Here is a 55,985-nt window from a genome sequence, read left to right as displayed (position 1 = left end):
TCGCTCTCCAGCCGGTAGGCGTCCAGGTCGTTGAGGAGCTTACGGGCCTGGTTCTCCTCCGCGTCCAGGCCGGTCAGGCGCAGCAGCCGCCGGGTGTGGTAGCCGGCGTCGACCACCTTCGGCCGGACCAGGTAGCGCCCGTTGTCGACTGTCGACATTGCCACCTCGGCCACGTCGAAGCCCAGCTCGTTGAGGCGGCGGATGCGGCGCTCGATGTCGTGCCGGGCGGTGCGCTCGACCTGCTGCTCGTAGGTGATCTCGTGCCAGAGCCGTTCGTAGCGCCGCACGACCTCCTCGCAGACCACCTCCGGGTCGATCGACTCGTGCAGCAGGCCGGCGGCCTGGAGGTCGAGCGCCTCGCCGAAGATGTTGACCCGGGCGATCTCCAGGTCCTCGCCGCGCTGGCCGTTGGACAGCGACGGGTACAGCGCCCCGGTCTCGGCGTCGACCAGGTAGGCGGCGAACGCGCCCGCGTCCCGCCGGAACAGCGTGTTCGACAGCGAGCAGTCGCCCCAGAAGAACCCGGTCAGGTGCATCCGCACGATCAGCGCGGCCAGCGCGTCCAGCAGCCGGTTCATCGTCTCCGGGCGCAGTGTGTTGGAGAACAGCGCCCGGTAGGGCAGCGAGAACTGGAGGTGCCGGGTGATCAGCACCGGGTCCAGCGGCTCGCCGTCGTCGGTCTGCCGGTCGGCCACGATCGCGATGGCCTCGACCGACGGGAAGTCGATCCGCTCCAGCGCCCGCAGCAGGTCGTACTCGCGCTCGGCGACCCGCTCGCCGGTCTCCTTCACCGCGTAGACGTACCCGCCGAGCCGGACGAACCGGACGATGTGCCGGGAGATGCCCTGCGGCAGCGCCACCAGGTGCTCGGCAGGCCACTGCTCCAGCGGGGTCGACCAGGGGAGGTCGAGCAGCGCCGGGTCGACGAGAGCCGAGGTGATCCGCACGGCAACCAGTGTGACCGCTGACCCCCGCGCCGCGCTTCCCTTCGTGGCTGGGCACACAGCCGCCGATGCCCGCGCCGTCCGGCCGCCGCCCGCGGCCGGTAGCGTGGTCGCGTGCGTCAGACCTCGGGGGTACGCGGTAACCTGCGGCTGCGGCCGGTCCGGCCGGCCGGGTGGTGGTTCGACGGGCTGCTGCTCGCGGCGGTGGTGGCGCTGACCGTCGCGCTCGCCTCCGGCCACCTGTTCGGCCTCGACCGGGCGGTCGCCGACTGGTCCGACGAGAACCGCCCGGCCGCCGCCCGCTGGGTGGCGATGACGCTGAACCTGCTCGGCCAGGGCACTCCGCTGACGCTGCTCGCGGCCGGGCTGGGCGTGCTGCTGGCGCTGCGGCTGCGCTCGGTGCGGCCGCTGCTGCCGCCGGTGGTCGGGTTCGTGCTCACGTTCTTCACGATCGGGCCGCTGAAGGTGTGGACGGCCCGCCCGGCGCCGAGCGCCTCGGTCAAGGAGCCGTTCCTGTCGCCCGAGCAGACGCTGCCGCTGTTCCAGCACGACCTGCCGGTGCGTTTCGCGCAGTCGTACCCGTCCGGGCACGTCGCCAACGCGATCGTCTGGTACGGCGTGCTGGCCCTGCTGCTGGCCCCACTCGTGCGCACGCTCGGCCGTACCGTGCCGCCCCGGCTGGTCACAGTGGTCCGGGTGGTGCCCCCGGCGGTGGTCTTCTGCACCACCGTCTACCTGGGCTGGCACTGGCTGACCGACTCGGTCGCCGGGCTGCTGCTCGGCCTGCTGCTGGACCGCCTGCTGCGCCGGGTGCCCTGGGACGACCTGCCGCTGCCCCGCCGCCTCGGCGACCGGGGCCGGCCGGTCGCGTGGTCCGCGCCGCGCTGAGCGGACGACGGCACCCCGTGTTCACCCCGGCCTCCTAGGCTGCCGGTGTGGAACAGCTGGCACGGCGACTCGGCGTACCCGACGCGGTCGTCATCGGTCTCGGCTCGATGCTCGGCGCGGGTGTCTTCGTGGTCTTCGCCCCGGCCGCGGCGGCGGCCGGCGGCACCGGCCTGCTCGTCGCGCTGGCGGTGGCCGGCTTCATCGCCTACTGCAACGCGACCAGCTCGGCCCGGCTCGCCGCCCGCTACCCCGAGTCCGGCGGCACCTACGTCTACGGCCGGGAACGCCTCCACCCGTTTGCCGGTTTCCTCGCCGGCTGGGGATTCGTGGTCGGCAAGACGGCGAGCTGCGCGGCCATGGCGCTGACCGTGGGGGCGTACCTGTGGCCGGGGCGGGCGCGGCTCGTCGCGGTCCTCGCGGTGGTGGCGGTGACGGCGGTGAACCTGCGCGGGATCGGCAAGACCGCCACCGCCACCCGGGTCCTCGTCGCGGTGGTGCTCACGGTGCTCGCCGTGGTCGCGGTGACCGGCGCGCCGCAGGTGGCCACCGACCGGCTCACCGCACCGGCCGGGATCGGCGCAGGCGGCGTGCTGACCGCCGCCGGCCTGCTGTTCTTCGCCTTCGCCGGGTACGCGCGGATCGCCACGCTGGGCGAGGAGGTACGCGACCCGGAGCGCACCGTCCCCCGGGCGGTGCCGCTGGCGCTCGGCGCGGTGCTGGCGATCTACCTGACGCTGGCAGTGGTCGCGCTCGGCGTGCTCGGCGCCGACCGGCTGGCGTCCACGGACGCGCCGCTGGTCGAGGTGGTGACCGCCGCCGGGCACCCGGGGCTGGCCTGGCTGGTCCGGGCCGGTGCGGCAGTCGCGGTGACCGGCGTGCTGCTGTCGCTGCTGGCGGGCGTCGGCCGGACCACGCTGGCGATGGCCCGCCGAAGGGACCTGCCGGCCGCGCTGGCGGCGGTCCACCCGCGTCACCGGGTGCCGCACCGCGCCGAGCTGGCGGTGGCCGCTGTCGTCGCCGTCGTGGTGACCGTGGGCGACGTCCGGGGCGCGATCGGCTTCTCCAGCTGCACGGTGCTGGTCTACTACGCGATCACCAACGCGTCGGCGCTGACGCTCGGCCCGGACCCGGCCCGGCGCGTCCCGGTACGGCTGCTCGCCGCGCTGGGGCTGGTCGGCTGCCTGGTGCTGGCGGTCAACCTGCCGCTGCCGAGCGTGCTCGCCGGTTTCGGCGTGCTCGCCCTCGGCGCGCTCGGGTACGCCGTCCGCCGCCGCCGACCTGCCTGACCGAGCCGACGCGCCCGGTCATTCCTGCGGGCGGCGCGCGGCGGGCGGGCCGGTGGGCGCCGGCGGCGGCGCGGGCGTGGTCTCCCGGAGCAGCGCGGTCAGCCCGGCCCGCCGGGCCACCACCGTGAGCCGGTCACCGGCCTGGATCACCATGCGCGGGTCGGCCGACCAGTCGGCCTTCTGGTTCGGGCGGGTGTACGCGAGCAGGCGTACCTCGCCGGGCCGGGCCACGGCGCTCAGCGGACGCCCGTCCAGCGGCGAACCGGCCACCACCGGCACCTCGGTGACCAGCAGCGCGTGCCGGTCGACCGGGATGGTGGCGACCACCGCGCGGTCGAGCAGGGCCGCCGCGAACGCCGGCGCGGCCAGATAGGACACGCTGCGCGAGATGCCGATGCCGAACGCCTGCTGGATCCGCTCGGCGAAGTCGCCGTCGAACAGCCGCAGCACCACGCGCAGATCCGGGTCGAGGGACCGGGCGATCAACGCGGCCCGCAGATTCGTCCCGTCGTCGGTGGAGACCACCACGAGCGCCTGGCAGGTGTCCACCGAGGCGGACCGGAGCGTCTCCTCCCGGCCCGCGTCGCCCACGATCAGCGGCACGCCCAGCCGGTGCGCCAGTGCGGCGCCACGCGCGTCCGGGTTCTTGTCGATCGCCACCACCTCGACGCCGAAATCGTGCAACTGCGCCATCACCCGGGTGCCGATGTTGCCCAGCCCGACCATCACCACGTGCCCGGAGCGGTCCGGCTGCACCCGGCCGGCGTGCAGCGCCAGCCGGGCGTTGACGATGCCGTCGACCACCGCGGCCGTGATCAGCGGGATCAGCGCCAGCCCGGCCAGGTTGAGCACCACCTGCATCACCTGGGCCGCGACCGGCTTGTTGACGTCCGGATCCTGGCCGGTGAGCGTGGTGACCAGCGTCAGGTAGACCGCCTCGCTCCAGCTCACGTCGGCGGCCCGGGCGTTGAGCCAGCCCAGCGCCGCGATCACCGCGAGCAGCACCAGCACCGCGATGCCGATCTTGCGGGTGGCGAAGTGGCGGACCGCGCGCAGCAGGACGGCGACCGGCTGCCGGCGCCGCCGCGCCCGGACCAGGCGCCGCGCGGCGACCTCGGTGCCCGCCGGCCGCCCGGTCGCCTCGGCCAGCACCACGTCGGCCGCCGCCTCGTCGGCGGGCAGCACCCGGACCAGGTCCGGGTCGGTGGTGACGGCCAGGCCGCAGACCACGTCCTGCGGGCGTACGTCGTCGCGGCGGGCCACGTAGAGCGTGCGCCCGGCGTGCCGGAAGTGGGTCGGCGCCACCTCGCCCAGCGCGGCGGCGACGAAGGCGGGGGCGGCCATCGAGGCGTCGGAGAGCACAGCCGAGTCGGGGAAGAGCTGCCGCAGCCCGTCCGCCAGGTTGGTGTTGAACATCCGCACCACCAGGCGCAGCCTCGACTCGACCTCCTGGGCGCACAGCGCGGCGTGCATGTTGCCCACGTCGTCCTGGTGCAGCAGGGCCAGCCCGGCCGCCCCGGCCAGCCCGGCCCGGCGGAACGCGGCCTCGTCGAGCCGCTCCGCCGTGACCACCCGTACCCCCGGCACGTCCCGCCCGTCGGGGCCCTCGGACCGGCGGCGGCCCGGCACCACGAGCGTGACCCGCACCTGGCCGTCGGCGCTGTCGGTGGCGAGCAGCGACCGGACCACCCAGTAGGCGAGCGGGTCGGAGCCGCAGACCACGTAGTGGGGGCGTTCGTCACCGTTCATCCGGAGCCGCCAGCCGGTCGCGCGGCGCGCGCGGTCGCGCAGTGGCTCGGCCATGTCCGGATCGTAGTCAGCCGCTCGCGATGTGCGCAGCCCCGGCGATCATGAACGCATGGCGGGGCCGGGTACGGGTAGAGCACCGGCATGCAGACGTTCCTGCCGTATCCGGACTTCCTGGCCAGCGCGCGCACGCTGGACCAGAAGCGGCTGGGCAAGCAGCGCGTGGAGGCGATCCAGGTGCTGCGCGGGCTGACCCGGCCGGACTACGGCTGGCGCAACCACCCCGCGGTGAAGATGTGGGCCGGGTACGAGGAGGCGCTGACCCGGTACGGGCTGGACATGTGCGCGGTGTGGTGCGAGCCGGGCCGGGCCGACACCTGCGCCGGCACGCTCGCCACCGATCTCGCGACTGCCTGCGGCATCTCGGTGATCCGTACCCAGGACGAGCTGGCCGCCGCCGGTGAGCTGCCGCCCTGGCTGGGCCGCGACGACCTGCACCGCAGCCACCGGTCGTCGTTGCTGCGCAAGGACCCGGTCCACTACGCACCGCTGTTCGGCGACGTCTCCCCCGACCTGGAGTACGTCTGGCCGCCGTCGGACCGGCCACGCCGCTGCCTGCCGTGAACCCCCGCCGAGGCGCACCCAGCGGGTTGCCCACCGAGGCGGCAGACTGTGAGCACCGCCGACTGGAGGATGCCCCGTGGGTCTGTCGCAAGTGGTAGGTCGCCTGATCGGCGTACGCGAGCACGTGGTGGACCCGGGCGGCGGTGGCGCCGACCGCGTGCCGCGACCGGTCCCGGCGCTCGTGGTCGGCGGCGGCATCGCCGGCATGTCGGCGGCTGTGGTGCTGGCCGAGCGCGGGGTGGCGGTGACGGTGCTGGAGGCGGCGCCGCACCTCGGCGGACGACTCGGCGCCTGGCCGGAGGCGTTGCCCGACGGCGTCCAGCGCAACGAGCACGGCTTCCACGCGTTCTTCCGGCAGTACTGGAACTGGCGGTCGATCCTGCGCCGGGTCGACCCGGCGCTGGGCTTCCTCAAGCCGGTCCCGGGCTACCCGATCCTGTCCGAGCAGTGGCCCACCGAGGAGTTCGGCAAGCTGCCGCCCGCGCCGCCGGCCAACCTGCTGGCGCTGCTGCTGCGCAGCCCCAGCCTGCGCCTGGCCGACCTGCGCGCGATGGACCGGGACGCGGCGCTGCCGCTGCTCACCTACGACCCGGTACGCACCTACGAGGAGTTCGACGAGCGGACCGCCGACGAGCTGCTCACCTCCCTACGGCTGCCGGACCGGGCGCGGGCCATGCTGTTCGAGGTCTTCTCGCACTCGTTCTTCAACCACGAGGCGGAGATGTCGGCCGCCGAGATGATCGCGCAGTTCCACTTCTACCTGCTCGGCAACCCGGAAGGGCTGGCCTTCGACTGCCCGGACCGGGACTACGGCACGGCGATCTGGGAGCCGCTCACCCGGCACGTCGAGAAGCACGGCGGCCGGGTGCTGACCGGCGCGGCGGCCGCCCGGCTGGACCGTACCCCGGACGGCTGGCGGGTCACCGACGCCGACGGTGACGCCTGGGAGGCGCCGCACGTGGTGCTCGCGGTGGATCCGCCCGCACTGGCCGCGCTGGTCGACGCCTCCCCCGGCCTGGTCGCGGCGGCACCCGAGCTGGTGGCGCGGATGCCCGCGTTCGGTAGACCCGGCCCGCCGTACGCGGTGGCGCGCTACTGGATGGACGGGGACGTCCGGGCCGATCGCGCGGTGTTCAGCGGCGTCTCCCGGCAGCCCACGCTGGACTCGGTGACGCTCTACCACCGGCTGGAGGACGAGCCCCGCCGCTGGGCCGAGCGTACCGGCGGCTCGGTGCTGGAGCTGCACGCGTACGCCTGCGAGCCGGACGTGCCGGCCGACGAGCTGGCCGACCGGATGCTGCGGGAGCTGACCGCGCTCTGGCCGGAGGTGGCCGACCTGCGGGTACGCGAGCTGCGGGCCCGGGTCGAGGCGCAGGCGCCGGCGTTCACGCCCGGCAGCAACGCCTGGCGTCCCGGGGTGGAGACCGACGCGCCGGGCCTCTACCTGGCCGGGGACGGCATCCGCACGGAGTTCCCGAGCGCGCTGATGGAACGGTCGGCGGCCACCGGGATCATCGCGGCGAACCACATCCTCCGTGCCGAGAGGGCGGCGGCCGAGCCGGTCCGCTCGATCCGTCCGCGCGGGCTGCTGGCCGGCCGGGCCGCACCGAAACGGTCATAAGCGACCAAAAACGCCTCTACGCTCGACTGATCCGGTGACACGGGAGGTCGGGCGGTGAGCACCGCGACGCGGGATCGGCGCGACGAGGGGCACGGGACGCCACGGGACGAACGGACCGCGGTGGTCACCGCGCTGCGGCTCGGCTGGTCGATGGCGGACGCCTACCACCACGCGCAGACCGCCGACCTGACCGGGGACGGGCACCGGCAGACGCCGGCGCCGCCGAAGCTGTCGAACCTGACCGAGCTGGCCGGGCGGCACCGGCTCGGCATGTACCTCGACGGCGTGGACGTGGCGCTGGCCCAGATCGCGCCGCTGACCCCGCCAGGCCGTACGGTGCCGTCCACCGCCGCCGCCCGGGGTGCCACCGGGGCCGACCGGGAACCGCTGCTGCGCGCGCTCGACGACCTCAACATCGACGTGCTGCGGTGGACGATGGCGACGAACCACCGGGTCGGGGTGGCGTACCGGCTCGGGCGCTCGCTCGCCGACACCGTCCGGCGCGGCGACGCCGACCAGCTCGCCGCGCGCTTCGGCGGCCGGCACCTCCAGATCAGCAGGTGGCTGGACGAGCTGGCGAGCGTGCTGCCGCCGTACTCGGCCGCCGTGGTGCGCCGCTCGCTCGCCGCGTGGGCCACCGCTGTCGGCCGGGCCACAGTGGGCGATCCGGGCGAGGCCGGGCTCGCCGAGCTGGCCCGCGAGCTGCGCAACCAGGGCGACCTGTGGCAGGACGTCCTGACCGGCGGCCTGCACCCACGCGACCTGCTGGACGAGGAGAACTGGGCGGTGATCGCCCGCAACGTCGTCATCCGGGACCGGAAGCTGGTGGCGCAGGCGGCCCGGGGCATCTTCTGGCCGGTGCTGGCGCCCCTGCTCGTGGTGCTGCTCGCGGTCGTCGGGGTCAGTGCCGCCGCCGCGGCCGGCTCCCCCACCACCCGGGCGGCGGTGGCGCTCGTCGGCCTCGGCGCCGGGCTGACCGCGATCTGGCGGTCGATCTCCACACCAACGCTGTCGGTGGCGGCCGAGGTGAACCGCCCGCTGCTGGACAGCGAGCTGGTGGTGCAGATGACCGCCCGGATCGACAGACCGCTCACCGCCGCCCGGCGGGCCGGGCGGGCCGGACGGCAGCGGCGGCCCGCCGACGACGGATCGAAATACGTTGCCCGCGATTCCCGAATCGATCTACCGTGAGCGCGCAAGGTCAGCCGCCGTTCCAGGAGCCGTCGATGTCGCTGCGATCCGCCACCACGATGACGTCGTGGCTGCTCGGCGACGGCTGCCGGGAACACGGTCCCTGGCCCGGAGGGCACGACTGACGCCTCTCGCGTTCCCGTCGTCGCCGTACCGCCGACTGTGAAGGGAGAGCCCGGTGGACGCCGTCCTCGTCATCAACGCCGACCTCGGCCCGCTGCACCGGGTCACCGTCAAGCACGCGATCCGGATGCTCTGCCGCCGGGTCGCCGAGATCCACGAGGCCGAGCCCGACCGGGTGATCGGCGTCTTCCCGCTGCCGCGGGTGGTCCGCCTCGTCCGGTACGTGGTGACCCGCTGGCGCTTCAGCGCCGGCCCGGCCTGGTCCCGGGCCGGGGTGCTGGCGCGCGACCGGCGGCGGTGCGCCTACTGCGACGGCGCGGCGAGCACGATCGACCACATCCTGCCCCGCTCGCGCGGTGGCCGGAACACCTGGGGGAACACCACCGCCGCCTGCTACGCGTGCAATCAGCGCAAGGGCGACCGGACCCCGGCCGAGGCGGGCATGCCGCTGCGGCGGGAACCGGTGACGCCGAGCTGGGCCGCACTGGCGCGGTGACGGACGGCCGGCGGGCACAGGGGGCGGTGTCGGGGTACGCCCCGGCGCCGCGCCCGCCGGTCCCACCACGCCCTAGGTGTCGAGGCGGCGCGCCAGCCCGTCGAGCAGGAGGTCCAGCCCGCCACCGAACTCGTCCTCCGGTCCGACCGCGCCGGCCTCGCGCGCGGTCTCGGCGAGCAGGGGGAACTCGTCGCGGGGCAGCGCCGCGATGACAGCCGTGCCGGGCCCGGCCAGCGCGCCGAGGTGTTCCATCTGGATCGCGCCGACCACGTAGCCGAGCAGGGCGCGGAACGCGACCACCCGCCCGGTTCCGGTGAAGCCGGCCCGGGTCAGCACCGCGAGCACCGCCTCGCCCCAGCGCAGGATCGCCGGTGAGCGGTGCCGGTGTGCGGGCAGCAACGGGACGACGGCCGGATGGGCGCCGACCGCCCGGCGTACCCGGCCGGACAGCTCCCGGACGCCGTCCGGCCACGGGACGTCGAGCGGCGGGCGGGTGTCCACCCGGTCGAGGACCCGCTCGACGACGAGCGCCTCCAGTTCGTCGCGATCGGCGACGTAGCGGTAGAGGCCCATCGTGCTGGTGCCGAGCTGCGCGCCGACCGCGCGCATGGTGAGGCCGCCGAGGCCGTCCCGGTCGAGCACCGCGAGCGCCGCGTCGGCGAGCCGGGCGGGGGTCAGGGAACGGGGACGGGGCATGGCCTTGACAGCGTACAAGATACGCCTACGGTTGTAGGAGTACGCCGTACGCCTACAACGGGAGCGCGCATGGACGTCGTCACCCCCCGCCACCTCACCAGCGTGACCGGCGCCGGAGTAGACCTGCCCGACCCGGACCGCCTGGTCCACCTCCAGTTCCGTCGCTTCGCCGGCTGCCCGGTCTGCAACCTCCACCTGCGCTCGATCGTCCGCCGGCACGCCGAGATCGAGGCGGCCGGCGTACGCGAGGTGGTGCTCTTCCACTCCCCCGCCGACGAGTTGCGCGAGCACGTCGCCGACCTGCCGTTCGCCGTGCTGGCCGATCCGGACCGGCGGCTCTACCGCGAGTTCGGGGTGGAGTCGGCGCGGCGGTCGCTGCTCGATCCGCGCGCCTGGCTGCCGATCCTGCGTGCCGTGGTGACCGGCACCTGGCACGTCCTGCGCGGCCGGGAGCGGCTGCCGTCCCGCACGCCGCACGGCGGGCGGCTCGGGCTGCCGGCCGACTTCCTGATCGCCCCCGACGGGCGGGTGCTCGCCGCGAAGCACGGCGAACACGCCTCCGACCAGTGGTCGGTGGACGAGTTGCTGGCCCACGTCAGCGCGGACCGCGCGTCACGGTGACCGCCAACCGTGCGTTCGCGGCTGACGCCGGCCGTCCGGTCAGCGCATGGCGGGCGGGGTCCAGCCGAAGCGCGGCGGGCGGCGCTCGTTGATCGCCGCCACCCCCTCGCGGGCCTCGCCGCTGTCCCGCACCTGGGCGTGCCACCAGGCGAGCCGGTCGGCGTCGGCCCGCCCGTCCACGATCTCCTTGGCGGCGGTCACGGTGAGCCGGGACCGCTCGGCGACGGTGGTGGTCAGCGCCGCCACCCGCCCGGCCAGCTCCCCGGCCGGCAGCACCTCGTCCACCAGGCCGATCCGCAGCGCCCGCTCGGCGTCGACCAGCTCGCTGGTGAACAGCAGGTGCTTCGCAGCGGACGGCCCGACCAGCGCGGCCAGCCGCCGGGTGGTCGGCGCCGGATAGACCAGGCCGAGCCGGGCCGGGGGTACGCCGAACCGGGCGTCCGCCGCGGCCAGCCGCAGGTCGCAGGCGACGGCGAGCTGGCAGCCGCCGCCCACGCAGGCGCCCTCGATCGCGGCGACGGTGGGACGGCCGAACGCGGCGAGCCGTTCCTCGGCGGCCACCGCGATGCTGCCGTCACCGGCGGCCAGCAGCTCGTCCAGGTCGCCCAGGTCGGCGCCGGCGCAGAACGTGCCGCCCGCGCCGGTGAGCACCAGTACCCGTACCGCCGGGTCGGCCTCCAGGCCGTCGAGCAGCACCGGGAGCTGCCGCCACATGGCCGGCGTCATGGCGTTGCGCCGGGCCGGGTTGTGGATGACGACAGTGGCCACCGGGCCGTCCAGGGTGACGGTCAGTTCCGCGTCGGACATGGGTCCGACCGTAACGGGCGGGGCCCGGCGACCACCCGCGTGGGGTGGCCGCCGGGCCCCGGGGTCGGGCCGTCAGGTCAGGAGACGTTGACGGCGGTGTCGTCGAGCACGAACGAGGTCTGCAGCGAGCTGTCCTCGGTGCCGGTGAACTTCAGCGTGACGGTCTGCCCGGCGTACGCCGCCAGGGAGAACGACTTCTGGCTGTAGCCGCTGGCCTTGTTCAGGTTCGAGTAGGTCGCCAGCGTGGCCAGCACCGAACCGGACGAGCTGAGCACCTGCACGTTCAGCTTGTCGTACTGGACGCTGCTGGTGCTCTCGGCCGAGTCGATGTGCAGCCAGAACGAGAAGGTGTACGCGGAGCAGCCGCTCGGCAGGCTCACCGACTGCGACAGCGTGTCGGTGCGGGTGGTGCCGTAGCCGTTCAGCCAGGCGTTCCAGGTGCCGGTGCGGGTCGGCTGGCCCTGCGAGCCGTACTGGCCGATCACGCCGGAGGTGGAACTCCAGACCGTGTTGCCGGACTCGAAGCCGGGGTTGCCGAGCTTCTGGCCCGCGCCGGTGCAGCCGCCGCCCGTACCGGTGACCGTCAGCGAGTACGTGGCGGTCTTCGCGCCGGACGTCGCGCTGCCGCTGACGGTCACCGAGTAGGTGCCCGTCGGCGTGCTGGAGCTGGTGGAGATGGTGAGCGTGGACGAGCCGCCCGAGGTCACCGAGGCGGGGCTGAACGACGCGGTCGCGCCGGTCGGCAGGCCGGACGCGGAGAACGTCACGGTCTGCGCGGTGCCGCTGGTGGTGGACGTGGCGACGGTGGCGGAGACGGAACCGCCCGCGGTGACCGACCCGGCGGTCGGCGAGAGCGAGACGGAGAAGTCGTTGCCGGTGGAGCTGCACGGCGCGTCGTTGCCGGCCACGTTCACCGCGGTCCACGCGGCCTGGACGGTCTTGTACTCGGTGGAGCAGTTGCCGTACAGGTCGGTCGCGGCCCGCAGGGTGTACGCGCGGGCGGTGTTGGCCGGGTTGCTGGTGTTGACGTACGAGGTGTTCGAGGTGAAGTACACGTCGAGCGCCCGGTACCAGATCTTCTCCGCCTTGGCGCGGCCGATGCCGGTCACCGCCGGGGCCGAGCCGCAGACCGGCGAGGTGCCGTACGCGGTGGCGCCGGTGCCCTCGGCGAGGTTGAAGAAGAAGTGGTTGCCGACGCCGGAGGAGTAGTGCACGTCCTTGTTCTTCGTGCTGGTGGACCAGCAGGAGTCGGACGAGCCGTCCAGCGACGGGTTGTACATGTAGCGCAGCGGCGTACCGTTGCCGTTGATGTTGATCTTCTCACCGACCTGGTAGTCACCCGGGTCGCTCGGCGCGGCGGCGTAGAACTCCACCATGTTGCCGAAGATGTCGCTGGTGGCCTCGTTGAGGCCACCGGACTCACCGGAGTAGACCAGCCCGGCCAGCGCCTCGGTGACGCCGTGGCTCATCTCGTGCCCGGCCACGTCCAGCGAGACCAGCGGACGGGAGTTGCCCGAACCGTCGCCGTAGGTCATCTGGGAGCCGTCCCAGAACGCGTTGACGTAGTTGTTGCCGTAGTGCACCCGGCTCGGCACACCCTGGCCGTTGCCGAAGATGCCGTTGCGGCCGTGCACGTTCTTGAAGTAGTCGAACGTCTTGGCGGCGCCGAAGTGGGCGTCCACCGCGGCCGACTGCCGGTTCGAGGTGGCACCGTTGCCCCACGCGTTGTCCGCGTCGGTGAACGTGGTGCAGGTGGAGGTCCCGTTGTTCATGTCGCAGGTACGGCCGTTGCCGCGCACCGGGTCGATCATCTGGTACGTGCTGCCGGAGAGCGTCGTGTCGATGGTGACCGAGCCGGTGTAGATGCCCTGGCCGGTGCCGGCCACCGTCTCGATCTCGTCGTACGAGCCGATCACCTTGCCGGTGGTGGCGTCGGTGATGACGTGCAGCTTCGACGGCGTCTGCTTGTCCGCCTTCCACCCCGTCGCGACGGTCTCCCAGGCGAGCCGGCCCTTGCCGCTGCTGGCGTCGACGAACAGCTCCGGCGCGCCGACCGAGGTGAGCGAACCCGAGAACGTCTTGCGGGCGCTGGCCTTGGCCGCGTCCGCGCCGACCTTCGCGGTGGTGCTCAGGGTCAGCGGGGCGGAGAGGCTGACCGACGCGCTGGTCATGGTGCCGTTCGGGGCGGTGTGGATGACGAAGTCACCGCCGTACACGCGGAGACCCTGGTAGGTCCGGCTGTACCGGGTGTGCGCCGCCCCGGAGGGGTCGACCTTGGTGCGGACGGCCTGGTAGGCCTCACCGCCGGCGCCCTGCACGGCGCCGGGGTTGGCGCGCAGCAGGCTCGCGGCCCGGGCTGCGGCCGAGGTCTCGGGGCTGGGGGCGCTTGGCGCTGCCGCTTGCGCCGAGGTGGTGACGCAGGCCAGCACGCCGCTGGTGAGCAGCGCTGCGCTGACGGCGGCGACGGATCTTTTCACGGGCCCTCCTGGAAGGCGAAGTTGTGACGGGGGTAGTCACTGATGTAGATATAGCGATACATCGAAGAACGTGAAAGAGGCTGGCGAGATCCCGCCGGAGACATTGACCGAACGGATGAGGAGGACCGGTGGGCCGGAACCGGGTGGTCCCGTCGCGCGTCCGATCGGGTATGAGAGCTGCCTCCGCCGCGGCGGCCGTCGCCGCCCTTCTCCTCCCGCTCGGCGGCTGCGCCCGCGCCGACGCGCCACCCGTCATCACGGACGGGCCCTCACCGCCGGCAGCCACCGAGGTCGTGCTCGTGAGGTCCGGCGGGATCGCCGGGGTGAAGGACACGCTCACCGTGCGGCCGGACGGCCACTGGACGAGGACCGACCGGACCGGCGCCTCCCAGGAGGGCCGGCTGGCCGAGACGGACCTCGCCCGGCTGCGGCAGCTCGCCACCGACCCCCGGCTGGCCACCGAGAGCACCGAGACCAAGGGCCCGGACAACTGCGCCGACGGGTTCACCTACCGGCTCACCGTCGGCCCGGCCGAGAGCGGGTACGTGGACTGCGGGCCCGCCGCCCGGCCGCCGGCCGTCACCGCCGAGATGGTCGAGCTGCTCACCCGCGCCACCGGGTGACCCGGTTCTCAAACCCGCTGCCGCTGTGACATCGGCCTATGGCCGGCGGACCGGCGGCCAGGCCAGCATGGAAGGCATGACTCGCGCACTCATCGCCCTGACCAGTCACTCCGAGCTGGGCCGTACCGGCCGCTCGACCGGCTACTACGTCGGCGAGGCCGCCGAGCCGTGGGAGGTGTTCCGGGCCGCCGGGTACGACGTCGACCTGGCGTCGGTGGCCGGCGGTGAACCGCCCGTCGACGGGCGGGACGAGAACGACACCACCCAGAACGACTTCCTCGCCACCGCCGGCGTCACCGACACCCCGAAGGCCGCCGACGTCGACCCGGAGCGGTACGACGTGATCCTCTTCGCCGGCGGCCACGGCACCATGTGGGACTTCCCCGACGACCCCGACCTGGCCCGGATCGCCCGCTCGGTCCACGAGCGCGGCGGCGTGGTGGCCGCCGTCTGCCACGGCCCGTCGGCGCTGGTGAACCTCACCCTCTCCGACGGCTCCCGGCTGATCGCCGGGAAGCGGGTCGCCGGGTTCACCAACAGCGAGGAGGCGGCCGTCGGCCTCACCGACGAGGTGCCGTTCCTGCTCGCCGACAAGCTCACCGAGGCGGGCGCGAAGCATGTGCCGGCGCCTGACTTCACCGAGCACGTGGTGGTCGACGGTCGCCTGGTGACCGGCCAGAACCCGCAGTCCGCGCGCGCCGTGGCCGACGCCGTGGTGAAGCTGATCGGCTGAGCGCCGGTCAGAACCGGTAGTCGTCGGGCAGGCCGGTGGCCCGCAGCTCGGGCGGCAGGTGGGCGACGTCGTTGAGCGCGACCAGCGTCGGCGGGCCGCCCGAGCTGTAGCGGATCACGGTGAGCCCGCAGTTCTGCTGGTTGAGCCCGATCCAGCGGTGCGGCGGCGCCTCCAGCGCGTTCAGCACCAGCCAGGCGACCAGGAAGTTGTGGGTGACGACCAGCTCGCGTACGTCACCCTCCGCGGGGGCGGTGGCGAATCGGGCCACCGCCTCCGCTGTCACGCGCGGCCCGTCGCGCCGCTCCCGCTCGGTGAACCCGGCCAGGAACTCGGCGTACCGCTCGGGCAGGCCGGCCGGGTCGGTGTCGTGCGGCATGTGGTCGCCGGCGCGGTCGTCCTCGCGTACCGGAACACCCGGCAGCGACGCCGCGACCAGCGCGGCGGTCTCCGCGGCCCGGCGGGCCGGCCCATGGTGCACGGCGGTGAGCCGGGCCCCGCGCAGCCGCTCGCCCAGCAGCGCCGCCTGCCGGCGGCCCCGCTCGGACAGTCCGGTGTCCGCCTCTTCCTCCGGCCGGTCCTGCTCGCCGTGACGGACGAGGTAGAGCAGGCGGCTGGGCATCGGCACCTCCACGGTCGGGGACCGCGAGACTAGCCCGCCGCCGCGCCGTTCACCGGCCCTGGTGCATCTGACCGATCCGGATGCGGTTGCCGAACGGGTCGCGAATGCCGAAGTCGATCCCGTACGGCCGGTCGGTCGGCTCGTCGGTCACCTCGACGCCCTTCGCGACCAGGTCGGCGTACGTCTTGTGCGCGTCGTCGGTGGTGAAGAACAGGAAACCACCCGCAGCGCCCTTGGTGAGCAGCTCCCGGACCTGCTCGGCCGTCTTCGGGTCCAGCGCCGGCGGGCCCGGCTTCTCCAGCAGGATCTCCCGGCCGGGGTCACCCGGCACGTTCACGGTGAGCCAGCGCATGAAACCGAGGTCCTGGTCGAGGCTGACCTCCAGGCCGAGCTTGCCGACGTAGAAGTCGAGCGCCTCGTCCTGGTCGAGCACGTAGATCTGGGAGCGGGAAGTCGAAGTCATCGTCATGCCGACGACGCTAGAGCAGCGCCCCGACCTGCTGCTTATCCAAAACTGCGCGAGTCGTCTCGCCCGGCACCTGGTCCGGCTTGTGTCGTTTGTCCACTCGGGGACACCACCGCGTCATCCGCTGTTAACGTCCTCGCGACGACATCGGGGGAAGTCGATGCAGTTGATGTTGGCGTGGGCCGCCACGGCCGCCCTTCCGCAGTCCCGCCGTGACGCCGCCGTCGCCCGGTTCGACAGGGCCGCCGCCGAACTGGTGCCCGGCAGCTGGCACCGCCGGCACCTCGGGGGCACGGACCGGGGCGTGCTGGTGCTGCACCCGGCCGACCCGGGTGGCTACCGATGGCCGCCCGTCGCCACCGAACGCGACGTCACCGCCGTCTCCGTGGGCATCCCGGTCGGCGCCGACGGCGACCACCCGGTGGCACTCGCCCACCGCCTGCTCACCGGCGAGGACGTGCACCGCGACGTCGTACCGCCGTTCGCGCTGCTCGCCCTCGACCCCGACCGCCTCGCCCTGCAGCAGGACTGGCTGGGCATGGCCCGGGTGTTCACCGGCACCGCCGACGGCGTCACCGCCTGGTGCACCCGGCCCGGACTGCTCGCCGCCTTCCTGCACGGCGAGGCCCGTCCCGACCCGGCCGGCTGGACGTCTTACCTGCTCACCGGCCACTTCGGCGGAGACCTCTCCCCGCTCGCCGGCATCCGGCTGCTCCGGCCGGGCGAGCGGGTCACCGGCCACCGCCGCGCCGACGGCGGCTGGCAGCTCACCACCGAGATCCGGTACGCCACCGACGACGTCGTCCGCAGCGGCCTCGCCGACCGGGACCGGCCGCCCGCCGAGCGACTGGACCGGGCCGCGGACGCGCTGACCCGGACCGTAGCCGGCCTGCACCGGCTGCACGACGGTGAGGTCACACTCGGCCTCTCCGGCGGCAAGGACTCCCGGCTCATCGCCGCGACGCTCGTCGCCGCCGGCCGTACGCCGAACCTGGCCACCAACGACGACACCCCCGCCGAGGGCGACGTGGCCCGCGAACTGGTCCGCCTCGTGCGGGACCGGCGCGGGCTGGAACTGCCGCACCGCCTCGTGCCGGCCGCGCCCCCGGCCACCGTCCTCGGCGTCGGCCTCCGGGACCGGGCGCGACGGCTCGCCGCGCTGCACGACCACCAGTTCCCGTCGAACTACCTGGCCCGCCCGGCCGTGCGCACCCGGCTGCCGGAAGTGGTACGCGCACCGAGCCTCACCGGCGCGGCGGGCGAACTGGTGGTCGGCTACTGGTATCCCCCGGCCGACGCCGGCCCGGCGCCCACGCCCGAGCAGGCGGGCATGACCAAGCTGCTGGCGGGCGTGCCGAACAGCGCGGCGTCCCCCGAGGCGCTGGCCGCCGAGCGGGACCGCGTCACCGCCCTGCTGGCCCACGCCCGGGGCGTCGGCCTGCGCGACGAGCACCTGATCGACTACCTCTACCTGGTCGAGCGGATGCGCCGGTGGTGCACCTCCGCGTACACCACCGGGATGGTCACCCCGTTCCTCGCGCCCGGCTTCGTCGCGGCCAGCTTCGCGTTCACCGTCGCGGAGAAGCGGGCGCGGCTGCCGCACACCGCGCTGATCGCCCGGCTCGTACCGGAGTGGGCGGACGTGCCGTTCGTCAGCGCCGCCGCCGGGCCGTCCCGCGCCACCCGGATCTGGGAGGGCGACGGAGTCGCCGCCGTTTCCGACCTGCTCGACACCGTCCACGGGCCGCTCACCGAGCTGATCCGGCGTCCGGTCGTGGAGCGGGATCTGCGTACCGCCGCCCGGGGCGGCCGGCCCGACCCCCGGGTGCTCGCCCAGTTCACCGCGCTGGCGGTCGCCTCCGAACGACTGGAGCCCGGCTTCACCAGGCCGTCGACCGGCGCCACCTACGCCCGGGTCACCGCGCCCCCGCGCCCGCGTACGCCGACGAAAGGCTTGTTCGCCGGCGTGCGCTGGGTACGTCGGACCCGCCTCGGCGACCGCCTCTGGGTCATGGTGCGGCGGCAGGTGCGGAGACGCTGACCGCTGCGGCTCTCCCGGCTGTGGCCTTCTGGCCGGCGGTGACCGGCTGACCGGCGGCTGCCGGCTCGACGGCAGTGGTGCTCGGGCGCATCCATGCCTTGGTGAAGCAGCCCGGGACGTCGGCAGGCGCGGCCTTGCGGCGCCGGTAGGCCGACGGCGACTCACCGACGATGCCGTGGAACGTCCGGCTGAACGTGCCCAGGCTGCCGAAGCCGACCAGATGGCAGATCTCGGTGACCGGTTCGTCGGTGCGCACCAGCAGGTACATGGCGCGTTCCACCCGGCGGCGTTGCAGGTAGCGGTGCGGCGTCTCGCCGAAGGTGGCCCGGAAGGTACGGATGAAGTGCGCCTCCGAGACGTGCGCGATCCGGGCCAGCGCGGGGATGTCCAGCGGCTGTGCGTACGCCCGGTCCATCGCGTCGCGGGCACGCAGCATCGCCCGGTTGGACTCCTCGACGGCGCGACTCATCGCTGGTCAGCCTAGCGCCCCGCGTCCCTACGACTCGTCCACGAGGCTCCTGGTCATGATGTGCTCGCGGCGCACTCCGTCGGGCATCAGGCCGCCGACGTCGCCCGTGTCCCGGAAGCCGTTGCGCAGGTACAGGGCCCACGCGTTCGGGTTGCCCTCGGCCACGGCGAGCCGCAGCGTCCGCGCACCTGCCAGCCGGGCCCACTGCTCGACCGCCCGCACGAGCTGGTCGCCCACACCTCGACCGCGTCCCGCGGGTGCCACGTACATCGAGATCAGCTCGACGACCCCGTCCTGCTCGGTCGGCATCCCGCTGGCCATCCCGACCGGCTGCCCGTCGAGCAACACCACGATGTTGTACGACCCGGGGACGGCGAGCCGCCCGCGCCAGCGTTCCTCGCGGTCGCCGTCGCCCTGCCAGTCCGCCAGCCGGGCACCGAAGGCGTACCCGGCCTCGGTGAGCGCGGCGAGCCGCAGCTCCCGCCACACCTTCCAGTCGTCCTCGCCGAGGACGCACGTCTCAAGCATGCGGAGAGGGTGGCGCAGGCGCCCCGGGCGAACAATCGATTTCCGGCGACTGCGACGACCACGGAGCCAGACCATGAGACTTCCCGCCGGAGCCACCGGCTTCCACCAACCCGGCGGACGAGCGGACCTCCGGGCCGTCACCGTCCGCCCGCGCCATTGGCGCCACCGTCACCGGCGTCGCCCCCGCCGGCTCGGACGACAACCCGGATCGCCTCACGGCGCCATGCTACGGCGGCGGAAGCGCCTTCCGGCTTGCGTGGCATCGACCTCCGCGACTTTGGCTCCTGCTCGCCGGAATGGCTGCTCGTCAGATGCCGGGGGCCTCTCTAGCCTGAACCAGGCAGGCTCGGCCGGACAGCGCCCAACGGGGAGAAGCTCATGGAACGCGTGACGGGCATCGGCGGCGTCTTCTTCCGCGCCCACGACCCCGACCGGATCAACCGCTGGTACGCCACCCACCTCGGGATCGACCTGGCACCGGAGTCCTACGACGTGTCCTCCTGGTGGCAGAAGCCCGGTCCCACCGTCCTGGCGGCCATGCCGGCGGACTCCGAGCACTTCGGCGGCCCCGAGCACTCCTGGTCGCTCAACTTCCGCGTCGTCGATCTGGACGCGATGGTCGGCCAGTTGCGCGATGCGGGTATCGACGTCGAGATGGATCCCGAGGAGTATCCGAACGGCAGGTTCGCGAACCTCAGAGATCCAGAGGGCAACATGGTCCAGCTCTGGGAGCCCGCGGGGGCCGACGCCCGTGGACCTGCCTGACCCTCACGCGTGCACCGTCGTGCAGCTGCAGACGGAGTCGGGCGTCCCGCGGCGACATCGGCCCGGAACGCCTTGTGGAATTGGAGCCCCCGGCCGGGATCGAACCGGCGACATCTCGCTTACAAGGCGAGTGCTCTGGCCAGCTGAGCTACAGGGGCGCGTGCGTCGGGCTCAGCATAGCGACTGAGCCCCGGAAATCCCGCCTCGCAGGGCTCCCGAGCACGGAAAACGTCGGCATCCCGACCGGTGCGGCCGATGGATCATCGCCCGGCCGCGCTCACCGGTGGGGAGATTGATGCCTCCCAGTGCCCTCCTGACCGTTATGCGTATGCCGCCCATCCCATCCCGAGCACCACGTCTTGGCACGATCGCGAAAGCCGTTTACCGTGCAGTGACACGGACGGCACTCCGGCCGGCCTCGGCTGCCTGAGCGACGACCCCGTTGGCCGGTGCCTTGGGCGCCGGTCGCTCCTTCACTCGGATCGTCCGGCACGTTCCTGCCGGTGAAAGGAAGCGCTCCATCATGGCTACGGTCACCTACGCGAAGGCGTCCCGGATCTATCCGGGCACCGAGCGCCCCGCCGTCAACCAGCTCGACCTCCAGATCGGTGACGGGGAGTTCCTCGTCCTGGTCGGCCCGTCCGGCTGCGGCAAGTCCACCAGCCTCCGGATGCTCGCCGGCCTGGAGGACGTCGACGACGGCGCGATCTACATCGACGACCGGGACGTCACCCACCTCCCGCCGAAGGCCCGCGACATCGCGATGGTCTTCCAGAACTACGCCCTCTACCCGCACATGACGGTGTACGAGAACATGGCGTTCGCGCTCAAGCTGCGCAAGACCTCGAAGTCGGAGATCGACCGGCGGGTCAAGGAGGCGGCCGGGCTGCTCCAGCTGGAGGAGTTCCTCAGCCGCAAGCCGAAGGCGCTCTCCGGTGGTCAGCGCCAGCGTGTCGCCATGGGCCGCGCGATCGTCCGCGAGCCGCAGGTCTTCCTCATGGACGAGCCGCTGTCGAACCTCGACGCCAAGCTGCGTGTCCAGACCCGCACCCAGATCGCCTCGCTGCAGGCGAAGCTGGGCGTCACCACCGTCTACGTCACTCACGACCAGGTCGAGGCCATGACCATGGGTCACCGGGTGGCGGTCATGCTCGACGGTGTGCTCCAGCAGGTGGACACCCCCCGGGCGCTCTACGACACCCCGGCCAACGTCTTCGTCGCCGGCTTCATGGGCTCCCCGGCCATGAACATCAAGACGGTGAAGCTGACCGACCAGGGCGGCGCGTTCGCCGAGATGATCGTGCCGCTGACCCGCGAGCAGGTCGAGGCGGCCCGCTCCGAGGGCGGCGACGGCAAGGTCACCGTCGGCTTCCGGCCGGAGGACTGCGACCTGGTCAGCCCGTCCGAGGGCGGCATGCCGGTCGTGGTCGAGCTGGTCGAGGACCTGGGCTCCGACGCCAACGTCTACGGCCACGCCGCGCTGGAGGGCCACAACGAGCGGTTCGTGGTCCGTACCGACCGGCGCAGCATGCCGAACATGGGTGACACCGTGTTCGTCAAGCCGCGTACCGGCCGCAGCCACGTCTTCCACGCCACCACCGGCCAGCGGATCTGACGTACGTACGCGAGAAGGGGCGGCCCGCCACGGCGGACCGCCCCTTCTTCGTACTCTCGATCAGACCTCGACGGACCGGCGGCGGGCGACCTCGGCGAGCGTGACCGCGGCGGCGACGCTGGCGTTGAGCGACTCCACCTCGGAGACCATCGGAATGCTGACGGTCAGGTCGCAGGTCTCCCCCACCAGGCGGGACAGCCCGCGCCCCTCCGAGCCGACCACCACGACCAGCGGGCCGACGGCGGCCTCCAGGTCGTACAGGTCGGTCTGCCCGTCGGCGTCGAGGCCGACCACGACGAAGCCGGCGTCCTTGCACGCCTTGAGCGAGCGGGTCAGGTTGGTGACCTGGGCGACGGGCACGCGCGCGGCCGCGCCGGCGCTGGTCCGCCAGGCGGTCGCGGTGATCCCGGCGGCACGCCGTTCGGGTACGAAGACACCCTGCGCGCCGAACGCGGCAGCCGACCGGATGACCGCGCCGAGGTTACGGGGGTCGGTGACGCCGTCCAGCGCGACCAGCAGCGGAGCGGCCTGCTCCAGCGCGGCGGCGACCAGGTCGTCGAACGGCTCGTAGGCGAACGGCGGCACCTGGAGGCCGACGCCCTGGTGCAGCACGCCGCCGGTCATCCGGTCCAGCTCGGCGCGGCTGACCTCCAGGATAGCGATGCCCCGGTCGGCGGCGGTGCGGACGATCTCCTTGACCCGGTCGTCGATGTCGATGCCCTGCGCGGTGTAGAGCGCGGTCGCGGGCACCTGGGTGCGCAGCGACTCCAGTACCGGGTTGCGCCCGACCAGCAGTTCCGGGCTGTCCTTCGCCGGGTTGGCCTTGCGGCCCGGCGCGACCCGGGGACCGCCCCGGCCGCCGGCCGGCTTGCCGCCGCGGCCCTTGGTCGTGGGCGTACCCCGGCCACCGCCCTTGCCCCAGGTGGTGTCCTTGGTGCCGGGCTGGCCGATCTTCGGCGCGCGGCCCTCCTCGGCGGCGGCGCGGCGCTCCTTGTCCTGCTTCCAGGCGGTGCGCTGGGGCAGCTTCTCGGTGCCCGAGTACGCCTTGTGCCAGGGCCGCTCGTCGGCGGGCAGCGTGCGGCCCCGCCCGGCGAGCGAGTCCTTGTTCTTGCCACCGGTGCCCTTGGGGGCGCCCGCCTTCGGCGTCAGTCGCCGGCCACGGCGCTGCGAGTTGCCGGCCATCAGTCCTGCTCTCCAATAGTCCAACGCGGGCCCTGGGGGGTGTCCTCGACGACCACGCCTGCCTGCTTGAGCTGGTCGCGTACGGCGTCGGCGGCAGCCCAGTCCTTGCGGCTGCGGGCCTGCGCGCGCTGTTCCAGGGCCAGCGCGATCAGGGAGTCCACCACGCCGCGCAGGTCGTCCGTGCGGCCGCCGCCGGTCCAGGCCGGGTCCAGGGGGTCGACGCCGAGGATATCCAGCATCGCCCGGGTGGCGGCCAGCGTCGTGCGGACGGTCACATCGTCGCCTGCGGTGAGCGCGGTGTTGCCGTCGCGGACCACCTCGTGCAGCGCCGCCAGCGCCGCCGACGTGTTGAGGTCGTCGTCCATCGCGGCCGCGAAACCGGCCGGCAGGTCGCCGGGCCGGCCCGGGCCGACCCGCTCGGCCGCCCGCTGGACGAAGCCCTCGATCCGCCGGTACGCGACGGCGGCCTCGCGCAACGCGTCCTCGGAGTAGTCGATGCGGGACCGGTAGTGCGCGGCCACGTAGTAGTAACGCAGCTCGACCGGGCGGACCCCGAGCGAGGCAACGTAGTCGAGGTCGAGCGTGTTGCCGAGCGACTTGCCCATCTTGGTGCCGCCGATGCCGAGCAGGCCGTGGTGCACCCAGTAGCGGGCGAACGGCAGGTCGGCGGCCTGCGACTGGGCGATCTCGTTCTCGTGGTGCGGGAACGTCAGGTCGAGCCCGCCGCCGTGGATGTCGAACTCGGGGCCGAGGTAGCGCCAGCACATGGCCGAGCACTCGATGTGCCAGCCGGGCCGGCCGCGGCCCCACGGCGACGGCCAGTAGGCGTCGGCCGGCTCGCCCGGCTTGGCGCCCTTCCAGAGCGCGAAGTCACGCGGGTCGCGCTTGCCGCGGTCGGGGGCGTCGCCGGCGGGCTGCATGTCCGCCGGGGACTGGCCGGACAGCGAGCCGTACGCGGGCCAGGAGGCCACGTCGAAGTAGACGTCGCCGGAGCCGTCGGTGGCCGGGTAGGCGTGGCCGGTCTCGATCAGCCGGGCGATCAGCTCGTGCATCTCCGGGACGTGCCCGGTGGCCCGCGGCTCGTAGGTCGGCGGGAGCACGTTGAGCGCCCGGTAGGACGCGGTGAGGATCTGCTCGTTCGCGTACGCGATCGACCAGAACGGCCGGTCCTGCTCCATCGCCTTGGCCAGGACCTTGTCGTCGATGTCGGTCAGGTTGCGGATGAACGTGACCTCGAAGCCCTTGCTCAGCAGCCAGCGGCGCAGCACGTCGTAGTTGACGCCGGAGCGAAGGTGGCCGATGTGCGGCGGGGCCTGGAGCGTGAGACCACACAGGTAGACCCCCACCTTGCCGGCTTCCCGCGGGACGAAGTCCCGCACCGATCGGGTGGCGGTGTCATACAGGCGTAGCGTCACCTCACAAGGGTAGCCGTCCGCACATTTCCGGGTTGGCCGGAGCCGGGTCGTACGCTGCGTGCTGTGGACACGGCGGCGCGCACGGGAGAGACGGCACAGACCCTGGACCGGGGCCTGCGGCTGCTGCACCTGGTCGCGGACGCGCCGGGCGGGCTCACGGTCACCGAGGCGGCGCACCGGCTGGGCATCGGCCGGGCGGCCGTCTACCGGCTGGTCGGCGCGCTGACCGGCCACGGGATGCTCCGGCGCGACGGCGAGGGCCGCCTGCGCATCGGCGTGGGCGTGCTGCACCTGGCCCGCCGTGCCCAGCCGCTGCTGGCCGAGGGGGCGCTGCCCGCGCTGCGCCGGCTCGCCGAGGGCACCGGGGCGACCGCCCACCTGACCGTGGTCGAGGGCGGCGAGGGGGTCGCGCTCGCGGTGGTCGAGCCGAGCTGGACGTCGTTCCACGTGGCGTACCGGACCGGCACCCGGCACCCGCTGGAGCGGGGTGCGGCCGGCCGGGCGGTGCTGGCCGGGCGGGCCGGCGATCCGGGGCCGGTGAGCACCAGCGGCGAGCTCCAGTCGGGCGCGTACGGGGTGGCCGCGCCGGTGCTCGGCGTGCCGGGCCTGGAGGGCAGCGTCGGGGTGGTGTCGCTGACCCCGCTCGACGTGGCGGACGTCGGCGCACAGGTCACCGCCGCCGCCGAGGCGGTCGCCGCCGCGCTCTCCTGACCCCCGCATGTCCGCGCGCCAGCGCAAGACGCCCGGACGGCCACACGACCCGGCCCACCCCGGAGCCCACACGCCAAGGTGGCTACGTCAGCGCCCCCGAACCGGCCCTCCTCCACACACCCTTGCGCCGGCTCGGGGAAGTGGCTGCATTCAGGCGGCCCGGATACCGCCACCTCCCCGAGCTGGAGTGGATCATGCCCAGGTCGAGGGGCCATAGCACACGGACAGGGCCGGTCGGGGGTTGTCCACAGGGCGCGGCAGGCGGCACGGCTACGGCTGTCCACAGGGGTGTCGATCTCGCCCCGCGCGCCGCCACGCTCGTCACATGCCACCTCATCCCCATCGCCCACCGGAGTTGGCCTGGCAGGTCTTCCGGGGCTCGGAAGCGATCCGGCGCGGGCTGCTGTCCCGGCACCATCTGCGGGGCGCGTCCTGGATCCGGCTCCGGCAGGACGTCTACGCCGACGCGCGGCTCGACCGCGACCACGCGCTGGCCTGCCGCGCGGCGCTGCTGCGCATGCCACCCGGCGCGGCGATCGCCGGCCCTTCGGCGGCCTACCTGCACGGGGTTGAGCACGCCGCCGGCTTCACCGACGACGTGCACGTCCTGCTGCCGGCCACGGTGCGGGCCGACTCCCAGCCGGGTGTCCGGGTGCACCACGCCCCGATGTCGAGCACCCGCAGCGGTTTCCTGGTCCCCGTCGGGGCCGGCGCCCCCGCGCGAACGAGCCCACCCGCCGGCACCAGGTCGCCCGTCGCAGCACCGTCGGCGGTCGACCGCCCACCGGGCACACCGGGCCGGACCAGATCCCCGCACCCGGCCGACCCCCGCAACCGCCCCGGGCCGCCCGGTCCGGCCACCCCACCCTCAGCCGCGGCATCGAACCCGTTCGCACCCCCGGCCCTCGGCGCGACGATGATCATGACCGGGCCGCCGCCACGGACCGAGCCGGCCGCCTGCGCCTGGGAGACCGCGGTCTGGGCCGATCCCGTGAAGGCGGTCGGCATCATCGACGGGCTGCTGCGCGCCGGCTCCGTGAACCGGTCGGCGCTGGCGAGCGAGGCGGCCCGCAACGCCTGTCGTCCCGGTGGGCGGCGGGCGTCGTGGGTCTTCGGCCTGACGGACGGGCTGGCCCAGTCCCCGCCCGAGTCGCACCTGCGGGTACGCCTCGTCCTCGCCGGCCTGCCGCGTCCGGTGGCCCGGCATCCGGTGCGCGTGTCGACCGGCCTGATCCTGCACCCCGATCTGGCCTGGCCGGAGTTCCGGGTCGCCGTCGAGTACGACGGTCAGTGGCACTCCGACGCGGACCGGATGCACCTCGACCGGCGGCGGCTCAACCAGCTCGTCGAGGCCGGCTGGCTCGTGCTGCATGTGACCGGCCGCCGTCTGCACAAGGAGTTCCCCGCCTTGGTCCGGGAGATCCGCGCCGCGCTGGTGGCTCGGGGGTGGCGCCCGTGACACCCGCCGTCGTCCGGCACCCCCGAACGCCGAGGTGGCGGCGTCCGGGAACTCCGGACACCGCCACCTCGGGGAAACAGTCGTTACGGTCGTACGTTCGGCTTGACCGGGGTCTTCACCGCGGCGTAGGCGTCGACGATGCCGTAGCCGTAGAAGCCGTTGAAGTTCAGCGAGCCCGCGCAGTACGCGTCGAACTCGGCGTCCCGGCCCTCGTTGGTGTAGCTCTGCAGCCGCGGCTCCGGGCAGGCGTGCTCGGCCGCCGTCCGGTAGAGGTGCTGCTCGACCAGGTCCGGCGCCATGCCGTAGCCGTTGCGGCCCTCCTTCTTGCCGTGCTTGCTGACGATCAGCGCCGCCACGCCCGAGACGTGCGGGGACGCCATCGAGGTGCCCTGGAGGTAGGTGTAGTAGCCACACTCACCCTTGGCGGTGCACTGCTTGAACACCGAGTTCTCGAAACCGGCGACGATGTCGCCGTTCTCGTCGACCGACCCCTCCTCCTGGAGCACCTTCTTCGGGTACGTGGAGAGGATCATGTTGGCGTCGGTGCGGTACGTGTCGGTGCCGAAGCCGTCCCGGAACCAGCCACCCGGCGCCGCCACCGAGATCTGCTCGGTGCCGTAGTTCGAGTAGTCGGCCTTCTTGCCCGACGGGCCGACCGCCGACACGCCGATCACGTGCGGGCCCTCGACCGGCAGGTCCCAGCAGGTCGCGTTGTCGATCGGGCGCGGGTAGGGGTCCGCGCCGTAGTCCGGGCTGCTCACGTCGGTGCGCGGCGCGCCCAGGTCCTCGTGGTTGTTGCCGAGCGAGCCGACGAGCGTGACGCCCTTGCGGTGGGCGAAGTTCAACGCCCGCTTCATGGCCTCGATGACGGTGCGCTGCTCGGCCTGCGCCTCCGGCGAGTCGGCCGGGTTGGCGGTGCAGTTGTAGAGCCACGGGTCGACGTAGAAGGACATGTTGACCACGTCCAGCCCGGAGCGGCCCGCGTGCACCAGGGCGTTCACCACCGGGTTGAGGAAGAAGTAGCCGCTGTCCTGGCCACCCTTCAGCTCGACCAGGGAGACGTTCGGGGCCACGCCGGAGAGGCCGAAGCCGTTCGCGGCGGCGCCGATGGTGCCGGCCACGTGCGTGCCGTGCCCGCCGTCGTCGGTGCCGACCGGGTCGAGGCAGCTCGCCACCTCGCACGGGCCGTCGACCTCGGGGATGTCCGGGGCGAAGTTGCGCGACAGCGCCCAGTTGAAGTTCGGCGCCAGGTCGGGCTGGCTGGCGTCGACGCCGGTGTCCAGGATGCCGACGGTGACCCGGCGGTCGCCCGGCTCGACCTTGCGCGCCTTGTCGGCCCGGATCATGTCCAGACCCCAGAGCTTGTCGTCGAGCGGGTCCATCTTCTTGCCGTTGTTCCTGGCGGCCTTGCCCTTGGTCGCCGCGGCGGCCAGCAGATGCTCCTGCTCGACCCGGTCCAGCTTCGGCTTGCGGCCGATCGCCTTCTCCTCGGCCGCGCCGACCAGCGCGCCGGCCGCGGTGGCCCGGCTGGCGAAGTCCGCCCGGTCGCTGGTGACCTGGAACAGGCCGACGTCGTCGGTGCGGGCGACGACCTTGCCACCGGCGGCGGTGATCGCGGCGACCGCGGCGTCGCCGGAGACACCGCTTTCGGCCAGCACGGTGAAGGTCCGGGTCTCCGAGGGCGCGGCGTTCGCCGGAATGCCCAGACCGGTCACCGTTAGTGCCAGCGAGGCCGCAGCCGCGACCGCGCCGACGGTGAAGCGCTTGCTCACCACATCAGATCCTCTCGTTGAGGGACGTGGTGTCATCCCACATCACGGGAGCGGGTTCCGCCAGATCGACGCCCGTTATCGGCCGCAACTAGGCATTCGCGTTCGTCAGGGTGGTGAGCACCGTGGACAGTCCGGCGAGCGTGGACACCTCGGCGTCCGGTTCGAGGCCGCGCGGGCGGGGCAGCCCGGCCCGGTTGAGCCAGACCGCGCGCAGTCCGGCCCGCCGGGCGGCGACCACGTCGTGCTCCGGCGAGTCGCCCACGTGGACGATGCGCGCGGCGGGCAGCCCGGCCGCCGCCACCACCGCCGCGTAGAACTCCGGCGCCGGCTTCTTGGGCAGGCCGCCCTCGTGCGCGTACAGCTCGAAGGCGAACTGCCCGGCGAGGCCGCAGCGTTCGGCGCGGCTGTTGCCGTTCGTGGCGAAGCCCAGCACGTGGTGCGGGCGCAGCGCCGCCAACGCGGGCAGCACGTCCGGGAAGGGACGGCTCAGCGCGTACCGGCGGGCGAAGAACAACGCCGCGAACTCGTCCAGGTCCGCCTCCAGCCCGGCCCGGGCCAGCGAACGGGTCAGGGCGGCCCGCCGGATCTCCTGCACCGGGGCGGCGCTGAGCGCGCCGAAGACCGCACCCCAGTCCTCCTCCAGGTCCGCGAGCATCACTGCGGCCGCCGCCGGGGTCCGCCGCCGCATCTCCTCGAGTACGGCGACGAGCGCGCCGGTGACCGCCGGGCGCAGGTCGACGAGCGTCTCGTCGGCGTCGAAGACGACGGCGCCGAGCGGCCCGCTCATCGCTCGCCGGCCAGCACCGGCTCGGCGGGTGCGGGCGCCGACGGTGTGCCGCGCAGTTCGTCCGCCCGGACCAGGGCGACGCCGCCGAGGATGAGCACGCCGCCGGCCAGCTGGATCAGGCTGGGCAGCTCGTCGAGCACCAGCCAGGCGATCAGGACCGCGAACATCACCTCGGTCAGCCCCACGAAGGAGGACAGCCGCGCCCCGAGCAGCCGGGTGCCCGCGACACCGGCCAGGTACGCGACCACTGCGGCGATCAGCGACAGCCCGGCGATCGGCACCAGCCAGCTCACCCGGTGCCCGCCGAAGGTGACGTCGGCGGTGCCGGCGGCGAGCGGCAGCGCTCCGATGCCGCCGAGCAGCAGCAGCGCCAGCGCGCCGACGGCCATGCCGCCGCTGGCCATCACCACCGAGGGCAGGCCCGCGTCGATCCGGCCGGCGATGACGAAGTATCCGGCCAGCCCGACGCCCGCGCCGAGCCCCCAGAGCACGCCCACCGGGTCGAGCCGCCCGGCGCCGGTGAGGTCGAGGACGAGCACCAGCCCGCACAGGGCGGTGACCGAGCCGGCCACTGTGAGCAACCGGGGGCGCTGCCCGTGGACCAGCCACATCCATCCGACCACGAGCACGATGCCGAGGTATTCCAGCAGGAGCGCCACGCCGACCGGGAGGTAGCGGACCGCGTTGAAGAAGCACGCCTGCGCCGTGGCCACGCCGAGCAGCCCGAACAGCACGACGCTCACCGCGTTGCGGCGCAGCACCGCCCACCTGCCGCGCAGCGCCAGCACGGCGGGGACGGCGAGCACCAGCGCGGCGATGCCGACCCGCGCGATCACCACGGCGACCGCCGACCACTCGCCGGTGATCAGCGGTCGGGCGAAGGTGCCCGAGGTGGCGAACGTGATCGCGGAGAGCAGTGCCAGACCGAGCCCGGCGCCGGACCGTTCACGCATCGGCATCTCCTGGTCATGAGTCAAGGGAGGTTATGCTGATGACGCTAGGCGCAGCCTCCGACAGGAGTCAAGTTGCTTTTCGCTCATGACACCGAATGCGCGCTGGTCGCCGCCGCCGCGCTGGTCAACACCGCCGGCGACCCGGACGGGCTGCCCGACGTGGCAGCCCTGGACGCCTTCTTCACCACCCACGGGTGGAGCGGCCGGCACGAGCACACCGACGCCGAACTGCGCCAGGTCCGCGCGCTGCGGCCCCGGCTGCGCCGCATCTGGTACGCCGACACCGACGAGGTGGTGGCGATCGTCAACGGGCTGCTGCGCGAGTCGCACGCGCTGCCGCAGCTCGTCCGGCACGACGACGAGCCGTACCACGTGCACGCCGTGCCGCGGGACGCGCCACTGGCGACCCGGATGGCGGTCGAGGCCGCGATGGCGATGGCCGACCTGGTCCGGATGGGCGAGCTGAGCCGGCTGCGGCACTGCGACCACCCCGACTGCGACAACGTGCTGGTCGACCTGTCCCGGAACCGGTCCCGCCGGTTCTGTGACGCCGGGTGCGGCAACCGGGCCGCGGTGAGCGCCTACCGCGCCCGCAGGGCCGCGGCGTCCCACTCCTGACGGGTCGCGGGCCAGGCGTCGCGGCTCAGCTCGTACTCGACCTCGCCGTGCTCCGTACCCGGGATCGGGTCGTCGAAGGCCAGGTGGAACGTGCGGACGTAGCGCAACCCCGCGCGGGCCATGACCGCGCGGGAGCGGTCGTTGACCGCCATCGTCTGGGCCCACACCCGGCGGACACCGACCGTGTCGAACGCGTGCCGCACCAGCGCCCGCGCGCCCTCGGTGGCCAGCCCGTGCCCCCACGTCGCGCGGCGCAGCCGGTAACCCAGCTCCGCCTCGGCGCCGTCGTCCGACGGATCGAGCGAGTGCCAGCCGAGGAACTCGCCGGTGAACCTGTCGAGCGTCGCCCAGCGGCCGAGCCCGGGGTGCCGGGCGTACTGCGCGAGCACCCGGGGCAGCACCTCGTCCCGGTACGTCCCGGCCGGGGTCGGCACGCCGCCCGTCAGGAAACGCATGACCTCCGGGTCGGCGTCCAGCGCCACCAGCCGGTCCACGTCGTCCATCGTGAACCGGCGCAGCGTCAGCCGCGCGGTCTCCAGCAACACACCGCCGTCGTCACGCACGGTCGGATCATGCCGCGCCCACCGTGACGGGTCGAGGCAATTACCGGCGCCCGGTCAGGGGTGGGTCATCCGCAGCAGGTCCAGTGCCTCGTCCAGCTGGGTCTCGGTGAGCGTGCCCGAGTCGACGTGACCCCGGGAGATCACCACCTCGCGGATGGACACCTGCCTGGCCAGCGCCTCCTTGGCGATCGAGGCGGCCTCGTCGTACCCGAGGTGGCGGTTGAGCGGGGTGACGATCGACGGCGAGCCCTCCGCGTACGCCAGGCAGACCTCGGCGTCCGCGACCAGGCCGACCACCAGCCGCTCGGCGAACAGCCGGCTGGACGCGGCGATCAGCTTGATCGACTCCAGCAGGTTGCGGCCCATCACCGGGAGCATCACGTTCAGCTCGAAGTCGCCCTGCGAGCCGGCGAAGGCCACCGCCGCGTCGTTGCCGATCACCTGGGCGCAGACCTGCCGCATCGCCTCGGCCACCACCGGGTTCACCTTGCCCGGCATGATCGACGACCCCGGCTGAAGGTCGGGGATGCGCAGCTCACGCAGCCCGGCACGCGGGCCGGAGCCCATCCAGCGCACGTCGTTGGCAATCTTGTAGAGGCCGACCGCGACGGTACGGAGCTGGCCGGACGTCTCCACCAGAGCGTCCCGGGCGCCCTGCGCCTCGAAGTGGTTGCGCGCCTCGGTCAGCGGCAGGCCGGTCGACTCCCGCAACTTGCCGATCACCCGGTCGGCGAAGCCCAGCGGCGTGTTGATGCCGGTGCCCACAGCGGTACCGCCCAGCGGCAGCTCGGCCAGCCGGGGCAGCACCGACTCCAGCCGCTCGACGCCGTATCGCACCTGCGCGGCGTAGCCGCCGAACTCCTGCCCGAGCGTGACCGGCGTGGCGTCCATCAGGTGGGTACGCCCGGCCTTGACCACCGTCTCGAACTCTGCCGCCTTCTCCTCCAGCGCGCCCGCGAGCTGCTTCAGCGACGGGATCAGATCCTCCACCACGAACTGGGTGGCGGCCAGGTGGATCGAGGTGGGGAACACGTCGTTGCTGGACTGCGACGCGTTGACGTGGTCGTTCGGGTGCACGTCGCGGCCCAGCTCCCGGCTCGCCAGCGTCGCGATCACCTCGTTGGTGTTCATGTTGGACGACGTGCCGGAACCGGTCTGGAACACGTCCACCGGGAACTGGTCGTCGTAGCCGCCCTCGGCCACGTGCGCGGCGGCGGTGGCGATCGCCTGCGCCACGTCCGCGTCGATCACGCCCAGCTCACCGTTGACCAGGGCCGCTGCCCCCTTGATCTGCGCCAGGGCCTTGATCTGGGCCGGTTCCAGCCCACGCCCCGAGATCGGGAAGTTCTGCACCGCGCGCTGGGTCTGCGCCCGCCACAGTGCCTCGGCGGGCACCTCCACCTCGCCCATCGAGTCGCGTTCGATCCGGTAGCCGGTCGCCTCTGGAGTCGTCACGCGTTCCATCCTGCCGCGCAACCGGCCGGTGTGCAGGGAAAGTGGCACGGCCCTCAGCCCAGCTCGGCGAGCAGCCTCTCGGTCTCCCGCCGGTCCGGCGACTCGACCTTGCGGAACAGCGCCAGCGCCCGCGCGGCGTACCGGCGGGCCTGGTCAGGGTCGGTGTGCCGCAGGCACCGGGCGAGGCCGTCCAGGGCCCGGGCCTGCTCGTAGCGCAGGCTCAGTCGCGTGGCGTCGTCCAGCACCCGGCGGTGCAGGTCGATCGCGGCGTCGACGTCGCCCAGATCGTGGAGGGCACGGGCGAGGAGGTTACGGGAGGCGCACTGCCCGATCCGGTCCCCCGCGTCGGTCATCGCGAGCAGGGCGGCCCGGTGCTGGGCTGCGGCCTCCACCGGGCGGCCCGCCTCACGTTCCATCATGCCGATCTCGTTGAGGATCTCCCCCTCACCGAACCGGTTCGCGGTGGTCCGCTTGAGGTGCAGTGCCGCCCGGAGCAGCCGGCGGGCCGGCCCGGTGTGACCCAGGCGGTGCCGGATCATGCCGAGGTGGCCGACCGCGTTCGAGGTGTGCCGCGGATCCCCGGCCTCCCTCCCCAGGACGATGTGCCGGCGCGCCGCCCGGAGGGCCAGGTCGTACCGGCCACGGAACAGTTCGGCGACGGACAGCATGTTGAACAGGCTGGATATGGTCGCCGCGTCGTCCGGGTAGCGGCTGATCCGCAGCGCCTCGTCGACGTACCTGATGCTGCGCTCCGCGTCGTCGGTCCCGAAACACACAGCGGCGAGGTTGGAGAGCGCCTGGACCTGCTCCCGGCGCAGCCCGAGCCGGCGGTACCTGTCGACGCCCGCCTCCAGGAACCGGATCGCCTCCGGAAAGTCCCCCAGCCGGAACTTCGCCGAGGCGAGGTAGTTCATGGTGATGGCCGCTGCTTCCTCGTCCCCCGCCCTCACGGCGGCGCGCAGTGCCACTTCGTGCGTCTCGACCAGTTCGTCGAGGTGGCCACCGACGAAGTTGGACCACCAGCACGCCCGGGTCAGCTGCCAGCAGTACGCCGAGAGGTCCTCCGCTTCGGCCAGGCGCACCAGCCCGACGAGAGCCGCCCGGTTCTCGTCGAACCAGGACTGACCCGGCCTGTCCCGGACGGGCAGCAGGTCGGGACGCCGCGGCGGCGGGAAGGCGACCTGGCTCAGCGCGCCCTGCTTCGTCTCGGCGACTATCGCCAGGCCGACCGCCACCTGAAGGTGATGGTCGAGCAGGTGGGCCACCGCCGTCCGCCGCTCGTCCGGGCGCTCGGTCTCGGCCAGCAACCGGCGCGCGTACTCCCGAAGCAGGTCGTGGAGGCGGTACCGGCCCGGCGCGGTCTCCTCGGCCAGGTGCACGTCCACCAGCTCGTCCAGCAGGTCCTGCGCCTCCGGCAGTGGCACGTCGGCGAGCGCCGCCGCCACCCGGTTGTCGAACCGTACGCCGGGGTGGAGCCCGAGCAGTCGGAACAGCCGCCGGGCCGGCGCCGAGACCTGCGCGTACGAGAGCGTGAAGGCGTGCCCGACGGAGCGTTCACCGACCGCCAGCTCGGCCAGTGAATCCTGCGCCTCGGCCAGCCGCCGTGCCAGGTCGGCGACCCGCCAGTGCGGGCGGTGCGCGAGCCGGGAACCGGCCAGCCGGATGGCGAGCGGCAGGTGACCGCACCGCCGGGCCACCTCGGCGGCGGCCGCCAGCTCGGCGCCGACCCGGTCGGCGCCGACGATCCGGCCGAGCAGTTCGACGGCCTCGTCGGGGTCCAGGACGGGAAGCGAGTGTGGACGCCCCTCGTCCAGGCCGGCCAGCCGGCGACGGCTGGTCACCAGCACGAGATTGTCCGGACCGCTGGGCAGCAGCGCCGCGGCCTGGGCGGCGCTCGCCGCGTTGTCGAGCACCACCACGGCCCGCCGGTCGGCCAGCTCGGAGCGCCACATCGCCAGCCGGTCCTCCGCGTCGACCGGCACCCGCTCGGTGGGCACGCCGAGCTGTCGCAGCAGGGTGGCCGCGGCCGCCGCGGGGGTCAGTGGGCTGCGCTCGCTGTAGCCGTGCAGGTCGATGAAGAGTTCCGCGTCGGGGAACCGCTCGCGCAACGCGGTCGCGACCTGGACGGCGACGGTCGTCTTTCCGCTGCCGGCCATCCCGTCGATCAGGTACAGCCGCGTCCCCTCCTCGACGATGTCCTTGACCAGCCGCGCCATGGTCTGCTGACGGCCGGTGAAGTCCCGGATGGCCCGGGGCAGCGTGCGTACGGGCGCCGCGGGGCGCGGACCGGCCGCCTCGTCACCGGCCAGTACGCGCTGGTGCAGTTCCTGCAACGCCGTACCGGGCTCGATGCCCAGTTCCTCGGCGTAGATCCGGCGGCCGTCCCGGTAGACGGCGAGTGCGTCCGCCTGCCGGCCGACCGCCGCGAGGGCCAGCATCAGCTGCCCCCGCAGCCGTTCCCGCAGCGGGTTGTTCTCGACCGCCTCGGTGAGCTCGTCGACCAGTTCGGTCCCCCGGCTCAGCCGCAGCTCGACGTCGACGCAGTCCTCCAGTACCGCGAGCCGTTGCTCGTCGAGCGCCTGGGCCCGCAGCCGCACCAGCCGGGCCGGGATGCCGGCGAGCGCCGGACCGCGCCACAGCGCCAGGGCGGACCGGTAGTGGCGGCGAGCCTCGGCCGGCCGGCCGGCGGCCGCCTCGGCGCGGGCCGTCTCCACGGCACGGGCGAACACCTCGGCGTCGAGGTCGTCCGGCTCGATCCGGATGCCGTAGCCCGCCGGGTCGGTGACGATCGTGTCGGCCGGCAGCCCGAGCGTCGCGAACCGTTGCCGCAGCCGGGACACGCAGATCTGGAGCTGGGTCCGCGCGGTGGCCGGGGGACGCTCCTCCCAGACGGCGTCGACCAGGTCCTCCACCGGCACGACCCGGCCGGGGCGCAGCAACAGCATGGCGAGCACGGTGCGATCCCGGCCCGCGGTGACGGTGGCTTCGCCGCCGCCGACCCGCAAGGGCCCCAAGATCCCGAATCGCATCCGCGCCCCCGCCTGCCGCCATGCAACTTCCAGCAGCGTAGCCCGGCGGTCACCGAGCGACGCGACGAGGCGATAGCGATCCGATAGCGTCGGCACACAGACTCGTCACGGGTTGTCGGTGACGGCATCCGACGGGGGCGGTGCGCCTGCCCGGCCACCCGGCCGGGCAGGCGCACCGATGTCGATGCACGACGGACACACCGAGGGGCGCCCGGGACATTCCCGGGCGCCCTCGCGTACGTCTGACGTCAGCGCCGGCCGACGGTGAGCACCGGCTTGGTGACCTCGGCGAAGAAGTCGTTGCCCTTGTCGTCGACGACGATGAAGGCGGGGAAGTCCTCCACCTCGATCTTCCAGACCGCCTCCATGCCCAGCTCGGCGTATTCGAGCACCTCGACGTGCTTGATGCAGTCCTGCGCCAGCCGGGCGGCCGGGCCGCCGATCGAGCCGAGGTAGAAACCGCCGTGCGCCTGGCAGGAGCGGGTGACCTGGGCGGACCGGTTGCCCTTCGCCAGCATCACCATCGAGCCGCCGGCCGCCTGGAACTTCTCCACGTACGCGTCCATCCGGCCGGCGGTGGTGGGGCCGAACGAGCCGGAGGCGTAGCCCTCGGGGGTCTTGGCCGGGCCGGCGTAGTAGACCGCGTGGTCGCGCAGGTACTGCGGCATCGGCTCGCCCGCGTCCAGCCGCTCGGCGATCTTCGCGTGCGCGATGTCCCGGGCGACGACGAGCGGGCCGGTCAGGGACAGCCGGGTCTTCACCGGGTACTTCGACAGCTCGGCCCGGATCTCGTCCATCGGCCGGTTCAGGTCGACGCGGACGACCTCCTCGGTCTCCAGCGTCTCGTCGGTCACGTCGGGCAGGAACCGCGCCGGGTCGGTTTCGAGGCGCTCCAGCCAGACGCCCGACGGGGTGATCTTCGCCACCGCCTGCCGGTCGGCCGAGCAGGAGACGGCGATCGCCACCGGGCAGGAGGCGCCGTGCCGGGGCAGCCGGACCACCCGTACGTCGTGGCAGAAGTAGCGCCCCCCGAACTGCGCGCCGATGCCGAAGTTGCGGGTCAGCTCCAGCACCTCGGCCTCCAGCTCCAGGTCACGGAAGCCGTGCGCGCTCATCGAACCCTGGGTGGGCAGCGCGTCGAGGTACTTCGCGGAGGCGTACTTCGCGGTCTTCAGCGCGTACTCGGCGGAGGTGCCGCCGATGACGATGGCCAGGTGGTAGGGCGGGCAGGCCGCGGTGCCGATGAGCCGCAGCTTCTCCTCCAGGAACTGCATCATCCGCGTCGGGTTCAGCAGTGCCTTGGTCTCCTGGTAGAGGTAGGACTTGTTGGCCGAGCCGCCGCCCTTGGCCATGAACAGGAACTTGTACGCGTCGGCGTGGCCGTCCGGGTCCTCGGCGTACAGCTCCACCTGCGCGGGCAGGTTGCTGCCGGTGTTCCGCTCGTCCCACATGGTCAGCGGGGCGAGCTGGGAGTAGCGCAGGTTCAGCCGGGTGTACGCCTGGTAGACGCCGCGCGAGATCGCCTCCGCGTCGGTGCCGTCGGTGAGCACGTGCCGGCCGCGCTTGCCCATCACGATCGCGGTGCCGGTGTCCTGGCACATCGGCAGCACGCCGCCGGCCGCGATGTTGGCGTTGCGCAGCAGGTCGAGCGCGACGAAGCGGTCGTTCGGCGAGGCCGCCGGGTCGTCGATGATCGAGCGGAGCTGAGCCAGGTGGGCCGGGCGCAGGAAGTGGGCGATGTCGTGCATCGCCTCCGCCGTCAGCGCGGTCAGCGCGCCCGGATCCACGGTGAGGAACCGGCGGCCTCCGGGGCCGTTGACGACGTCCACGCCCTCGTCGGTGACCAGACGGTATTCGGTCTGGTCGGGACCGGTCGGCAGCAGGGGTGCGTACGAGAAGGCGGCGGCACTGCTCATGACCGAAAAGCCTAGGGCAGAGCCGTCGATCGGTGGCACCCGCAGGTGGGTCGTGGGACGACGCTCTCACCCGCTGTCACTTGCCGCCGGCGCAGAGTTCGTTCTTCGGCCCGCAACTTCCCTGGTCGCTCGGCGGACGCCAGCTGCCTCCCGGGTCCGGCGCCACCGGCGCGCCGTCCTGGTCCGGCCCCGGCGCCTCCCCCGTGCCGGCGCCCCAGCGGACGTACCCGATCTCCCGCCCCTCACCGATGATCATGCCGTTCGGGCCGACCGCCAGCGCGTTCGCGGAGGTGCGCAGCTCGACCAGCACCCGGCCCTCACGCGGCTCGACGGCGATCAGCCGGGACGGCTTCTCCTCGGTGATCACCGCCGCGTACGGGGTGAGCGCCGCACCGCTCTTGCCGCCCGCCGGCCGGGTCCAGCGGGTCCGGTCGGCCGACAGCTCCCGCCCGAGCAGCGAGCCCTTGTCGGCGCTGCGCACCACTGTGTAGCGGTCGTCCACGGCGAGCACCTTCTCGCCGTCCGCACCGACCTGGAGCAGCCGGCCGTCGTACCCGTCGAGCACCGCCTCCCGGCCGTCCGGGGCGACTCCGATGATCACGTTGCGCCCGCCCTGCGGATCCTCCCGCTGCACGCAACCGGCGTAGTCGGCGGTGCGCAGGTTGATCCCGGTACGCCGCCACACCTGCTGACCGGTGGCCGGGTCCACGGCGGTCACCGCGTAGTAGCAGTTCCCGTCGCGGGAGGTGGCCGCGATCCGGAGCAGCCGGCCGCCGACCACTGCGAGCCGTTCCTCCCGGCCGGGCTGGACGTTCTGGAGCACCCGGCCGGTGGCGGTGTCCACCACGTGCACCCGGCCGTCGACCGGGAAGCCGAGCAGCGGCGGTACGGACTCCGGTCCGGCCACCCCGCCGTCGATCCGGGTGGCGCCGAGCCGCCGGGTGCCGAGCAGTTCCGGGTTGTCGGCGAGCACGCCACTGTGCACACCGGGCAGGAACGCGCTCCACAGCGGAGCGGTGCCGCGCGGCTCCCAGGCACGCAGCGTGCAGTCGGTGGCCTGCACGCAGTACGCGTCCAGCAGCAGGTTCCGGTAGGTCCAGACGGCGATCGCGCGGTCGTCGCGGCGGCGGGTCACGCCGCTGACCGGGTCGAGCACCTCGTACCCCTTGTCGAGCAGCCGGCCCACGGCGACGACCGACTCCCGGCCGCTGCCCGCGACCGCCGACCAGTCGGCCTTGTGCTCCCACAGCCGGCCACCGTCGGCCAGGTTGCGCGCCTCGATGCGGGTGCGTTGCTCGACGACCACCGTGTCGCCGGCGATGGTGACGCTGCGCGGCGTGCCGCCGACGCGCTGCTGCCAGGCCACGTCCGGCTCGGAGATCGGCTTGCTGCGGTCGACCCAGTCCCACAGCGCCGGGAACGGGTTCCAGACGCCGGTCGCGGCGAGGACGACCACGGTGACGAGCCCGAGCAGCAACCAGCCGCGTACCCCTAGGCCCTTCACACCGCACACGGTAGCGACGATCACCGGTCCCCCGGGCCGCGTGCGGGGCGTGTCGCGGCGCTTCTTGGGTGGTCCGGGGTGTTAAGGGCCGCCGCGGGCGGCGGAGCGGACGAGCGGCAGTGTCCGGTACGGGATCTGCTCGGCCAGCGCGATGATGGTGGAGGCGCGCCGGATGCCCTCCGAGGCGACGATCTGGTCGATGACCCGCTGGAGGTCGGTGTTCGACCGGGCGACGATCCGGCAGAGCAGGTCGCTGGAGCCGGTGATGGTGTGCGCCTCCAGCACCTCGGGGATCGCGGCCAGGTGTGCGGTGACCTGGTCGTGGCCGTGCCGCTGGCTGATCTCCAGCGTGACGAAGCTGGTCACCCCGAAGCCGATCGCCGCGGGGGTGATGTCCGGCCCGAACCCGGTGACGACGCCCCGGCCGACGAGCTTGTCGAGCCGGGCCTGCACCGTGCCGCGGGCCACGCCGAGGCGCCGGGAGCACTCCAGCACGCCGATCCGGGGCTCCTCCGCCAGTAGTTCGATCAAGCGGGCGTCCAGCTCGTCGAGCTGTACATCCTGACCAGTGTTCATGGTGTCCAACGGTACCGAATGCACAACCTGACCAGGAATAACGCCAACTGTTGCCCAACTCACCGTCGCCCGTAGATCCTCGCCGGAAGAGCACATCCACGGCGGCCCGCGAGGCCGGCCGGTACGCGAGGGAGGCCACCATGACCCAGGCGATCGACCGACCCCAGTCGACCGAGGAGGTCGACGTCGACGCTCTCGTCGGCGCAGTCGACCACGACATCACCCGCGACCCGTTCCCGGTCAAGGGCATGGACCACGTCCACTTCCTGGTGGGCAACGCCAAGCAGGCGGCGCACTACTACTCCACCGCGTTCGGCATGACCTGCGTGGCGTACCGGGGGCCGGAGCAGGGCTACCGGGACCACGCGCAGTACGTGCTGACCAGCGGTTCGGCCCGCTTCGTGCTGACCGGCGCGGTCCGCCCGGACGCGGACGGCGCCGAGCACGTGGCGAAGCACAGCGACGGCGTCTCCGACATCGCGCTGGAGGTGCCGGACGTGGACGCCGCGTACGCGCACGCCGTGGCGCAGGGCGCGACCGGCCTGGTCGAGCCGCACGACGTCAGCGACGAGCACGGCACCGTCCGGATGGCGTCCATCGCCGCGTACGGCGACACCCGGCACAGCCTGGTCGACCGGTCCCGCTACACCGGCCCGTTCCTGCCCGGGTTCGTGGCGCGCGGCCCGATCGTGGACCGGCAGCCGATGATCGACGCCGGCATCCAGCCGAAGCGGTTCTTCCAGGCGGTCGACCACGTGGTCGGCAACGTGGAGCTGGGCCGGATGGACGAGTGGGTCGAGTTCTACAAGCGCGTCATGGGCTTCTCGAACATGGCGGAGTTCATCGGCGACGACATCGCCACCGACTACTCGGCGCTGATGAGCAAGGTGGTCGCCAACGGCACCCGCAAGGTGAAGTTCCCGCTCAACGAGCCGGCCGTGGCGCGCAAGAAGTCGCAGATCGACGAGTACCTGGAGTTCTACCAGGGCCCGGGCGCCCAGCACATCGCGGTGGCCACCAACGACATCCTGGCCAGCGTGGACGCCATGCGCGCCGCGGGCGTCGAGTTCCTGGACACCCCGGACTCGTACTACGAGGACCCGGAGCTGCGCGCCCGTATCGGCGAGGTCCGGGTGCCGATCGAGGAGCTCCAGTCCCGCAAGATCCTGGTCGACCGGGACGAGGACGGCTACCTGCTCCAGATCTTCACCAAGCCGGTCCAGGACCGTCCCACCGTCTTCTTCGAGCTGATCGAGCGGCACGGCTCGCTCGGCTTCGGCAAGGGCAACTTCAAGGCCCTGTTCGAGGCAATCGAGCGCGAGCAGGAGAAGCGCGGAAACCTGTAACACTGTCCGCGTGACCCAGCCTTCTCCGAACCCGACGCCGCCGCCCGCCGGACTTTCACCAGCGGGCGGCGGCTTCGCGCCGCCCGGCGGACCGGCGGTGCCCGCACAGCACACGCCGCCGGGGTACGCCGGGCCGCCCGGCTACCCGCCGCCCGGTTACCCCCCGCCCGGGTACGCCCCGGCGCCCGTCCCGCCCCCGGTGGCGCCGAACGGGCAGCCGCTGGCGGGCTTCGGCGACCGGCTGCTCGCCTATCTGATCGACACCGCCGTCGCCACGGCGGTGGCACTGGTGCTGTTCGTGCCGGTCTTCTTCCTGATCTTCTTCCGGATGATCGACCAGATCGAGCAGGCCGGCCCGGCGGGACCGGACCCGGCGACGTTCTGGACGGACGTCTTCCTGCCGCTGCTCGCCGCCGAGCTCGGGGTCCTGCTGCTGATGCTCGCCTTCTACTGGGTCTACCACGTCGAGTACGCCCGCCGGACCGGGCAGACGCTCGGCAAGAAGGTGATGAAGCTACGGATCGTCCCGGTGCAGCCGGACGCCGCGCTGACCCGGGGCATGCTCGGCAAGCGCTGGCTCGTCGAGTTCGCCGGCGGGATGTTCGTGCCGTTCCTCAACTACCTCGACGGTTTCTGGCAACTGTGGGACAAGCCCTGGCAGCAGTGCCTCCACGACAAGTTCGCCGGGACGGTCGTCGTTAAGGTTGGCCCGTGAGTTTGGAACCCGGCTGGTACGTCGACCCCGCCGACACGGAGACCCGCAGGTGGTGGGACGGCGAGGGCTGGATCGGCGCGCCGATCCCGGTCGACGTCACCCCGCCCGACGGCCCGCCGCCCGCCGAACCGGAGCCCGCGCCGGCCACCGCGACGCCCGCCGCCGACCAGCCGGCCTCCGGTCCCGGCGGCCGGCCCGACGCGATTCCGACGTCCGGCACGCCCGGCGCACCGAGTTCCTGGCCGGGTCAGCCGGGCCCGGCGAACCCGTGGCCCGGACAGCCGGGCCAGGCCGGACAGCCGGGACAGGCCGGGCCGGGTATGCAGGGACCGCCGCCGGGCTGGCCGTACCCGCACTGGCCGGGTGCACAACCGATCCCGCGCCCGCACGGACTGCCGCTGGCGTCGTACGGCGCCCGGCTGGTCGCGCGCCTGATCGACCTGGGCATCGTGTTCCTGCTCAACGCCGTGGTCAACGGCTGGTTCGTCTGGCGCTACGTCGAGGCGGTCTCCCCGTACCTGCGTGAGTCGGTGCGCCGGGCGCTCAACGGCGACACGTCCACCGAAGGGCTGCCCCAGATCGATGACCAGGCCGGCGGGCTCCAGATCGCCATCCTGGTGATCGCCACCGCGCTCTGGTACGCGTACGAGGTGCCGTCGATGGCGGCGCGCGGTCAGACCTTCGGCAAGCGGCTGATGGGCGTACGTGCGCTGCCGGTCGAGGCGGACCAGCCGCTCGGTTTCGGCCGGGCCACCCGGCGCTGGAGCACGCTCGGCCTGCCGACGCTGCTCTGGTACTGCTGCGGGCTGGGCCTGCTGCTCCAGCTCATCGACGCGATCTCGCCCCTGTTCGACCACCCGCTGCGCCAGGCCCTGCACGACAAGAGGGCGCAGACGGTGGTGGTCCAGCTCCCCCGCAAGCGTGACACCAGTACCGCCCCGCCCGAGAGCGCCGACACCCCGGGAGACACCCCATGACCGAAACCGGACGCCGCCAGCCCGCGCTGCGGCTCACCCGCGCCGACCTGGACGCGCTGCCCAACTACGTGCCCGGCCGCAGCCCGGCCGACCTGGCCCGCGAGCTGGGCCTGGCCGAGGCGATCAAGCTGGCCAGCAACGAGGTGCCGTACGGCCCGCTGCCCGGCGTGGTGGAGGCGGTCGCCGAGGCGGTCGCCGGTTCGCACCGTTACCCGGACATGGGCGTGGTGGCGCTGCGCCAGGCGCTCGCCGAGCGGTACGGCGTGGACGCCGACCGGATCGCCACCGGCTGCGGTTCGGTGGCGCTGGCCGAGCACCTGGTCCGCGCCACCTGCCTGCCCGGTGACGAGCTGCTCTACTCGTGGCGCTCCTTCGAGGCGTACCCGATCATCGCGGCGACCAGCGGCGCGACCAGCGTGCGGGTGCCGAACGACGACGGCCACGGTCACGACCTGGACGCGATGGCGGCGGCGGTGACCGACCGGACCCGGATGGTCCTGGTCTGCAACCCGAACAACCCCACCGGTACGGCGGTGCGCCGGGCCGAGCTGGACCGCTTCCTCGACGCGATGCCGGACGACGTGCTCGTGGTGATCGACGAGGCGTACCGGGAGTTCGTCACCGACCCCGAGGTGCCGGACGGCCTGACGTACCTGGACCGGCCGAACGTGGCGGTGCTGCGCACGCTGTCCAAGGCGTGGGGCCTGGCCGGCCTGCGGATCGGCTGGCTGGTCGCGGCACCGGAGGTGGCCGCCGCCGTGCGCAAGGTGGTCACCCCGTTCTCCACCAGCATGGCCGCCCAGGCCGGCGCGCTGGCCGCGCTGGCGCAGGCCGACGAGGTGGAGCGGCGCTGCGCGCTGGTCGTCGCCGAGCGGGACCGGGTCACCGAGGCGCTGCGCAAGTTCGTGCCGGACGTGCCGGACAGCCAGGCCAACTTCGTCTGGCTGCCGCTGGGCGAGCGGGCGGTGGAGTTCGGCCGGGCGTGCGAGGCGCGCGGCGTGATCGTCCGGCCGTTCCCGGGCGACGGCGTCCGGGTCACGATCGGCACCCCGGCCGAGAACGACGCGTTCCTGGCCGCCGCCGAGGCCGCGCTGGCCTGATCGCGCGCCCGGCGCCGGTCCGTCAACCCCCTACGGACCGGCGCCGGGCGTCTTCGTCCGACCGATCAGACAAGAGGACTATAGGGGCTTTTGTCCGTTTTGTGGCTTGACTCGCCAGATCAGGTCACGGCGAACAGCACCGGTTCGGCCATCAGGAAGTAGCCCTGGTCGTCGTCCTCCGGAGCCGCGCTCTCCCGCAGCCGCTCCACCGCGACGTAGCCGTCCACCGCGTACGCCCGGCCCGGCCGCCAGCCGATCCCGTCCCGTCCCAGGTCGAGCACGAACGTGGACCGGGTGGTACCGGTGAGCGGGTCGACGGTGACCAGTTCCCGCCGGTCGGTCAGCAGGTGCACCCGCCCCGGTTCGGTCGCGAGCACCCGGGCCGGATGGATGTCCGCCCGGCGCCACAGCTCCTCGCCGGTACGCGCCGAGCGCCCGACCACCACCGGGCCGGACGTGTCCACCGCCCGCTCGCCGTCCAGCACCGTGTCCGGGTGGTCCAGGCCCGGCGCGGCGGCCGGCTCGCCCGGGTCGGTCACCAGCCAGCCCCGGCTGCCCGCGCCGTCCGGCCCGGCGGTACGCAGCCCCCGGCAACCGGAGTGCCCGTCCCGGCAGCCCACCGACGTGACGACGAGCTGCTCCGGCGCGTCCGGTGGCCGCCAGCGGGTCCGCACCACACCCGTCGCCGCGTCCCGCAGCTCGACCGCGGCCGGGCCGTCGCAGCGGTCCACGCCGACCAGCTCACCGCTCGCGGTCGTGCCCACGTCGGACCGGCAGTCAGGGGCCACGTCGGCACGCCAGAGCCGCCGCCCGTCGGCGAGGTCGTAGCCGCCGAGCCCGCCCGGACCGGTCGCGAGCAGCACGGTCCGCCCCTCGGCCGTGCGCGCCACGTGCAGCCCGGCCGGATCCCAGACCGTGGCGGCGAAGGTGCGTCGCGGTTCCGGCACAGGCCCCGGCTGCGGGCCGTCGGCCCGCCAGGCCACCCGGCCGGTACGCGCGTCGAGCGCCACCAGCCGCCCGTCGGACCAGCGGCTGACCACTGTGGTCCCCTCGGCGAGCACTCCGACCAGCGTCGCCGGCCAGCGGCGGTACGACCAGAACGGGGTGACCCGGTGCCGTCCGGTGACCGGCTGGTCCGCGTACACCTGACGGGTGCCCGCGTAGACGCGGAGCCGGCCGTCCACGACGAGCGGCGCCACCGGCAGCCGCGCGAGCACCCCGGCGATCGGCGCGGGCGCCGCCGGATACGGCTTCCGGGCTGCGGTGTCGACCTCGGCGGGCGCCAGCACCCGGACGACCACAGCCACCGACGCCGCGACGGCGAGCACCGCCACCAGCGCCACCACGGCCCGCCGCCTCGCGGCCTTCGCCATCCGTCACCTCCGCCCCGGCACCCTACCGGCCGCGTGCGGGCCGGGTACGGGGAGCAGCCGGGTCGGCTCAGGCGGCCTCGGTGGATCGGGCGGGACCGGCGGCCAGCGCCAGGTCGGCCAGGTCACGCCGGAGCGCGCTCTCGACCGCGCGGGCGGCCAGGCCACCGAGGATCAGGGCCAGCACCCGCCCGTACGCCCGGGTCGGCACCGCCTCCTGCTCGACCGTGACCTCGGTGCAGCCGCGCCGCCGCCGCTCGACGGTGCGCAGCGTCCAGGTGATCCGGTAGTCCGCGCCGGCGCCACGCGAGCCGAGCACGAGGCGGCCGGGCGCGACCGCCTCGATCACCTCGAACTCCTCCGGTTCGGTGCCGTCGTCCGGCCGGACGCGGGTCTCCCGCCACACGGTGCCCGGTCCGAACCCGCCGGTACCGAGGACCTCGACCGCGTCCACCGCCGAGAGCCAGTCGGCGCGGGCCGGGAGGTCGGTGAGCAGCCGCCACAGGTCGGCGTGCTGCGCTTCGATGAATGCGGAAACCGTCACCGTCGACATGGCACCTCCCGTGTCGTACACGGTACGGGCCGTGACCGGAAACGGGGAGCCTCCCGGTGACATTTCCATCACCGGTGCCCCGGCGGGGGCACCGGTGTGGTTCGCGAGCGGTCAGCCTCCGAACGCGCCGCCACGCAGTGCGGTGACGAACGCGGCCCAGCCCGGCGGGCTCACCGCGAGCGCCGGACCGTCCGGGTCCTTCGAGTCGCGTACGCCCACCACGCCGTGCGCGGCGACCACGTTCGTGGCCACCTCGACGCAGAGACCCTGATCGTTCGAGCGGCTGCTGGTGCGCCAGACGGCACCGGTCAACTCGGTCATGCTCGGTCCTTCCTGTTCGGCTTCCGCGGGTACGCCCCCGACCCGGCACCACCCGCGGCTCCGGTCCGACCGGGAGCCGCCGTCCGGGGCGTACGTGATCCGGAGCGATCAACGCCGAAGGAAACGGCCCCGGTCGCACTACGGGTGCGACCGGGGCCGGTTCGGAAGGTCGGATGTCAGCGGGCCGGCAGGATCGTCCCGGTGACCTCGCCCAACGCGACAGTGGTGCCGTCCGGGCCGGGCGCGGTCGCGGTGATCGTCACCGTGTCGCCGTCCTCCAGGAACGTCCGCTCGCTGCCGTCGGCGAACTTGACCGGCTCGGACCCGCCCCAGGTCAGCTCCAGGAACGATCCGACCTGGCCGCGCTCCGGACCGGAGACGGTGCCGGAGGCGTAGAGGTCGCCGGTACGCAGCGACGCGCCGTTGACGGTGAGGTGCGCGAGCTGCTGGGCCGGGGTCCAGTACATGCCGGCGAACGGCGGCTCGGCGACCCACTCGCCGTTCCACTCGACCGACAGCGTCAGGTCCAGCCCGAGGTGCGGGGTGTCGCGCAGGTAGTCCTGCACCGGCGGATCCTGGTCCGGCGCGGGCACGAACGCGTCGGCCAGCGCCTCCAGCGGCGTCACCCACGCCGAGACGGAGGTGGCGAACGACTTGCCGAGGAACGGTCCGAGCGGCTGGTACTCCCACGCCTGGATGTCCCGCGCCGACCAGTCGTTGACGAGCACCACACCGAAGACGTGGTCGGCGAAGTCGGCCACCGGCACCCGCTCGCCGAGCCGGCTCGGCACGCCCACCACGAAGCCCACCTCGGCCTCGATGTCCAGCCGGACCGAGGCACCGGTGGTGGGGCCCTGCGCGCTGGCCCGCTGGCCGGTCGGGCGGATCACCGGCGTACCGGAGACGACCACGGTGCCGGCCCGGCCGTGGTAGCCGATCGGCACGTGCTTCCAGTTCGGCAGCAGCGGCGGCTGCCCGGGCCGGAAGATCTGCCCGACGTTCGAGGCGTGGTGCTCGGAGGAGTAGAAGTCGACGTAGTCGGCCACCTCGAACGGCAGCGCCATCTCGACCTCGCGCAGCGGCACGAGCAGCGGCTCGACCGCCGCCCGGTGCTCCGGCTCGGTGAGCAGCTCGACGACCCGCTGCCGGACCGCCGTCCACTGCGGGCGGCCGAGCGCCATGAAGGCGTTGAGCGCCGGCTCACCCAGCGCGCCGCCGGCCAGCACCAGACCGGCCGCCTCCGCGCCGGCCAGGTCCAGCGCGAAGTCACCGATGCGGACGCCGACACGCGGCTCACCTCCGCCGTGCCGGAACACGCCGTACGGCAGATTCGTCACCCCGTACGGCGACCCCGCCGCCCCTGGTACCCAGGTCATGCCGTGCCCGTCGGGCATGCCCTCACGGCCCTCGCTCCGCTCGGTGCGTTCGCTCATGCCGTGCCGACCGGGCATGCCCTCGCGGCCCTCGCTCCGCTCGGTGCGTTCGCTCATGCCTCGTAGCCTCCGTTCACCAGCCCCAGCCGGATCAGATCGGTCAGTGGTTCGGAGATGCTGCACGAGCCGTACCCGACCCAGAGCTGGCGCTCGGCGTCGCGGTGCGCCCGGGCCGGCTCGACCACACGTACCGGGTCGGTGGCCGCGAGCAGCTCGGCCACGGCGTCCACCTCGGCGCCCCCGACGGCGGCGAGCGTGGCGCCCAGCACGTTGACGAAACCGTGGTGGTTGAACCCGGTCTCCGGGTCGCGGTGCCGGATCGCGTGGTGCAGCCCGGCGGTGAGCTTGAACGGCAGCTTACGGTCCCGGCAGGCGCAGATCACCGCGGCCAGCTCGACCGGGGTGGGGAACAGCTCGGCGGCGAGCCCGCCGGTGCGGAACTTGGCCGCCACCGGCAGCCCGCCGGCACGTGCCTCGGCGAGCGTGTCGAGCGCGCCCATCAGCCCGAAGGTCAGCGGGATCTCGGCGTACACGGCCGCGCCGTCGAGCCGGTCGGCGAGCGCGAGCAGCTCGGACAGCCCGGGTTGCGGATCCTCGCCGCGCTTGGCGACCGGCGCCTCGATCTGCCGGGCGGTCACCCCGTCCGGCGCGAGCGCGGCCAGCGCCTGCGGGATCTGGTCCAGGCCGGTGTCGCCGATCAGCCCGATCACCAGGCCCTCGGCCGGGTCCACCAGGCCGCTCAGCGATCCGCGCTGGATCTCCGAGGCGGGCAGCAGCAGCGGGCCGACCATGTCCGCGTACCAGGCGGCGCGGTGGGTGCGGTGCGCGGTCACCGCGTCGGGCAGCGGGGCGTTGCCGGGCGGGAAGACCGCGGCGTCGTCCACCAGGCCGGAGAGGAGGCGGGGCACCTGCGTTGACACGAGACAAGAATGTACGGGACGCTACGAGGAACGGACAACAGCGTCCGATTATCGGACGCCACCGGCCGGAGAACGGGACATATCGGGAGGCGAGATGCCGTACTACCGCAGCGTCGGCGACGTGCCGCGCAAGCGCCACACCCAGTTCCGCCAGCCCGACGGCACGCTCTACGCGGAGGAACTGGTCGGCCAGGAGGGCTTCTCCTCCGACTCGTCGCTGCTCTACCACCGGCACGCGCCGACCGCGATCCTCGCCGCCGAGGAGTACGCCCCGCCCACCGTCACCCGCGTGCCGAACCTGCCGCTCAAGCCGCGCCACCTGCGCACGCACAAGCTCGACGGCACCGGCGCGGACCCGGTGCTCGGCCGGCAGTACCTGCTCGCCAACGACGACGTACGCATCGCGTACGTGCTCGCCGACCGGCCGTCGCCGCTGTTCCGCGACGCCACCGGCGACCACTGCCTCTACCTGGAGGCCGGGTCGATGCGGGTCGAGTCGCCGTTCGGCGTGCTCGACGTAGTCGCCGGCGACTACGTCGTCATCCCCACGTCGACCATCCACCGCCTGGTACCCACCGGCGACGAGCCGACCCGGCTGCTCGCCGTCGAGGCCGCCGGCCACATCGGCCCGCCCAAGCGCTACCTCTCCGTACGCGGGCAGTTCCTGGAGCACGCGCCCTACTGCGAGCGCGACGTCCGGGGACCGGACACGCCGCTGCTGGTCGACGGCGAGGAGGTGGAGGTGCTCGTCAGGCACCGGTCTCGGGCCGCAGGCCCGGGTGGCAGCGGCACAGCCTGGACGCGTCATGTTTATGCCAACCACCCGTTCGACGTGGTCGGCTGGGACGGGCACATGTACCCGTGGGCGTTCTCCATCCACGACTTCGAGCCGATCACCGGGCGGATCCACCAGCCACCGCCGGTCCACCAGACGTTCCAGGGCCCGAACTTCGTGATCTGCTCGTTCGTGCCGCGCAAGGTCGACTACCACCCGGCCGCCATCCCCGTGCCGTACAACCACCACAACGTCGACTCCGACGAGATGCTGTTCTACACCGGCGGCAACTACGAGGCCCGGCGCGGCTCCGGCATCGAGCAGGGCTCGATCTCGCTGCACCCGTCCGGCTTCACCCACGGCCCCCAGCCCGGCGCGGCCGAGCGGTCGATCGGGGCGGAGTTCTTCGACGAGCTGGCGGTCATGGTGGACACGTTCCGCCCGCTCGACCTCTGCGACGCGGCCGCCGCCTGCGAGGACGACGGCTACGCCTGGACCTGGGCGCGCAAGTCCTGACGTACGCGGAAGGGGCCGCGCCCGGCACGGACGCGGCCCCTTCGCACACGGTCGTCAGAACGTGGACGCGTCGATGACGAAGCGGTAGCGCACGTCGGAGGCGAGCACCCGCTCGTACGCCTCGTTGATCTTCTCGGCCGGGATCACCTCGATCTCGGCGCCCAGCCCGTGCTCGGCGCAGAAGTCGAGCATCTCCTGGGTCTCGGCGATGCCGCCGATGTTCGACCCGGCGAACGAGCGCCGGGCCGGGATCAGCGAGAACGCGTGCACCGACAGCGGCTTCTCCGGCGCGCCCACGTTGACGAGCGTCCCGTCCACCGCGAGCAGCCGCAGGTACGCGTCCATGTCGAGCGTCGCGCTGACCGTGTTGATGATCAGGTCGAACGAGCCGGCCAGCGTGGTGAACGTGTCCTCCTCCGAGGTCGCGTAGTAGTGGTCGGCGCCGAGCCGCAGCCCGTCCTCCCGCTTCTTCAGCGACTGGGACAGCACCGTCACCTCGGCGCCCATCGCGTGGGCCAGCTTCACGGCCATGTGGCCGAGACCGCCCATGCCGATCACCGCGACCCGGCGGCCCGGCCCGGCGTTCCAGTGCCGCAGCGGCGAGTACGTGGTGATGCCGGCGCAGAGCAGCGGCGCGGCGGCGTCCAGCTCGATGCCGTCCGGGATGCGCAGCACGAAGTCCTCGGTGACCACGATCGCCTGCGAGTAGCCGCCCTGGGTCGGCTCCCCGTCCCGGCCCACCCCGCCGTACGTGCCGGTGCTGCCCTTCAGGCAGTACTGCTCCAGCCCCTTGCGGCAGTTGTCGCACTCCCGGCAGGAGTCGACCAGGCAGCCGACGCCGACCCGGTCGCCGACGGCGAACTTCGTGACCGCGGAGCCGACCTCGCGCACCACGCCCGCGATCTCGTGACCCACCACGATCGGGTAGCGCGCCGGGCCCCACTCGCTGCGCGCGGTGTGGATGTCGGAGTGGCAGATGCCGGAGAACTTGATGTCGATGAGAACGTCGTCCGGTCCGAGATCGCGCCGCTCGATGGTGGTCGGGGCGAGCGGTTCGGTCGCGGACGTCGCCGCGTAGGCGTTGACGGTGAGCACTGGTTCCCCGCTTCCTTCAGCCGGTGTTTCCGGTCCTCCTACCCTGTCACCGGCGAGCGAACGCGGTGAATCCGGCCACCACCGACGCGGTGATCGCCCCGACCAGCGGCCACGGGCCGCCGACCAGCGCGTACACGAGCAGCAGCACCACCGCGGCGGCGGCCGCGTAGACCGGCACGACCAGGCCGCGCGACATCGCCTCCCGCAGGCCCGGCCGCCACGTCGCCGGGCGCCGCAGCAGCACCGCCACCCCGGCCACCGCCAGCACCGCGAACAGCCGGGACGCGCCCGGCGAGGCGGGGGCCAGGGCGGCGACCAGCACGCTCGCGAACAGGGACATCCCGGCCACCGACAGCAGGAGACGCCGGATGCCGGCGTCCACCGTCCGGACCGGGTCGGGGCGGGCCACCGGCAGGTCGGCCATCGCGGTCAGGTGTTCCAGCGTCTCGGCGTACCGGCGTCGTTCCAGCCGGGCCACGCCCACGTCCTGCCCCGCCTCGCCCAGCTCCGGGTCCAGCCGCAGCGCCTCCCGGTAGGCCCGCTCGGCCAGGTCGAACAGTTGCAGCCGCACCGCGACCAGGCCCAGCACCAGGTGCGCCTCCGGCTCGTCCGGCGACAGCTCCACCCCGCGCCACGCCGCGTCCAGCGCCGCCTGCCCGTTGCGCGACGCGGAGAGCAGGGCGGCGGCACTGCGCTGCGCGTACGCGTCACCCGGCGCACGCGCCAGGATCTCGTCGGCGGTGGCGGCGGCGGGCTTCCAGCGTTCGAGGTCGAGGAGGGCGAACCCGCGCGCCACGAGCGCCGGCACCGCCTCAGGGCCGGTGGTCGCCTTCTCGACGGCGGTCTCGGTGGCGGCGAGCGCCTCGGCCGGGCGGTCGGCGGCCAGGTGCATCCGGGCCAGCATGGTCAACGCGGGCAGGTGCGCCGGCTCGGTCGCGAGCAGCGCGGTGAGTTCGCCGATCCCCTCGTCGTAGCGCCCCAGCTCGGCGAGCAGGTGGGCGCGTTGCAGGTAGCCGTCGGCGGCGGACTGGTCGGGAGCGGCGTCACTCGGCATCCCGGCGAGCGTATCCGCCCGGCCCCACCGCGCGCCGGGGGTGCCCGGCGTCAGGCACTCCGGCAGGACGCGCCCGCCCGGCCGCCGCACGTCCCCAGACTGCACCACCGGCGTAGTCCGCTCTCGTCCAGGAACAGCCACCCGCACCGCCGGTCCGGGCAGACCCGAACCGTGAACCGGGCCGGGTCGGCGAGCAGTTGCGCGCCGCTGAACGCGGCGGCGTGCACCGGCAGCCGCAGCCCAGCCGCCAGGTCCGGCCACCAGCGGCCGCGTCCGTCGGCCTCACGCCGGAAGACGAGCGTACGGGCGGCGGCCTCGGCGGCCCGCGCGACCGTCTCGAAGGCCGGGCCGTCGTCCGGGTCGACCAGGCTGGCGTAGAGCGCGGCGCGGAGCGTGCGGGCCTCGTCGAGCACCGCCTCCGCCGCTCCCGGGTCACGGCGCGCGAGGTGCAGCAGACGGTTCGTGGAGACCTCGTCCACCAGCCCGACATGGCCGGCCCAGACGGCAAGGGTGCGGTAGCCGCGCAGCCACTCGGCGCCGGGCAACGGCGGCTCGTGCCTCCACCCGGCGAGGGTGTTGCAGAAGTCCAGGGCCGGGTGGCCGCCCACGCTCCACGGCAGGCTCTCGTCGCCGACCCGGATCTCGTGCATCGGCCGGGCGGCCCGGTCCAGCCGGTCGTCGCCCGCGAGCACCCGGCGCTGCACCTCCCGGAGGCGGGGCCCCGGCTCGACGCCGAAGTCGGCCGCGAGCAGGTCCCGGGTGGCGCGGTAGAGGCGCAGTGCGTCGGCCCGCCGGGCGCCCCGGTAGAGGGCGATCATCAGGACCGCCACGAGGTGTTCCCGCGTCGGGTGCTGGGCGGCCAGCGGCATCAGGTCCGCGATCGCCCGCGTGTGCCGGCCCAGCGCGAGCTGGGCCTCGGCCCGTAGTTCCACGGCGACGAGGCGAAGTTCCTCGACCGTGCCGTGCAGCCGGTCCCGCAGCTCGTCGTCCGCCGCGTCGGCGAGCAACGGCCCGCGCCAGAGGGCGAGCGCCCGGTCGAGCGACCGCACCCGCTCGGCGGGATCGGCGGTCCGCCCGGCCGCCCGGACCAACTCGGCGAACTCGTCGACGTCGACCCGGTGCCCGTCCTCCTCCACCGCGTAGCCCTCGCCCCGGGTGCTGATCAGCACCCCGTACGGGTTGAGCGAGCTCCGCAGCCGCCCGATGTACGTCTGCACCGCACTGCGCGCCGTGGCCGGCGGCCGGCCGTTCCAGAGCAGGTCGATGAGGCGGTCGGTCGGCACCACCCGGCCCACGTCGAGCAGCAGCACCCCGAGCAGGCAACGCTCCTGGCGCCGGCTGCCGACCTCGACCGGCCGGCCGTCGTGGCGGGCCTCGAACGGCCCGAGCAGGCGGAACTCCATACCGAACAGGACGACCCGGTACCGGCCCGGGGTTGTCGCCCGACGGTGATCGCGTGGTGAGGAACCCGGCCGACCGGGTCGCTTCGCCCGACGCCTGCCGCGCGATGCGGTGAGCCGGTGGTGAGCGGGCCCGGCGATGCTCGCCGCCCGGACCAGCGAGGAATGGAGTGGAACATGCGGTTCAGGATGAGTGTCGCGGTGGCGAGCGTCGTGGCGGCGGTGGTCGCGGGCCTACCGGGCTCGGCGTCCGCCGCGCCGGAGCGGCATCCCGCCCCCGGCGCCTGGGAACCCGCACCCCAGGAGCCGTTCGAGATGCCGGCGGGCGCGCGGTGCGAGTTCGCGGTACGGGTCGAGCCGATCGTGGACGAGGTGCGGAAGCTGACGATCGACACCTATCCGGACGGCGCGCCGAAGCGGGAGTTGTTCACCGGCGCTCTGATCGACCGGGTGACGAACCTGGAGACCGGCGCCACCTCGACGGCGGACGCGAGCGGCACCGCCCTCGTCGTCTACCGCCCAGACGGCTCGATGACCTGGTACGTGACCGGGCCGGTGCTGCTCGGCTTCCGGGAGAACGCCGGCACGCTGCCGAAGGGCCTGTGGATCGTCGACGGCCGGTTCCGGGTGGAGTTCTCCCCCACCTACGACAAGACCATCACGATGCTCCACGGCACGACCCACAACGTCTGCACCGACGTCGACTGATCGGGTGACGCGGTGACCGGCGTCCCCGGTCACCGCGTCAGTCGGCCGGAGCCTCGTAGACGAGGGCCACCGCGATCCCGGCCAGCCCTTCGCCGCGCCCGGTGAAACCGAGGCCGTCGGTGGTGGCCGCGGAGACGGTCACCGGCGCGCCCACCGCCTCGGAGAGCACCCGCTGCGCCTCCTCCCGGCGCGGCCCGATCTTGGGGCGGTTGCCGACGACCTGCACCGACACGTTGCCGATCCGGAAGCCCGCCGCCCGTACCCGGCGTGCGCTCTCGGTCAGCAACGCCACCCCGGACGCGCCCGCCCACTCCGGCTGGTCCACCCCGAAGTTCGCGCCCAGGTCACCGAGACCGGCGGCGGAGAGCAGGGCGTTGCAGGCGGCGTGCGCCGCCACGTCGGCGTCGGAGTGCCCGGCCAGGCCGTCCTGGTCCGGCCAGTGCAGGCCCGCGACCCAGCAGGGCCGCCCGGCCGCGAACGCGTGCACGTCGGTGCCGACAGCCACCCGAGGAACGATCATGACCAGAGGGTACGCACACCTCGGGAGAGATCTTGGTAGCAAAGGGCCCCTATGAGGGCCGTTTCGTACCACGATCCCGAAGCCGCGGTGCGGCGCGGTCAGGCGCCTGTGGTCAGGAGGTGTTCGGCCAGGGCCATGTCGAACGGGCGGGTGATCTTCAGGGCCAGCTCGGAGCCGGGTACGCAGGTCACCGGGAGCCCATGCTTCTCGACCAGGCCGGCGTCGTCGGTCAGCGTGTCACCCGCCGAGCTGTGGGCCGCCACCAGCACCGACCGGCGGAAGCCCTGCGGCGTCTGCACCGCGCGCAGCGCTGACCTGTCGACGGTGCCGAGCACCCGCTCGGTCGCGTCGACCTCTTTGATCGTGTCGACCACCGGCAGCACCGGGATCACCGCGTCGTGCCCGCCGCGGACCGCCGCGGCCACCGACTCGACCAGGTGGGGCGGGGTGAGCGCGCGGGCCGCGTCGTGCACCAGGACGATCTCCGGACCGGCTGGTACGGCCGCGAGGGCCGCCGCCACCGACTCCTGGCGTTCGGCGCCACCGGGCACCACTGTCACCGGGGCCACGGGGGCGAGCATCGCGCGTACCGCCTCGACCTCGGTCGCCGGCGCGGCCACCACGACCGTGTGCACGGAGGGGGCGGCGGCGATCCGGCGGACCGCGTGCACCAGCAGCGGCTCGCCGCCGAGCAACCGGAGTGCCTTCGGGGCGCCGGGTCCGAGGCGTACCCCGGCACCGGCCGCAGGAACGAGGACCGCGACGTCACCGCGCGGATTGAGCTGCGCGGTCACGTCGCGGTCCTCGGATTCGTTCGCTGCGGGGTGGGTAGAGGCAGAGGCGTGGATCAGGCCTCGGTCAGCACCTTGTCGAGCAGCGTCTCGGCCTCGTCCTTGGTGCTCTTCTCCGCCAGCGCGACCTCGCCGACGAGGATGTCACGAGCCTTGGCGAGCATCCGCTTCTCGCCCGCCGACAGGCCCCGCTCCCGCTCCCGGCGCCACAGGTCGCGGACGACCTCGGCCACCTTCAGCGGGTTACCGGAGGCCAGCTTCTCCAGATTCGCCTTGTAACGCCGCGACCAGTTGGTCGGCTCCTCGGTGTGCGGTGCACGGAGCACGTCGAAGACCTTGCCCAGGCCCTCTTCGCCAACCACTTCGCGCACACCCACGATCTCGGCGTTCTCGGCGGGCACCCGGACCGTCAGGTCACCCTGTGCGACCCTCAGGACGAGGTATTCCCTGGGCTCGCCCTTGATGACCCGAGTCTCGATTGCCTCGATGAGTGCGGCCCCGTGGTGGGGGTAAACAACGGTCTCGCCGACACTGAAAACCATAGGTTCGAAACCCCTTTCGCTGTGTCTAGGGTAACACGCTCAGGCACCGATGTCTCACCGCTGTCCTGACCGTTGGCGCAGCTCAGGGGCCCTGTGAGAGGTATTTCTTCGGCTTGACAGGCGGTCAAACCGATGCTTTCGACACGCTCCGTGAGGAACACGTGACAACCCGGTAACGGGTGACGGGAGCGTCCAGATCTAGGGCGATGCGCTCCTTCCATGGTAGCTCCGCAACTCGGTCCGCGCCCAGGTGTGGCGTTACGGCGGCCGGTGCGGGACGCTGGTGAGGGACGTGACGTCCGCTCACCGAGACGTTCCTGGGGGTCCGATGGGCGTGCCTGACGCTGACGGCCAGGGGCCGCCGGACGGGCTGCCCGGCCTGCCCCCGGAGTGGGGCCGGGTGGTCGTCCCGGACGACGCCTCGGCGCTCGCCGACGAGGCCCGGCAGGTCCGCCGGGAGCTGCGCCGCGCGCGGCAGGGCTCCGGCCGGCCCGACGGTCCGGCCCGCCTCGGGCTGCCGGCGTTGATCC

53 protein-coding genes and 1 tRNA gene (2 of these 54 only partly in view) are annotated in these 55,985 nt (G+C 73.4%); 22 read left to right on the top strand and 32 right to left on the bottom strand.

Annotation, left to right across the window (positions count from 1 at the left end):
• Positions 1–947, bottom strand: the 5' portion of a protein-coding gene (locus V6U82_RS14250) for a DUF4032 domain-containing protein (protein WP_334461316.1). It extends 262 nt beyond the left edge of the window; 947 of the gene's 1,209 nt are visible here — the first part of the coding sequence; it begins with the start codon at positions 945–947; the stop codon falls past the left edge of the window.
• Between the two features lie 141 nt (positions 948–1,088).
• Here V6U82_RS14250 and V6U82_RS14245 point away from each other — a divergent pair, with 141 nt between their 5' ends.
• On the top strand, positions 1,089–1,832 hold the full coding sequence (locus V6U82_RS14245; RefSeq protein ID WP_334461405.1) for a phosphatase PAP2 family protein: 744 nt from the start codon (positions 1,089–1,091) through the stop codon (positions 1,830–1,832).
• A gap of 47 nt (positions 1,833–1,879) precedes the next feature.
• Positions 1,880–3,118: an APC family permease gene (locus V6U82_RS14240; protein WP_128137643.1), complete on the top strand. Its 1,239-nt coding sequence runs from the start codon at positions 1,880–1,882 to the stop codon at positions 3,116–3,118.
• A gap of 18 nt (positions 3,119–3,136) precedes the next feature.
• On the opposite strand, the gene V6U82_RS14235 is transcribed toward V6U82_RS14240, so the two are convergent.
• Entirely contained in the window at positions 3,137–4,921 is a 1,785-nt protein-coding gene (locus V6U82_RS14235; RefSeq protein WP_435121976.1) for a potassium channel family protein, read from the bottom strand.
• 87 nt (positions 4,922–5,008) lie between these two features.
• Here V6U82_RS14235 and V6U82_RS14230 point away from each other — a divergent pair, with 87 nt between their 5' ends.
• The 4 genes from V6U82_RS14230 (at position 5,009) to V6U82_RS14215 (ending at position 8,919) form a co-directional block, all read left to right on the top strand.
• Positions 5,009–5,488, top strand: coding sequence for an MSMEG_6728 family protein (locus V6U82_RS14230; protein WP_121683858.1), 480 nt, complete (start codon positions 5,009–5,011; stop codon positions 5,486–5,488).
• 76 nt (positions 5,489–5,564) lie between these two features.
• On the top strand, positions 5,565–7,109 hold the full coding sequence (locus V6U82_RS14225) for an FAD-dependent oxidoreductase (protein ID WP_334461312.1): 1,545 nt from the start codon (positions 5,565–5,567) through the stop codon (positions 7,107–7,109).
• A 54-nt stretch (positions 7,110–7,163) separates the two neighbouring features.
• Positions 7,164–8,300 carry a hypothetical protein gene (locus V6U82_RS14220; protein WP_334461310.1) on the top strand — a complete coding sequence of 379 codons (1,137 nt, stop codon included), beginning with the start codon at positions 7,164–7,166 and terminating at the stop codon, positions 8,298–8,300.
• A 178-nt stretch (positions 8,301–8,478) separates the two neighbouring features.
• Positions 8,479–8,919, top strand: coding sequence for an HNH endonuclease (locus V6U82_RS14215; RefSeq protein ID WP_128138148.1), 441 nt, complete (start codon positions 8,479–8,481; stop codon positions 8,917–8,919).
• Positions 8,920–8,991: 72 nt separating this feature from the next.
• Here the strand turns inward: V6U82_RS14215 and V6U82_RS14210 are convergent, their stop codons facing one another.
• Positions 8,992–9,615, bottom strand: a complete 624-nt coding sequence (locus tag V6U82_RS14210; protein WP_181726677.1) for a TetR/AcrR family transcriptional regulator — start codon at positions 9,613–9,615, stop codon at positions 8,992–8,994.
• A gap of 69 nt (positions 9,616–9,684) precedes the next feature.
• On the opposite strand from V6U82_RS14210, the gene V6U82_RS14205 reads away from it, so the two are divergent.
• On the top strand, positions 9,685–10,236 hold the full coding sequence (locus V6U82_RS14205; RefSeq protein WP_334461307.1) for a peroxiredoxin-like family protein: 552 nt from the start codon (positions 9,685–9,687) through the stop codon (positions 10,234–10,236).
• A gap of 39 nt (positions 10,237–10,275) precedes the next feature.
• Here V6U82_RS14205 and V6U82_RS14200 read toward each other — a convergent pair whose 3' ends face one another.
• A complete protein-coding gene (locus V6U82_RS14200) occupies positions 10,276–11,043 on the bottom strand; it encodes an enoyl-CoA hydratase/isomerase family protein (protein WP_334461305.1) in 768 nt (255 codons plus the stop codon).
• Positions 11,044–11,120: 77 nt separating this feature from the next.
• Complete coding sequence (locus V6U82_RS14195) at positions 11,121–13,520, bottom strand: M4 family metallopeptidase (protein WP_128138601.1); 2,400 nt, start codon at positions 13,518–13,520, stop codon at positions 11,121–11,123.
• 170 nt (positions 13,521–13,690) lie between these two features.
• Here V6U82_RS14195 and V6U82_RS14190 point away from each other — a divergent pair, with 170 nt between their 5' ends.
• Complete coding sequence (locus V6U82_RS14190) at positions 13,691–14,143, top strand: hypothetical protein (RefSeq protein ID WP_334461302.1); 453 nt, start codon at positions 13,691–13,693, stop codon at positions 14,141–14,143.
• Positions 14,144–14,219: 76 nt separating this feature from the next.
• The gene (locus tag V6U82_RS14185) at positions 14,220–14,876 is read left to right on the top strand and encodes a type 1 glutamine amidotransferase domain-containing protein (protein WP_334461300.1); all 657 of its coding nucleotides are present in this window, start codon (positions 14,220–14,222) and stop codon (positions 14,874–14,876) included.
• A 7-nt stretch (positions 14,877–14,883) separates the two neighbouring features.
• Here V6U82_RS14185 and V6U82_RS14180 read toward each other — a convergent pair whose 3' ends face one another.
• Both V6U82_RS14180 and V6U82_RS14175 read right to left on the bottom strand, forming a co-directional pair.
• A complete protein-coding gene (locus V6U82_RS14180; RefSeq protein ID WP_334461298.1) occupies positions 14,884–15,495 on the bottom strand; it encodes a histidine phosphatase family protein in 612 nt (203 codons plus the stop codon).
• Positions 15,496–15,544: 49 nt separating this feature from the next.
• Complete coding sequence (locus V6U82_RS14175; RefSeq protein WP_334461296.1) at positions 15,545–15,964, bottom strand: VOC family protein; 420 nt, start codon at positions 15,962–15,964, stop codon at positions 15,545–15,547.
• Positions 15,965–16,121: 157 nt separating this feature from the next.
• Between V6U82_RS14175 and V6U82_RS14170 the strand changes: the two genes are divergently transcribed.
• Positions 16,122–18,002 (top strand): hypothetical protein, encoded by a 1,881-nt coding sequence (locus V6U82_RS14170; protein WP_334461294.1) that lies wholly within the window; start codon positions 16,122–16,124, stop codon positions 18,000–18,002.
• Here V6U82_RS14170 and V6U82_RS14165 read toward each other — a convergent pair.
• Complete coding sequence (locus V6U82_RS14165) at positions 17,971–18,471, bottom strand: AraC family transcriptional regulator (protein WP_334461292.1); 501 nt, start codon at positions 18,469–18,471, stop codon at positions 17,971–17,973. The genes V6U82_RS14170 and V6U82_RS14165 overlap by 32 nt on opposite strands.
• Positions 18,472–18,498: 27 nt before the next feature.
• A complete protein-coding gene (locus V6U82_RS14160) occupies positions 18,499–18,999 on the bottom strand; it encodes a GNAT family N-acetyltransferase (protein WP_128137898.1) in 501 nt (166 codons plus the stop codon).
• Positions 19,000–19,377: 378 nt separating this feature from the next.
• On the opposite strand from V6U82_RS14160, the gene V6U82_RS14155 reads away from it, so the two are divergent.
• Positions 19,378–19,764 carry a VOC family protein gene (locus tag V6U82_RS14155; protein WP_334461290.1) on the top strand — a complete coding sequence of 129 codons (387 nt, stop codon included), beginning with the start codon at positions 19,378–19,380 and terminating at the stop codon, positions 19,762–19,764.
• Positions 19,765–19,845: 81 nt separating this feature from the next.
• Here V6U82_RS14155 and V6U82_RS14150 read toward each other — a convergent pair.
• Positions 19,846–19,922: transfer RNA gene (locus V6U82_RS14150), tRNA-Thr, on the bottom strand.
• A 365-nt stretch (positions 19,923–20,287) separates the two neighbouring features.
• On the opposite strand from V6U82_RS14150, the gene V6U82_RS14145 reads away from it, so the two are divergent.
• On the top strand, positions 20,288–21,379 hold the full coding sequence (locus tag V6U82_RS14145; RefSeq protein ID WP_120572844.1) for an ABC transporter ATP-binding protein: 1,092 nt from the start codon (positions 20,288–20,290) through the stop codon (positions 21,377–21,379).
• A gap of 60 nt (positions 21,380–21,439) precedes the next feature.
• Here V6U82_RS14145 and rlmB read toward each other — a convergent pair whose 3' ends face one another.
• Together rlmB and cysS are read right to left on the bottom strand one after the other, a co-directional pair.
• Positions 21,440–22,561, bottom strand: a complete 1,122-nt coding sequence (rlmB, locus tag V6U82_RS14140; RefSeq protein ID WP_334461285.1) for a 23S rRNA (guanosine(2251)-2'-O)-methyltransferase RlmB — start codon at positions 22,559–22,561, stop codon at positions 21,440–21,442.
• Positions 22,561–23,976, bottom strand: coding sequence for a cysteine--tRNA ligase (cysS, locus tag V6U82_RS14135; protein WP_334461283.1), 1,416 nt, complete (start codon positions 23,974–23,976; stop codon positions 22,561–22,563). The genes rlmB and cysS overlap by 1 nt, the downstream gene beginning before the upstream one ends.
• A gap of 63 nt (positions 23,977–24,039) precedes the next feature.
• On the opposite strand from cysS, the gene V6U82_RS14130 reads away from it, so the two are divergent.
• Positions 24,040–24,687, top strand: coding sequence for an IclR family transcriptional regulator (locus V6U82_RS14130; RefSeq protein ID WP_047891141.1), 648 nt, complete (start codon positions 24,040–24,042; stop codon positions 24,685–24,687).
• 325 nt (positions 24,688–25,012) lie between these two features.
• A complete protein-coding gene (locus V6U82_RS14125; protein WP_334461277.1) occupies positions 25,013–26,146 on the top strand; it encodes a hypothetical protein in 1,134 nt (377 codons plus the stop codon).
• An 83-nt stretch (positions 26,147–26,229) separates the two neighbouring features.
• Here the strand turns inward: V6U82_RS14125 and V6U82_RS14120 are convergent, their stop codons facing one another.
• The 3 genes from V6U82_RS14120 to V6U82_RS14110 form a co-directional block, all read right to left on the bottom strand.
• Complete coding sequence (locus tag V6U82_RS14120) at positions 26,230–27,918, bottom strand: S8 family serine peptidase (protein WP_334461275.1); 1,689 nt, start codon at positions 27,916–27,918, stop codon at positions 26,230–26,232.
• Positions 27,919–28,006: 88 nt separating this feature from the next.
• Complete coding sequence (locus V6U82_RS14115) at positions 28,007–28,705, bottom strand: HAD family hydrolase (RefSeq protein WP_334461273.1); 699 nt, start codon at positions 28,703–28,705, stop codon at positions 28,007–28,009.
• Entirely contained in the window at positions 28,702–29,658 is a 957-nt protein-coding gene (locus V6U82_RS14110; RefSeq protein WP_128136748.1) for an EamA family transporter, read from the bottom strand. The genes V6U82_RS14115 and V6U82_RS14110 overlap by 4 nt, the downstream gene beginning before the upstream one ends.
• Positions 29,659–29,730: 72 nt before the next feature.
• On the opposite strand from V6U82_RS14110, the gene V6U82_RS14105 reads away from it, so the two are divergent.
• On the top strand, positions 29,731–30,276 hold the full coding sequence (locus V6U82_RS14105; RefSeq protein WP_120572837.1) for a CGNR zinc finger domain-containing protein: 546 nt from the start codon (positions 29,731–29,733) through the stop codon (positions 30,274–30,276).
• On the opposite strand, the gene V6U82_RS14100 is transcribed toward V6U82_RS14105, so the two are convergent.
• The 6 genes from V6U82_RS14100 to V6U82_RS14075 form a co-directional block, all read right to left on the bottom strand.
• Positions 30,240–30,839 (bottom strand): GNAT family N-acetyltransferase, encoded by a 600-nt coding sequence (locus tag V6U82_RS14100; RefSeq protein WP_128136747.1) that lies wholly within the window; start codon positions 30,837–30,839, stop codon positions 30,240–30,242. The two genes, V6U82_RS14105 and V6U82_RS14100, sit on opposite strands and share 37 nt — an antisense overlap.
• Positions 30,840–30,893: 54 nt before the next feature.
• Entirely contained in the window at positions 30,894–32,294 is a 1,401-nt protein-coding gene (locus tag V6U82_RS14095; RefSeq protein WP_128136746.1) for a class II fumarate hydratase, read from the bottom strand.
• A gap of 53 nt (positions 32,295–32,347) precedes the next feature.
• Positions 32,348–35,323, bottom strand: a complete 2,976-nt coding sequence (locus V6U82_RS14090; RefSeq protein ID WP_334461269.1) for an AfsR/SARP family transcriptional regulator — start codon at positions 35,321–35,323, stop codon at positions 32,348–32,350.
• A gap of 248 nt (positions 35,324–35,571) precedes the next feature.
• Positions 35,572–37,239, bottom strand: a complete 1,668-nt coding sequence (locus V6U82_RS14085; protein WP_334461266.1) for a fumarate hydratase — start codon at positions 37,237–37,239, stop codon at positions 35,572–35,574.
• Positions 37,240–37,315: 76 nt separating this feature from the next.
• On the bottom strand, positions 37,316–38,752 hold the full coding sequence (locus V6U82_RS14080; protein ID WP_334461264.1) for an outer membrane protein assembly factor BamB family protein: 1,437 nt from the start codon (positions 38,750–38,752) through the stop codon (positions 37,316–37,318).
• 72 nt (positions 38,753–38,824) lie between these two features.
• Positions 38,825–39,319 carry an Lrp/AsnC family transcriptional regulator gene (locus V6U82_RS14075; protein WP_091425618.1) on the bottom strand — a complete coding sequence of 165 codons (495 nt, stop codon included), beginning with the start codon at positions 39,317–39,319 and terminating at the stop codon, positions 38,825–38,827.
• Between the two features lie 140 nt (positions 39,320–39,459).
• Between V6U82_RS14075 and hppD the strand changes: the two genes are divergently transcribed.
• The 4 genes from hppD to hisC are packed head-to-tail and all read left to right on the top strand — an operon-like array spanning position 39,460 to position 43,457.
• Positions 39,460–40,665 (top strand): 4-hydroxyphenylpyruvate dioxygenase, encoded by a 1,206-nt coding sequence (gene hppD / locus V6U82_RS14070; protein WP_128136744.1) that lies wholly within the window; start codon positions 39,460–39,462, stop codon positions 40,663–40,665.
• A gap of 10 nt (positions 40,666–40,675) precedes the next feature.
• On the top strand, positions 40,676–41,380 hold the full coding sequence (locus V6U82_RS14065) for an RDD family protein (protein WP_334461261.1): 705 nt from the start codon (positions 40,676–40,678) through the stop codon (positions 41,378–41,380).
• Positions 41,377–42,357, top strand: a complete 981-nt coding sequence (locus V6U82_RS14060; RefSeq protein ID WP_334461259.1) for an RDD family protein — start codon at positions 41,377–41,379, stop codon at positions 42,355–42,357. The genes V6U82_RS14065 and V6U82_RS14060 overlap by 4 nt, the downstream gene beginning before the upstream one ends.
• Positions 42,354–43,457 (top strand): histidinol-phosphate transaminase, encoded by a 1,104-nt coding sequence (hisC, locus tag V6U82_RS14055; protein WP_334461258.1) that lies wholly within the window; start codon positions 42,354–42,356, stop codon positions 43,455–43,457. Before V6U82_RS14060 ends, hisC begins: the two co-directional genes overlap by 4 nt.
• A gap of 119 nt (positions 43,458–43,576) precedes the next feature.
• Here the strand turns inward: hisC and V6U82_RS14050 are convergent, their stop codons facing one another.
• The 5 genes from V6U82_RS14050 to V6U82_RS14030 all read right to left on the bottom strand — a co-directional run bounded on the left by V6U82_RS14050 (position 43,577) and on the right by V6U82_RS14030 (position 48,054).
• The gene (locus V6U82_RS14050; protein WP_334461256.1) at positions 43,577–44,830 is read right to left on the bottom strand and encodes an outer membrane protein assembly factor BamB family protein; all 1,254 of its coding nucleotides are present in this window, start codon (positions 44,828–44,830) and stop codon (positions 43,577–43,579) included.
• A 67-nt stretch (positions 44,831–44,897) separates the two neighbouring features.
• Positions 44,898–45,380 carry an SRPBCC family protein gene (locus tag V6U82_RS14045; RefSeq protein WP_334461254.1) on the bottom strand — a complete coding sequence of 161 codons (483 nt, stop codon included), beginning with the start codon at positions 45,378–45,380 and terminating at the stop codon, positions 44,898–44,900.
• Between the two features lie 111 nt (positions 45,381–45,491).
• Entirely contained in the window at positions 45,492–45,701 is a 210-nt protein-coding gene (locus tag V6U82_RS14040; protein ID WP_128137238.1) for a DUF397 domain-containing protein, read from the bottom strand.
• 176 nt (positions 45,702–45,877) lie between these two features.
• Positions 45,878–47,077, bottom strand: a complete 1,200-nt coding sequence (fahA, locus tag V6U82_RS14035; RefSeq protein WP_334461400.1) for a fumarylacetoacetase — start codon at positions 47,075–47,077, stop codon at positions 45,878–45,880.
• Positions 47,078–47,187: 110 nt separating this feature from the next.
• Complete coding sequence (locus tag V6U82_RS14030) at positions 47,188–48,054, bottom strand: hypothetical protein (protein ID WP_181726580.1); 867 nt, start codon at positions 48,052–48,054, stop codon at positions 47,188–47,190.
• Between the two features lie 94 nt (positions 48,055–48,148).
• Between V6U82_RS14030 and V6U82_RS14025 the strand changes: the two genes are divergently transcribed.
• Complete coding sequence (locus V6U82_RS14025) at positions 48,149–49,345, top strand: homogentisate 1,2-dioxygenase (protein ID WP_334461253.1); 1,197 nt, start codon at positions 48,149–48,151, stop codon at positions 49,343–49,345.
• Positions 49,346–49,399: 54 nt separating this feature from the next.
• Here the strand turns inward: V6U82_RS14025 and V6U82_RS14020 are convergent, their stop codons facing one another.
• Genes V6U82_RS14020 through V6U82_RS14010 form a run of 3 tightly spaced genes read right to left on the bottom strand, consistent with a single transcriptional unit; the run spans position 49,400 to position 52,897 of the window.
• Positions 49,400–50,440 (bottom strand): NAD(P)-dependent alcohol dehydrogenase, encoded by a 1,041-nt coding sequence (locus V6U82_RS14020; protein WP_334461251.1) that lies wholly within the window; start codon positions 50,438–50,440, stop codon positions 49,400–49,402.
• 46 nt (positions 50,441–50,486) lie between these two features.
• Positions 50,487–51,494 carry a tetratricopeptide repeat protein gene (locus V6U82_RS14015; protein ID WP_334461249.1) on the bottom strand — a complete coding sequence of 336 codons (1,008 nt, stop codon included), beginning with the start codon at positions 51,492–51,494 and terminating at the stop codon, positions 50,487–50,489.
• A gap of 50 nt (positions 51,495–51,544) precedes the next feature.
• Entirely contained in the window at positions 51,545–52,897 is a 1,353-nt protein-coding gene (locus V6U82_RS14010) for a BTAD domain-containing putative transcriptional regulator (protein WP_334461246.1), read from the bottom strand.
• Between the two features lie 174 nt (positions 52,898–53,071).
• On the opposite strand from V6U82_RS14010, the gene V6U82_RS14005 reads away from it, so the two are divergent.
• Positions 53,072–53,602 carry a hypothetical protein gene (locus V6U82_RS14005; protein ID WP_334461244.1) on the top strand — a complete coding sequence of 177 codons (531 nt, stop codon included), beginning with the start codon at positions 53,072–53,074 and terminating at the stop codon, positions 53,600–53,602.
• Positions 53,603–53,639: 37 nt separating this feature from the next.
• Here the strand turns inward: V6U82_RS14005 and ispF are convergent, their stop codons facing one another.
• From ispF to V6U82_RS13990, 3 genes are all read right to left on the bottom strand, one after another.
• Positions 53,640–54,122, bottom strand: coding sequence for a 2-C-methyl-D-erythritol 2,4-cyclodiphosphate synthase (gene ispF / locus V6U82_RS14000; RefSeq protein WP_043327925.1), 483 nt, complete (start codon positions 54,120–54,122; stop codon positions 53,640–53,642).
• 98 nt (positions 54,123–54,220) lie between these two features.
• Entirely contained in the window at positions 54,221–54,916 is a 696-nt protein-coding gene (gene ispD / locus V6U82_RS13995; protein WP_128137241.1) for a 2-C-methyl-D-erythritol 4-phosphate cytidylyltransferase, read from the bottom strand.
• 53 nt (positions 54,917–54,969) lie between these two features.
• Positions 54,970–55,455 carry a CarD family transcriptional regulator gene (locus V6U82_RS13990; RefSeq protein ID WP_013288937.1) on the bottom strand — a complete coding sequence of 162 codons (486 nt, stop codon included), beginning with the start codon at positions 55,453–55,455 and terminating at the stop codon, positions 54,970–54,972.
• A 328-nt stretch (positions 55,456–55,783) separates the two neighbouring features.
• Here V6U82_RS13990 and V6U82_RS13985 point away from each other — a divergent pair, with 328 nt between their 5' ends.
• On the top strand, positions 55,784–55,985 hold the start of the coding sequence (locus tag V6U82_RS13985) for a hypothetical protein (RefSeq protein WP_334461239.1). It continues 491 nt past the right edge of the window; only the first 202 of its 693 coding nucleotides appear in the window; the start codon lies at positions 55,784–55,786; the stop codon falls past the right edge of the window.

Origin of the sequence: Micromonospora sp. CPCC 205554 (assembly GCF_036902745.1) — a bacterium.
GTDB lineage: Bacteria > Actinomycetota > Actinomycetes > Mycobacteriales > Micromonosporaceae > Micromonospora > Micromonospora tulbaghiae.
The sequence above is the reverse complement of the archived record's forward strand: the minus strand, read 5'-3'. Positions and strand labels throughout refer to the sequence as shown.

Excerpts from the sequence above, each read along its gene's own strand:
- V6U82_RS14235 (WP_435121976.1), bottom strand. The coding sequence starts at position 4,921 with ATGGCCGAGCCACTGCGCGACCGCGCGCGCCGCGCGACCGGCTGGCGG.
- V6U82_RS14230 (WP_121683858.1), top strand. The coding sequence starts at position 5,009 with ATGCAGACGTTCCTGCCGTATCCGGACTTCCTGGCCAGCGCGCGCACG.
- V6U82_RS14210 (WP_181726677.1), bottom strand. The coding sequence starts at position 9,615 with ATGCCCCGTCCCCGTTCCCTGACCCCCGCCCGGCTCGCCGACGCGGCG.
- V6U82_RS14205 (WP_334461307.1), top strand. The coding sequence starts at position 9,685 with ATGGACGTCGTCACCCCCCGCCACCTCACCAGCGTGACCGGCGCCGGA.
- V6U82_RS14200 (WP_334461305.1), bottom strand. The coding sequence starts at position 11,043 with ATGTCCGACGCGGAACTGACCGTCACCCTGGACGGCCCGGTGGCCACT.
- V6U82_RS14190 (WP_334461302.1), top strand. The coding sequence starts at position 13,691 with ATGAGAGCTGCCTCCGCCGCGGCGGCCGTCGCCGCCCTTCTCCTCCCG.
- V6U82_RS14185 (WP_334461300.1), top strand. The coding sequence starts at position 14,220 with ATGACTCGCGCACTCATCGCCCTGACCAGTCACTCCGAGCTGGGCCGT.
- V6U82_RS14180 (WP_334461298.1), bottom strand. The coding sequence starts at position 15,495 with ATGCCCAGCCGCCTGCTCTACCTCGTCCGTCACGGCGAGCAGGACCGG.
- V6U82_RS14175 (WP_334461296.1), bottom strand. The coding sequence starts at position 15,964 with ATGACGATGACTTCGACTTCCCGCTCCCAGATCTACGTGCTCGACCAG.
- V6U82_RS14170 (WP_334461294.1), top strand. The coding sequence starts at position 16,122 with ATGCAGTTGATGTTGGCGTGGGCCGCCACGGCCGCCCTTCCGCAGTCC.
- V6U82_RS14165 (WP_334461292.1), bottom strand. The coding sequence starts at position 18,471 with ATGAGTCGCGCCGTCGAGGAGTCCAACCGGGCGATGCTGCGTGCCCGC.
- V6U82_RS14160 (WP_128137898.1), bottom strand. The coding sequence starts at position 18,999 with ATGCTTGAGACGTGCGTCCTCGGCGAGGACGACTGGAAGGTGTGGCGG.
- V6U82_RS14155 (WP_334461290.1), top strand. The coding sequence starts at position 19,378 with ATGGAACGCGTGACGGGCATCGGCGGCGTCTTCTTCCGCGCCCACGAC.
- V6U82_RS14145 (WP_120572844.1), top strand. The coding sequence starts at position 20,288 with ATGGCTACGGTCACCTACGCGAAGGCGTCCCGGATCTATCCGGGCACC.
- rlmB (WP_334461285.1), bottom strand. The coding sequence starts at position 22,561 with ATGGCCGGCAACTCGCAGCGCCGTGGCCGGCGACTGACGCCGAAGGCG.
- V6U82_RS14125 (WP_334461277.1), top strand. The coding sequence starts at position 25,013 with ATGCCACCTCATCCCCATCGCCCACCGGAGTTGGCCTGGCAGGTCTTC.
- V6U82_RS14115 (WP_334461273.1), bottom strand. The coding sequence starts at position 28,705 with ATGAGCGGGCCGCTCGGCGCCGTCGTCTTCGACGCCGACGAGACGCTC.
- V6U82_RS14110 (WP_128136748.1), bottom strand. The coding sequence starts at position 29,658 with ATGCGTGAACGGTCCGGCGCCGGGCTCGGTCTGGCACTGCTCTCCGCG.
- V6U82_RS14090 (WP_334461269.1), bottom strand. The coding sequence starts at position 35,323 with ATGCGATTCGGGATCTTGGGGCCCTTGCGGGTCGGCGGCGGCGAAGCC.
- V6U82_RS14085 (WP_334461266.1), bottom strand. The coding sequence starts at position 37,239 with ATGAGCAGTGCCGCCGCCTTCTCGTACGCACCCCTGCTGCCGACCGGT.
- V6U82_RS14075 (WP_091425618.1), bottom strand. The coding sequence starts at position 39,319 with ATGAACACTGGTCAGGATGTACAGCTCGACGAGCTGGACGCCCGCTTG.
- hppD (WP_128136744.1), top strand. The coding sequence starts at position 39,460 with ATGACCCAGGCGATCGACCGACCCCAGTCGACCGAGGAGGTCGACGTC.
- hisC (WP_334461258.1), top strand. The coding sequence starts at position 42,354 with ATGACCGAAACCGGACGCCGCCAGCCCGCGCTGCGGCTCACCCGCGCC.
- V6U82_RS14050 (WP_334461256.1), bottom strand. The coding sequence starts at position 44,830 with ATGGCGAAGGCCGCGAGGCGGCGGGCCGTGGTGGCGCTGGTGGCGGTG.
- V6U82_RS14045 (WP_334461254.1), bottom strand. The coding sequence starts at position 45,380 with ATGTCGACGGTGACGGTTTCCGCATTCATCGAAGCGCAGCACGCCGAC.
- V6U82_RS14040 (WP_128137238.1), bottom strand. The coding sequence starts at position 45,701 with ATGACCGAGTTGACCGGTGCCGTCTGGCGCACCAGCAGCCGCTCGAAC.
- fahA (WP_334461400.1), bottom strand. The coding sequence starts at position 47,077 with ATGACCTGGGTACCAGGGGCGGCGGGGTCGCCGTACGGGGTGACGAAT.
- V6U82_RS14025 (WP_334461253.1), top strand. The coding sequence starts at position 48,149 with ATGCCGTACTACCGCAGCGTCGGCGACGTGCCGCGCAAGCGCCACACC.
- V6U82_RS14015 (WP_334461249.1), bottom strand. The coding sequence starts at position 51,494 with ATGCCGAGTGACGCCGCTCCCGACCAGTCCGCCGCCGACGGCTACCTG.
- V6U82_RS14010 (WP_334461246.1), bottom strand. The coding sequence starts at position 52,897 with ATGGAGTTCCGCCTGCTCGGGCCGTTCGAGGCCCGCCACGACGGCCGG.
- V6U82_RS14005 (WP_334461244.1), top strand. The coding sequence starts at position 53,072 with ATGCGGTTCAGGATGAGTGTCGCGGTGGCGAGCGTCGTGGCGGCGGTG.
- ispF (WP_043327925.1), bottom strand. The coding sequence starts at position 54,122 with ATGATCGTTCCTCGGGTGGCTGTCGGCACCGACGTGCACGCGTTCGCG.
- V6U82_RS13990 (WP_013288937.1), bottom strand. The coding sequence starts at position 55,455 with ATGGTTTTCAGTGTCGGCGAGACCGTTGTTTACCCCCACCACGGGGCC.